General features: G+C 62.5%; 44 protein-coding genes and 1 tRNA gene (1 of these 45 running past the window's edge). 17 read left to right on the top strand and 28 right to left on the bottom strand.

All coding sequences use genetic code 11. The features are described 5' to 3' along the window. Positions 1 to 39 precede the first annotated feature (39 nt). The 3 genes from B3H64_RS09210 to B3H64_RS09200 are packed head-to-tail and all read right to left on the bottom strand — an operon-like array spanning position 40 to position 3345. Positions 40 to 408, bottom strand: a complete 369-nt coding sequence (locus B3H64_RS09210) for a helix-turn-helix domain-containing protein (RefSeq protein ID WP_050618827.1) — start codon at positions 406 to 408, stop codon at positions 40 to 42. Beyond that, the gene (locus tag B3H64_RS09205; protein ID WP_050618828.1) at positions 389 to 2008 is read right to left on the bottom strand and encodes a helix-turn-helix transcriptional regulator; all 1620 of its coding nucleotides are present in this window, start codon (positions 2006 to 2008) and stop codon (positions 389 to 391) included. Before B3H64_RS09205 ends, B3H64_RS09210 begins: the two co-directional genes overlap by 20 nt. Before the next feature lie 32 nt (positions 2009 to 2040). Next, a complete protein-coding gene (locus B3H64_RS09200; RefSeq protein WP_242853746.1) occupies positions 2041 to 3345 on the bottom strand; it encodes an extracellular solute-binding protein in 1305 nt (434 codons plus the stop codon). A gap of 296 nt (positions 3346 to 3641) precedes the next feature. Between B3H64_RS09200 and B3H64_RS09195 the strand changes: the two genes are divergently transcribed. After that, complete coding sequence (locus B3H64_RS09195; RefSeq protein WP_154666686.1) at positions 3642 to 3782, top strand: hypothetical protein; 141 nt, start codon at positions 3642 to 3644, stop codon at positions 3780 to 3782. Next, positions 3769 to 4125 (top strand): zinc-ribbon domain-containing protein, encoded by a 357-nt coding sequence (locus tag B3H64_RS09190; protein ID WP_050618830.1) that lies wholly within the window; start codon positions 3769 to 3771, stop codon positions 4123 to 4125. Before B3H64_RS09195 ends, B3H64_RS09190 begins: the two co-directional genes overlap by 14 nt. A gap of 625 nt (positions 4126 to 4750) precedes the next feature. On the opposite strand, the gene yaaA is transcribed toward B3H64_RS09190, so the two are convergent. The 5 genes from yaaA to B3H64_RS09165 all read right to left on the bottom strand — a co-directional run bounded on the left by yaaA (position 4751) and on the right by B3H64_RS09165 (position 9024). Then, complete coding sequence (gene yaaA, locus B3H64_RS09185; protein ID WP_094762488.1) at positions 4751 to 5608, bottom strand: peroxide stress protein YaaA; 858 nt, start codon at positions 5606 to 5608, stop codon at positions 4751 to 4753. Positions 5609 to 5677: 69 nt separating this feature from the next. Then, positions 5678 to 7411 (bottom strand): DNA/RNA helicase domain-containing protein, encoded by a 1734-nt coding sequence (locus B3H64_RS09180; protein ID WP_286734612.1) that lies wholly within the window; start codon positions 7409 to 7411, stop codon positions 5678 to 5680. A gap of 24 nt (positions 7412 to 7435) precedes the next feature. Next, on the bottom strand, positions 7436 to 8044 hold the full coding sequence (locus tag B3H64_RS09175) for an HNH endonuclease (protein ID WP_050618832.1): 609 nt from the start codon (positions 8042 to 8044) through the stop codon (positions 7436 to 7438). After that, positions 8041 to 8424, bottom strand: a complete 384-nt coding sequence (locus B3H64_RS09170) for a (deoxy)nucleoside triphosphate pyrophosphohydrolase (protein WP_238074103.1) — start codon at positions 8422 to 8424, stop codon at positions 8041 to 8043. Before B3H64_RS09170 ends, B3H64_RS09175 begins: the two co-directional genes overlap by 4 nt. Positions 8425 to 8933: 509 nt before the next feature. Next, positions 8934 to 9024 (bottom strand) — tRNA-Ser (locus B3H64_RS09165). 301 nt (positions 9025 to 9325) lie between these two features. On the opposite strand from B3H64_RS09165, the gene B3H64_RS09160 reads away from it, so the two are divergent. Both B3H64_RS09160 and B3H64_RS09155 read left to right on the top strand, forming a co-directional pair. Continuing rightward, the gene (locus B3H64_RS09160) at positions 9326 to 10009 is read left to right on the top strand and encodes a gamma-glutamyl-gamma-aminobutyrate hydrolase family protein (RefSeq protein WP_050618835.1); all 684 of its coding nucleotides are present in this window, start codon (positions 9326 to 9328) and stop codon (positions 10007 to 10009) included. A 56-nt stretch (positions 10010 to 10065) separates the two neighbouring features. Then, a complete protein-coding gene (locus B3H64_RS09155) occupies positions 10066 to 10641 on the top strand; it encodes a xanthine phosphoribosyltransferase (RefSeq protein ID WP_050618836.1) in 576 nt (191 codons plus the stop codon). Between the two features lie 48 nt (positions 10642 to 10689). Here the strand turns inward: B3H64_RS09155 and B3H64_RS09150 are convergent, their stop codons facing one another. From B3H64_RS09150 to B3H64_RS09135, 4 genes are all read right to left on the bottom strand, one after another. Further along, positions 10690 to 11058 carry a lipoprotein gene (locus B3H64_RS09150; RefSeq protein WP_050618837.1) on the bottom strand — a complete coding sequence of 123 codons (369 nt, stop codon included), beginning with the start codon at positions 11056 to 11058 and terminating at the stop codon, positions 10690 to 10692. Then, positions 11055 to 11276 (bottom strand): helix-turn-helix domain-containing protein, encoded by a 222-nt coding sequence (locus tag B3H64_RS09145; protein ID WP_050618838.1) that lies wholly within the window; start codon positions 11274 to 11276, stop codon positions 11055 to 11057. The genes B3H64_RS09150 and B3H64_RS09145 overlap by 4 nt, the downstream gene beginning before the upstream one ends. A 12-nt stretch (positions 11277 to 11288) precedes the next feature. After that, the gene (locus B3H64_RS09140) at positions 11289 to 11846 is read right to left on the bottom strand and encodes a DUF2975 domain-containing protein (RefSeq protein WP_050618839.1); all 558 of its coding nucleotides are present in this window, start codon (positions 11844 to 11846) and stop codon (positions 11289 to 11291) included. Between the two features lie 126 nt (positions 11847 to 11972). Continuing rightward, entirely contained in the window at positions 11973 to 12695 is a 723-nt protein-coding gene (locus B3H64_RS09135) for an NAD-dependent protein deacylase (RefSeq protein ID WP_050618840.1), read from the bottom strand. Positions 12696 to 13005: 310 nt separating this feature from the next. On the opposite strand from B3H64_RS09135, the gene B3H64_RS09130 reads away from it, so the two are divergent. Next, positions 13006 to 14784: a Na/Pi cotransporter family protein gene (locus B3H64_RS09130; RefSeq protein WP_050618841.1), complete on the top strand. Its 1779-nt coding sequence runs from the start codon at positions 13006 to 13008 to the stop codon at positions 14782 to 14784. Between the two features lie 53 nt (positions 14785 to 14837). Here the strand turns inward: B3H64_RS09130 and B3H64_RS09125 are convergent, their stop codons facing one another. Further along, entirely contained in the window at positions 14838 to 15617 is a 780-nt protein-coding gene (locus B3H64_RS09125; RefSeq protein WP_050618842.1) for a hypothetical protein, read from the bottom strand. 228 nt (positions 15618 to 15845) lie between these two features. Between B3H64_RS09125 and B3H64_RS09120 the strand changes: the two genes are divergently transcribed. The 3 genes from B3H64_RS09120 (at position 15846) to B3H64_RS09110 (ending at position 18175) form a co-directional block, all read left to right on the top strand. Then, the gene (locus B3H64_RS09120; RefSeq protein ID WP_050618843.1) at positions 15846 to 16259 is read left to right on the top strand and encodes a NusG domain II-containing protein; all 414 of its coding nucleotides are present in this window, start codon (positions 15846 to 15848) and stop codon (positions 16257 to 16259) included. An 11-nt stretch (positions 16260 to 16270) separates the two neighbouring features. Next, the gene (locus B3H64_RS09115) at positions 16271 to 16795 is read left to right on the top strand and encodes a Gx transporter family protein (RefSeq protein WP_050618844.1); all 525 of its coding nucleotides are present in this window, start codon (positions 16271 to 16273) and stop codon (positions 16793 to 16795) included. A gap of 90 nt (positions 16796 to 16885) precedes the next feature. Continuing rightward, on the top strand, positions 16886 to 18175 hold the full coding sequence (locus tag B3H64_RS09110; protein ID WP_242853747.1) for a polysaccharide deacetylase family protein: 1290 nt from the start codon (positions 16886 to 16888) through the stop codon (positions 18173 to 18175). 65 nt (positions 18176 to 18240) lie between these two features. Here the strand turns inward: B3H64_RS09110 and B3H64_RS09105 are convergent, their stop codons facing one another. Continuing rightward, positions 18241 to 19437, bottom strand: coding sequence for an acetate/propionate family kinase (locus B3H64_RS09105; protein ID WP_050618845.1), 1197 nt, complete (start codon positions 19435 to 19437; stop codon positions 18241 to 18243). 159 nt (positions 19438 to 19596) lie between these two features. On the opposite strand from B3H64_RS09105, the gene B3H64_RS09100 reads away from it, so the two are divergent. The 5 genes from B3H64_RS09100 (at position 19597) to B3H64_RS09080 (ending at position 26264) form a co-directional block, all read left to right on the top strand. Further along, positions 19597 to 20763: a tRNA(Met) cytidine acetate ligase gene (locus tag B3H64_RS09100; RefSeq protein ID WP_050618846.1), complete on the top strand. Its 1167-nt coding sequence runs from the start codon at positions 19597 to 19599 to the stop codon at positions 20761 to 20763. A gap of 232 nt (positions 20764 to 20995) precedes the next feature. Further along, positions 20996 to 22345 carry an NADP-specific glutamate dehydrogenase gene (gene gdhA / locus B3H64_RS09095; RefSeq protein ID WP_050618847.1) on the top strand — a complete coding sequence of 450 codons (1350 nt, stop codon included), beginning with the start codon at positions 20996 to 20998 and terminating at the stop codon, positions 22343 to 22345. Between the two features lie 388 nt (positions 22346 to 22733). Continuing rightward, positions 22734 to 24014 (top strand): cation:proton antiporter, encoded by a 1281-nt coding sequence (locus B3H64_RS09090; RefSeq protein ID WP_050618848.1) that lies wholly within the window; start codon positions 22734 to 22736, stop codon positions 24012 to 24014. A gap of 104 nt (positions 24015 to 24118) precedes the next feature. Continuing rightward, positions 24119 to 25744 (top strand): NAD(P)/FAD-dependent oxidoreductase, encoded by a 1626-nt coding sequence (locus B3H64_RS09085; protein WP_050618849.1) that lies wholly within the window; start codon positions 24119 to 24121, stop codon positions 25742 to 25744. Between the two features lie 64 nt (positions 25745 to 25808). Then, entirely contained in the window at positions 25809 to 26264 is a 456-nt protein-coding gene (locus tag B3H64_RS09080) for a helix-turn-helix domain-containing protein (RefSeq protein WP_238074118.1), read from the top strand. 58 nt (positions 26265 to 26322) lie between these two features. Here B3H64_RS09080 and trxA read toward each other — a convergent pair whose 3' ends face one another. The 5 genes from trxA to B3H64_RS09055 all read right to left on the bottom strand — a co-directional run bounded on the left by trxA (position 26323) and on the right by B3H64_RS09055 (position 28967). After that, on the bottom strand, positions 26323 to 26640 hold the full coding sequence (gene trxA, locus B3H64_RS09075) for a thioredoxin (protein ID WP_238074119.1): 318 nt from the start codon (positions 26638 to 26640) through the stop codon (positions 26323 to 26325). Positions 26641 to 26661: 21 nt separating this feature from the next. Beyond that, on the bottom strand, positions 26662 to 27531 hold the full coding sequence (locus B3H64_RS09070; RefSeq protein WP_286734592.1) for an NAD(P)/FAD-dependent oxidoreductase: 870 nt from the start codon (positions 27529 to 27531) through the stop codon (positions 26662 to 26664). After that, positions 27489 to 27827 (bottom strand): ArsR/SmtB family transcription factor, encoded by a 339-nt coding sequence (locus B3H64_RS09065; RefSeq protein ID WP_050618853.1) that lies wholly within the window; start codon positions 27825 to 27827, stop codon positions 27489 to 27491. Before B3H64_RS09065 ends, B3H64_RS09070 begins: the two co-directional genes overlap by 43 nt. A gap of 132 nt (positions 27828 to 27959) precedes the next feature. Next, a complete protein-coding gene (locus B3H64_RS09060) occupies positions 27960 to 28517 on the bottom strand; it encodes an HD domain-containing protein (RefSeq protein ID WP_278895112.1) in 558 nt (185 codons plus the stop codon). 33 nt (positions 28518 to 28550) lie between these two features. After that, complete coding sequence (locus tag B3H64_RS09055; RefSeq protein ID WP_286734587.1) at positions 28551 to 28967, bottom strand: YjdF family protein; 417 nt, start codon at positions 28965 to 28967, stop codon at positions 28551 to 28553. Between the two features lie 262 nt (positions 28968 to 29229). On the opposite strand from B3H64_RS09055, the gene B3H64_RS09050 reads away from it, so the two are divergent. From B3H64_RS09050 to B3H64_RS09035, 4 genes are all read left to right on the top strand, one after another. Continuing rightward, positions 29230 to 30174, top strand: coding sequence for a 2-hydroxyacid dehydrogenase (locus B3H64_RS09050; RefSeq protein WP_286734586.1), 945 nt, complete (start codon positions 29230 to 29232; stop codon positions 30172 to 30174). 100 nt (positions 30175 to 30274) lie between these two features. Next, positions 30275 to 31957, top strand: a complete 1683-nt coding sequence (locus B3H64_RS09045) for a glutamine--tRNA ligase/YqeY domain fusion protein (protein ID WP_286734583.1) — start codon at positions 30275 to 30277, stop codon at positions 31955 to 31957. 73 nt (positions 31958 to 32030) lie between these two features. Continuing rightward, complete coding sequence (locus tag B3H64_RS09040) at positions 32031 to 33062, top strand: threonine aldolase family protein (RefSeq protein ID WP_050618858.1); 1032 nt, start codon at positions 32031 to 32033, stop codon at positions 33060 to 33062. A 20-nt stretch (positions 33063 to 33082) separates the two neighbouring features. Beyond that, complete coding sequence (locus B3H64_RS09035) at positions 33083 to 33550, top strand: hypothetical protein (protein WP_050618859.1); 468 nt, start codon at positions 33083 to 33085, stop codon at positions 33548 to 33550. Positions 33551 to 33598: 48 nt separating this feature from the next. On the opposite strand, the gene B3H64_RS09030 is transcribed toward B3H64_RS09035, so the two are convergent. The 9 genes from B3H64_RS09030 to B3H64_RS08990 form a co-directional block, all read right to left on the bottom strand. Further along, a complete protein-coding gene (locus B3H64_RS09030) occupies positions 33599 to 34522 on the bottom strand; it encodes a magnesium transporter CorA family protein (RefSeq protein ID WP_238074124.1) in 924 nt (307 codons plus the stop codon). Between the two features lie 234 nt (positions 34523 to 34756). Continuing rightward, positions 34757 to 35893 carry a cell division protein FtsZ gene (gene ftsZ, locus B3H64_RS09025; protein WP_050618860.1) on the bottom strand — a complete coding sequence of 379 codons (1137 nt, stop codon included), beginning with the start codon at positions 35891 to 35893 and terminating at the stop codon, positions 34757 to 34759. 165 nt (positions 35894 to 36058) lie between these two features. After that, positions 36059 to 36832 (bottom strand): cell division protein FtsQ/DivIB, encoded by a 774-nt coding sequence (locus tag B3H64_RS09020; protein WP_094762489.1) that lies wholly within the window; start codon positions 36830 to 36832, stop codon positions 36059 to 36061. A 94-nt stretch (positions 36833 to 36926) separates the two neighbouring features. After that, positions 36927 to 38183, bottom strand: a complete 1257-nt coding sequence (murA, locus tag B3H64_RS09015; RefSeq protein ID WP_050618862.1) for a UDP-N-acetylglucosamine 1-carboxyvinyltransferase — start codon at positions 38181 to 38183, stop codon at positions 36927 to 36929. Between the two features lie 73 nt (positions 38184 to 38256). After that, on the bottom strand, positions 38257 to 39378 hold the full coding sequence (locus B3H64_RS09010; protein ID WP_286734578.1) for a UDP-N-acetylglucosamine--N-acetylmuramyl-(pentapeptide) pyrophosphoryl-undecaprenol N-acetylglucosamine transferase: 1122 nt from the start codon (positions 39376 to 39378) through the stop codon (positions 38257 to 38259). A 12-nt stretch (positions 39379 to 39390) separates the two neighbouring features. Then, on the bottom strand, positions 39391 to 40608 hold the full coding sequence (ftsW, locus tag B3H64_RS09005; RefSeq protein WP_195892343.1) for a putative lipid II flippase FtsW: 1218 nt from the start codon (positions 40606 to 40608) through the stop codon (positions 39391 to 39393). 38 nt (positions 40609 to 40646) lie between these two features. Further along, positions 40647 to 41642, bottom strand: coding sequence for a phospho-N-acetylmuramoyl-pentapeptide-transferase (mraY, locus tag B3H64_RS09000; protein ID WP_050618864.1), 996 nt, complete (start codon positions 41640 to 41642; stop codon positions 40647 to 40649). 90 nt (positions 41643 to 41732) lie between these two features. Next, positions 41733 to 43175, bottom strand: coding sequence for a UDP-N-acetylmuramoyl-L-alanyl-D-glutamate--2,6-diaminopimelate ligase (locus B3H64_RS08995; RefSeq protein WP_286734575.1), 1443 nt, complete (start codon positions 43173 to 43175; stop codon positions 41733 to 41735). A 24-nt stretch (positions 43176 to 43199) separates the two neighbouring features. Continuing rightward, a protein-coding gene (locus B3H64_RS08990; RefSeq protein ID WP_050618866.1) for a penicillin-binding transpeptidase domain-containing protein crosses the window boundary here: on the bottom strand, positions 43200 to 44282 show its 3' end. It continues 1380 nt past the right edge of the window; the window shows 1083 of its 2463 coding nt (coding positions 1381-2463); its start codon lies off the right edge, out of view — the gene reads right to left on this strand; its stop codon occupies positions 43200 to 43202.

The raw sequence follows: 44282 nt of genomic DNA, 5'->3' as shown, positions 1-44282 counted from the left end.
AATAACCGCCCCCGGGCTTTAAGCCCGGGGGCGGTTTTCTTATTCTTGGGATGGCGGCCGTTCCATGCTGCGGATAAAATCGGCCACTGCCCGCAACTCCGGCTCGCTCATGCGCTCTACCCGCTGGAGCACCTCGGCCTGAAGGCCGTGCACAGGCCGCCCCCCGCCCTCCTCCCCCTGGAGGACCCAGTCCGCCGGGTAGCCGTAGACACGCTCGATCAGCCGGGCCAGGGTCTCGGAAATGGCCGTTTTCCGTCCGCTGGTGAGCAGATAGACATAGTTTGCGCTGATACCAAGGCTCTGGGCAAACTCCACCTGCTTGACCCCGCTCTCCCGAATGATCTGCCGGATACGCCCGGCAAGGCCGGATTCCCTTCCCCCGTCTGGGTTATATTTTCCCCTGGACATAGGCGTCCTTCGCCTCCTCCATCATCTGGATATACACCATGAGTTCCTTGCGGCTGGTGACGTTCAGCTTCATATAAATGCGGCGGTTGTGGGTCTTGATGGTATTGATGGACAGGCACAGAATCTCCGCGATCTCCCGCGCCGTGTGGCCCCGCATGTACAGGTCAAAGACCGCCCGCTCCGCCGCGGAGAGCGTGTCGATGTTCTTCACGAACTCCTGGTACAGGGCGGACTGACCCGGCAGCGGGTCCGGCGCTTCATCCTGCGTGGAAAGGAATTCGATTAGGTCGTCAATCTCCGGGATATGGGTCTTGGCGCCCTGGCCGCCCGCTTTGATTTGCCGGAAGGCCGCCATCACCGGCCGGACATATCGGTGACTGATAAAGGCGGCCACCGCCATGCTGCACAGCAGCAGGATGCCCAATCCCACCATCAGGCTCCAATTCCGGCCCGCCAGCTTCTCCGCCAGAGCATGCTCCGGCATCAGCAGGGCCAGGACCCACTCCTCCCCCTCATAGGCCGAGTCCGAGGGGTAGAGCACGACCTCCCGGTGCAGCCCTACATAGGGTGCGGCGTCCGCCTGACGGTATGTGTTGACCGCATGGGAATCCGGCTGGACCTCCAGCGGCTCTTCCGTCATATCGGTGGGATAGACGGCATAGCTCCCGGCGAACAGAGCGCCCTCTGCCGCCAGCCGTCCCTGCTCCAACGGCGCCAGCATACAGAACAGATACTCATACTGGCTGTTGTCCGGCGCGTAGGACAGCTTGAAGAGCATTTGGCTCACCTCAAAGCCGCACACCCCCATCACCGTCCCGTCAGAGGCCCGCAGGGGCACGGACAGCAGCATGACCCGCTCGCCGCTGCCGGGCAGGGAGGTGCTGCGGCTCCAGTGGTACAGCCGTGAGATGGGCAAATCCCGGCATTCCTCCGCCCGCTCCATCGGCACGGTGTAGTACTCCCCATCCGATACGTCGAATTCCATCCTCCACTGGGGCAGCGTATAGAGCCCCCGCTCCCGGGCCACCGCCATGGGGCCCACCATGTAGCGCAGGTTGGCCGCCGTATTGCTGACGATATTGGGCTCCATATTTTTCAGGTAGAGGCCCGCCCGGGAGTGCTCCGCCCCCTCCAGCTCCGGATTTACAGTGGCGTCCAGGATCAAAAACACCCCGCTGCTGCGGGCCTTCTCCAGCGCCCCGGACAGCCGGGCGAGCTCCTCCCCCAGCAGCTCCTCCAGCAGCGCCGTGTCCTCCCCCAGCCCGGCGGGTACGGCTCCGCGCTCCGCCAGGTGCCACTCCAGGCTCTGGGAGAGCTCTCCGGCCAGGGTCACTCCCTGCACTGAGATGTCTCCAAAGCTCCGGTACACATTCTGCGCCCGGTAGGACAGCTCATTTTCCAGCAGCTCCCGGGTAGCCTGCATGCCGCTGTGGAAGGTCCCCGTCAGAAAGAGGATGAGCAGAAACCCCATCAGGATGGCGTTGAGAAAGAGCAGCAGCATACCGAACAGGCGCAGGCGCATGGAGAGGCCGTCCCGGCCCGCCCGCCGAACGGCATGGATATAGAGCTTTCCGGTTTCCAGCAGGCCGCGTCCGGCCATACCCATCCCCTCCCCTGCGCTTTCGTCCATGCCTACCGGCCGGTGAAGGCCTCAAACCGCCCCTGCACCGCCGCTTCATAGGCCGCATCTGGCTCCGTGGTCTCCAAAAGCGCGCAATATTCCTCCCTAGCCGCGCCCCCGGCAGTCAAAAAGTCCGCTTCATAGCTTCTGCGCAGGGCGTTGAAGGAGTCAAACACCGGCGGGATGTAGAATTCGTACTCGCTGTAGACCTGTACCGCCGTACGCAGCAGCTTCTGAATGTTGACGTTCTCATTGGTGGCGATTTCCTGGTCCATGCTGTTTTCAAAGGCGGCCTTCGTCACCGGGAGATAGCCCGTGGAGGCCACAAAGCGCATGTTCTGCTCCGGCTGGGTGAACCACTTGAGGAACAGCACCGCGGCCTGCTCCTTCTCCGGGGTGGACCGGGCCACCACCAGGCCATTGCCCCGCTGGATAGCGATTTTCTTCCCGCCTTCAAAGGTGGGGAAGGGCAGCACGGTGTACTCCACCTGCTCAGTGGTGTTGTCCGGGTAGGTGATCTGATCCCCATAAAAGAGGATGCCCGCGGTAGAACCGGTGGAGCAGACGATCTCCCCGGTTTTGGACAGATCGGAGGAGTAGCCGTCGTAGATGGCATAGCCTCCCCGGACCGCCGGCTCAAACACGGCCTGCCACACCCGCCGGTAGGCCGGGTGGTCCAGTGCCAGGCTCTCTCCCTCCAGAAGGGAGGCCCCCATCTGCTCCATGCCCACCTGAGCCAGGTTGAACAGGGAGTCCGCTGTATAAAAATGCTTGCCGTCCCCCGCCGTATCGGGGGTCAGCCCGTCGGTCCACTGGTAGTATTCCATGCTGGCCGCCGCAATACCCTCAAAGGTGGACAGACTGTCCAGCGTGACGCCGACGGCCTGGGAAAAGCGGTCGAACAGAGTCTGATTGACAAAGAGCACCTCGGTAGACTTGGCGAAGGGAAAGACATAGAGCCGCCCGTCGTCCAGCCGCCCCTCCTCCACGAAGCGGGGCAGATAGGCGTCCAGCTCCTCCTGGGTAAACGGTCCATCCAGCGGCGCCAGCAGCTCCTTTGCCCGCAGAATGGAGGCCGTGGCGGGGTAACAGGTGGTAATATCCGGCATCTCGGGCGCGCCGGGGTCCCCGGCGGCGATCATGGTCAGCTTCTCCTGGACGGAGGCCGAGCCGGAGATCGAGGTGACGCTGAGTATGACGCCGTTTTCCTTGCCCACCGTACCATTGAACTCGTCCACCAGGGCGTCCATGGTGGCCTGCATCTGTCCGCCGAAATTGTGCCACAGGGTCAGAGTCACAGGATGTTTGGGGTCCAATCCGGACGGCTCACTGCATCCGGATAATAGGGTAACCATGATCAAGGCGACGCAAAAAATCCCTCCAAAACGTTTCATACAACCGCTCCTTTTCCCTTCTTCCCCTGGTTTTGTAAAAATCACCCCAAAAATCACCCCTATTCGGGCTTGACCGTCACCCCAGGGATGATGACTCAGGTGAATGCGACCGATATACTGAACGCCAGAGGCGAGAGTTTTTGCTCTCCTCTTCTGGTTTTTATTTTACCTTTATGCTCTAGCCAAATCAATCTTAATTTGTGGAAGGAGAGGATCACATGGAGAGCAGGGAACAGCTTCTCCAGGAAATCACGCAGGAGATCAAAGGCATGGACCGGGAGTCCCTCCGGCATCTCAGCGCATTTCTTACCGGATTGGAGGCCGTCCGAAAGGAGGAGAGCGGCCATGACCAGGCCTGATTCCCCCGCCTTCCATGCTCCCCATCGGCTCCTGTGCCGCGGCAGAGGCTGGCAGGTGGTTTTCTCCTGCGGTCTCTGCGGCAAGGAGTACGCCGTCCTTGTTCCGCAGGCAGGCCAGCCGGAACAGGCCCTGGCGCTGGCCGCCGCTGAGGCAAAGCTCCACTTCAACTGGTGCCGGCACTGCGGCGTCTGGGTCTGCGACGAGCACTTTAACGAAAATCGCGGCCTGTGCACCCGGTGCGCGCCCCGCATCTGCGCCGCCTGCGGCGCTGGGGTCCCCGCCGGAGACCAATTTTGTACCGTCTGCGGCGCCGTCCAGTTTGAGCCCAGCCGCCGTCCCTGAACCATCGAAAGAAAAAGCTGGTCCTTTTCTCCTGTGTATGCGCCACCGCCTCGGCGACCGGAAAAGACACCGTGACCCTTTACATCCAAGGTGCGGTAAAGCTATACCCAGGACCAGCGTAAGGAACCACATAGGCTGGCTGTTCGGCGACGGCGGTATGGGCGTGGCCATCCTCATCTGGCTGGCGGGCACCGGCCTGGCCAATTCTTTGTGGACAGCTCCCTGGGCTATAGCGACGAGTGCTGCTTGGTCTGCTGTTCAGGCTCCTGCACGAGAGCCCTCTGGTGCCCTTCCTTCCAGAAGGGTCAGCAGGAAAACCCCAGCCCGCCTGCGCAGAGGCGGCCACGGCGGACAAGACCTTTTGTCCCTCCTGCGGCGCGCCGCTTCCAGAGCAGACGGCGGCGGCCTGGACAGCCTGCTGGACCAGATCAACCGCGGCTGAGGCCCAAACGACGGCAAACTCTACCTGAGCCTGTCCTACTGTGACGGCACCCTCACCATGGACCACACCACCGAGCTGCGGATCTCTCCGGGATTCTCGGCGGATAGCCGCCGGCTCCACACCCCGTTTCAAAAACAGGGCGGCTCCTCTCAGGGGCGTCCTGTTTTCGCTCTTTCTCTCCTACTATCCGGAGGATGGGGAGTCGATCCGATGTTCAACCCCAGGGAGCGCATCCTGCTGACCGCCCTGCGGCTGTTTGTCCAGGACGGCTACGAAGCCGTGTCTGGACGCAAACGGCTCCTTGCGCAGAAACACCAGCTCGTCCGGCGTCGAATGTTCGGCGTCGTAGGCATAGCCCAAGCCGTCAAAGTCCCTCACGTCTACCGCCTTTGTGACTTGGCGCTCGGTCAGCCAGCGCACCATCTGCCCCCGCGCCATTTTGCACAGGGTGCCCCTCTCGACGATCTTCCCCTTACTCCGCTCCCCAAACACGCAGGTGACCACCCGCACCGTCCGGGGCAGATAGGGCGTCACCGCCCTGCTGTACTCCCGGGAGGCCAGGTTCAGGATCAGGTCCGTCTCGGCCGCCAGCTCGTCGGCCAGCCTGCCGCCCCAGAAATCGTACAAGTCCCGGCTCCCGTCCACGGACAGCTTTGCCTGCATCTCCAGCCGATAGGGCACCACCCCGTCGAGGGGACGCAGCACCCCATAGAAGCCGGACAGGATACGCAAGTGCTCCTGCAGGAAGGCGTACTCCCCGCGCTCGAACACCCCTGGGGCCATATACCGGTATTGGATTCCTTCATAGGCCAAAACGGCCGGCGTCAGGCCGCGCTCCAGGTCCATTCCCCGCAGCCGTTCCGCGTTGAGCCGCGCCAGGGAATCGCTGCACCGCCAGAGGGCCTGCAGCTCCTCCGCCGTCAGCCGCTGCAGCGCCTGCTTCACCCGCTCCGCCTTGTCCCGGAATCGGGGCAGTCCAACAGCGGCCAGGCCGTCCGGGTCTGTCCGCATCTTCTTCGCCGGTGAGATGATCATCCGCATAGGCTTCTCCTCTGTCATGTTTCTCGGCGTCCGCTGCCGGGTCCGATTATACCTCAGCGGGCAGGCCGGTTAGCGGTTGTCATTGCTATCTGCCGACTGCATTGGGCGATAGAGGTTCCAGGCTTGACCATTCCAAATCATGTCTGGTCCCCAGCACAGGATCGGGAGATCCACCTCTAAGCCCTGACAACTGAACTCGGTCACCACGTGGCGAAAGCGACAGCAGGATTTTGGACTTTCAGGTGGATCATTATACCACGCAGCAATGTCCATGTTGCGCATGTTGGTGGCCTCATAGCTATTATCCACGCCATAGCGTCTCATCAGCGTGGACTCTGCTTTAGAAGAGACTAGCAGTCCATAGCGCTTCGATGATTGCCCCATATAGCGAGTCGTACAATACGCCTTTGCTGCATCTAAATCCTGCGTCACGAGCATCGTATAGCCCGCAGACTGCAAGGAGGTGGCAAGCGATTTTGCCTGGTCAATCTCACCTGAAATCAAATGGTTCATAAAGGTGCTGGCGTCTTGGGCCAAGTGGTTGCGTAAGGACACGTTGAGATCCAATTGGTTGCGCGCGTGAAGGCGACGCATCGTCCGCAGCGGTTCAAAGGAGGCGGTCAGTTTTGAAGGTGCAACAATTTCCCATGCTCGTTGTGCACGGGAAATGGCGCTCACCCACTGGTCTACGCCGGCGGATTCCCCCTTGTAGATTTCTTTCCCTTCCCCGATGAGCACAAGAAGGACACACCACGGGAGCCGTGTCTCTGCCAGTTGGAGCATTAATTCTGCCTCGGAGCATTGGCGACCAGGGTTCCGCTGGGCCATGCGCTCCTGCGTCCAAGCCCGCTGCCCCTCATCAAAGACAATGATGCTCTGGTGAAAATCCTTGGCCCGATAGCGGACAAATTCATCGATCTGTTTATGGAGGTCCTTGACAAATACATTGCTCCCCAAAGCAGCAGAGAGGACTTTCACCAAGGGGCCGTTGCCCGACAGATACACAGAGTGCACTTGCTCTGCTGCCTGGAGGGATTCATAAACATATTGTAAACCCAAGTAAGTTTTCCCTGCGCCAGGCACACCCGTGACAAAGGCGAGCATATACTTGCCCTTTTCTTGCGCATAGGTAGCAATACCGGTAAGGCACTGTAATGCTTGTGGAATGCCTGCACTGTCTGCGCTGCGGATATGCGGGAGTGCCTCCTTGCGCATAATCATCTGAGCGGCCTCCACGATGGTGGGAAGGGGCTCATAGCGGGAGGACATCCAGGCAGTCGCATCACAAGCGGTTGTGCCCGCTTGCAACGTGTCGAGCAGGGCTTCCTGCAGCCGATCCCCAGAGCTCACAAGGACAGAACCTCTTAACTCTATTGTATGGTTTATGCGGGTAACCACCAGTAAGGAAGTGACTTTGCGGTTTCTGGATTCAAAGTGATATTCCTGGATATCCCGGGCATAGGCAGCCGTCTGGTCCACATCGGCCCGGAGCACACGGTATTTCATTTTGAACTCCAAAATCACGACCTGTTCTTGGCTGAGGAGGATCACATCTGGGCGACGGCCCGCTTCATAAGGCAGCTCGTATTCGAAGATCAGGATGAGCTCTGGATGTTGCGCTTGAATGGCCGGTAGCGTATGTAGGAGCACATCATAGCAGTCTGCCCAGGCAGCAATCTGCTCTTCGTGGAGAGGGCGCCCCGACTCCCGAGCCTTCATTTGGGCCAGCCATTCTTCTTTTCTAACACTGAGGAAGGTGCCCAGTGAGGAGGCAAAGCTACAACGGGGATGGGCCAGCAGCATAAGAACAACCTCCCACAAACAGTTTTATCCAATCGCTGAGCGTAGCTTTTGAACGTCCTCAGGGTCATTGACAATGTGCATCTTTTTGTGACAGTTGGGGCAGAGCGCGGCTGTATTGTCAGTGGTATCTGCCCCGCCCTGAGAGAGCCACTCAATATGGTGGCTTTCCAGGTAAGGACGCCCCTTTTGATCCCAAAATGGTGCTGGCTGGCCACAGAGCTGACAGATCCCCTTGGCCCGACGCTTGGCATACTCTGCAACAAAGGGGTCCCGTACGTAGACAGAGGAAGTCACATCCCGTTGGGCAGCCTTCTGTTTTTCAGTGCCGTTTACGTGGCGAGCAAGGTGCAGCACTTCAAAGAGGTACACTTCGACTCCGTTGTGATCTGATTCGGCCAGAGTGCGATTTTGACTGGTCAACGTCTGATCTCCAGTCTTGCCCATTCCAGTATAGTGAAGGGTATCGCCATACCACTTATCGTCATAGAGAGACTTTGTATGGTCCGAGATGATAATGAGGGTATTGGTGCGCTTGGAGCGGTGCATACCACCCATATTACCGCACTGAAATGCGGTACAGATTTCTGGGTGAGTCACTGTGTCGCCCACTGCAAATGGCGGTCGGAAGCTCATCGCAATACCTCCAAAAGTTTTTGAGAGACCAGATAGTCGGCCGGAAGCTGGTCGTGGTCTAACAACTTCGAAAGTGGGACCCACTCCATCTGATCATGGACGGTCAACTGGATTTCCCCTTCATATTGGTTGATCCGATAGGCATGTAGGCGAATGGTTTTGGAGCTCATTTCAAAGGCGCTCTCCGCCATCTTCTCACCAATTTCCGCGTCAATGCAGAGTTCTTCCTTTAGCTCGCGGTGCAGACACTGTTCACCAGTCTCGCCGGGCTCTATTTTTCCACCGGGATATTCCCAACCGCCAGCCGCATTCTGACCCGGAGCACGGCGCATAAGCAAAACATGGTGGTCTTTCACAAGGATACCAGCAGTTACTTCCATGATAATCCCTTTCTATGGAAGGATAATATTGTATTTTTATTGTACCAGATTTGGGTGTGTTTTCAATGGCTATCCCAAATTCTGAATCGCCCCCATCGATGAGCACGGTACTATGTTATAGCTGAAAAGAGAACTGCAAAAGGACACTTCTTCTTTTCAGAGGAACTGTCCTTTTGAGGGCAGGTAAGCAGCCTACCTACGCGGTATTCATTTTTGTCGCTAATTTAACACCCTCTACGGTATAACGGTTTCGTGCCCGATTTTTTCGGGTTGGAAAAGGATAAAAAATCCACCTGATAAACCTCCAAATCCTTGAAATTATGGGGCTTTTCCGGTTTGTCGTTTTAATACCGTAAGGGCATACCTGCGCAAGCCTTCTGCTGCAAAGCGGAGAAGTATCAATGAAGCAGCTTTCAAACCGGCTGAGGCACAGCATCTTCTCAACAACGGCAGACATCTATCCGCTTAAAAAGGAAAGAGCCTGCAATGGTACTCCCATTGCAGGCTCTTGGCGGAGGAGGTGGGAGTCGAACCCACGCGCCGGGAACACCGACCTGCCGCTTTTCGAGAGCGGTCCCTTCACCACTTGGGTACTCCTCCAAGCTATCTTCAACACCTGCCCTCTAGATGAACAAAGTGTAGAAATGCTGTTGTAAAAAATACGGGCAAGCCAGAAAACCAGTAAAATCAAGGGTTTTCGGGCCCAAACGGTCTACAGTCCACTTTGATTTCCATCAGTCCCGTTATGACCACTTCGATGCCGCTCCCTCTTGAGCCGCCAGTTAAAATCGTCAGCTCATATAAAATACCGTATTTCTTTCCGTTTGTCAATGCCGTCCCTTGCAGTTCCATGGCTTTTCCGCTATAATACCGTTGATAATCAAATGAGGAGAGGCCGAACATGAAAGCTCCGCGCATCCTGCTCTCCGGCTCCGACGGCAGCCGTATCAACTATGAAAATGCCATCCGCCGCGCGGGCGGCATTCCCTGCTCCTTCTACTGTCCCCCAGTCAGCACCGACTACGACGGGCTCCTGCTCTGCGGTGGCGAGGACGTGGACCCGTCCTATTTTCATCAGGAAAATCGCGGCTCCCGCGACATGGACCTGCGCCGCGACCAGGCGGAGTTTCCCCTCGTAGCCGCCTGGCTGGCGGCAGAGAAACCCATTTTCGGCATCTGCCGCGGCCATCAGGTCCTCAACATCGCGCTGGGCGGAACGCTGGTCCAGGACATTGGCCCGGAGCCGGCTCTCTTTCACACCCACGACTCCCATTGCGCCGGAGACAAGGTCCACCCCGTCCGGGCTGCGGCGGGCTCTGTTTTGCATCGCTTCTACGGCCCCATCTTTCCCGTGAACAGCTCCCACCATCAGGTCGTGGACCGGCTGGGGACGGGCCTGCGGGCCACAGCCTGGTCGGAATCCGGCCTGGTGGAGGGCATGGAACATGACACGCTGCCCCTGCTCTGCGTCCAATTCCACCCCGAGCGCATGTCGTATGACCGGCGTCGCCCGGACACGGCGGACGGCTCTTTCCTGTTCGAGCACTTTATTCAGCAATGCCGCGGAGGCTGTACCGGGTGGTAAGCCCAGTACCGCCGGAAGCACCACGCGGAAATATAGAACGGAGGCACCTACCACATATGGATGAACTGAAAAAACGAATCCAAAAGGACGCCGCCATCGGTGAGGGCGACATCGTCCGGGTGGACATGTTTCTCAATCACTGCATGGACATGGAGCTGCTCCAGTCCGCCGGCAAGGCGCTGGCCAAGCGCTTTCAAGGCGAAAAGGTCACCAAGGTGCTGACAGTGGAGGCTTCCGGCATCGCTATGGCCTGCTTTACCGCGCTGACGCTCGGCGTCCCCGCCGTCTACGCCAAGAAGTTTCAGACCGGATACATCGACCCGGACGTCTACACCGCCGAGGTCCACTCCTTTTCTCTGGAAAAATCCTACACCATGCGGGTCTCCCGCCGGTATCTGAGCGAGGACGACCGGGTCCTGCTGATAGACGACATCCTCTCCAGCGGCCAGGCCATGCTGGGACTGCTGGAGATCGTCTCCAAAGCCGGGGCGGAACCCGCCGGTGTGGGTGTCGCCATCGAAAAGGCCACCCGGGACGGCGGACAGGTCCTGCGGCGCATGGGTCTGCGGGTGGAGGCCCTGGCTACCATCCAGCGCATTGAGGATGGCCACATCGTCCTGGCGGAGGATTGAACCGCATGGAACAAGCGAAGGGACCGGCACGCCCGGTCCCTTCGCTTGTTATGACGGGAGCTCCTCCAGCAGCAGGACGGGCCGACCGCCCCGCTCCGACAGGGTGACGGTATACCGGAGCTCGTGCTCAAAGGACAGGGAAAACGTCCCCTGAGCCAGCACGGCCCGCTCCCCCTCGTCCCAGACGCGCAGCGACACCACCCCGCCCTCGTCCGGGTCCATCCGGAAGCCCAGGGAGTCCCCCCGCCCGATGGGGGAGCCGTCCGCGTAGCAGCCGCCCCCGCTATACCCCGGCCCGGCCAGCTCCACCAGTCCCACCGATGCGGCGCTGTCGTTGACGAAAATCAGATTGTCGGCGTTCCGGGCACAGCCGGCCAGGAAAAACAGCAGCAGGGCGGGCAAAAGCAGCCGCTTCACGGCTTTTCCTCCTCTCCGGATACATATTCCAAAATGTCGCCGGGCTGGCAGTCCAGAGCCCGGCAGATGGCCTCCAGGGTGGTAAAGCGCACCGCCTTGGCATGATTGTTCTTCAGGATGGACAGGTTGGCCAGGGTGATGTCCACCCGCTGGGCCAGCTCGTTGAGGCTCATCTTCCGCCTGGCCATCATCACATCCAAATTGACCATGATCGGCATCGTTCCGCCCTCCTATATGGTCAGGTCATTTTCCGCCTTCAGCTCCGCCGCCTGGCGGAAAAGAGCGGACATGACCATGCACAGCAGTCCCGCCATCAGAAAGATGGGCACGAACAGCGCGTTGTATGTGAGCAGAGGCATCAGGCTGCGATAAAAACACAGGCCCCACACCGTCCGGCCCAGGGCGGCGGCCGAGATGAGGAAGCAGCATACCGCCGCCCGCCGCATATTGGCCGCATTTTCAAAGGTGAAAGTGTTCCCGGCCAGGATGGTGTCCAGCACCCGGCGGGCCTGCCACAGGATGACGGCGGTGCAGACGCCGCAGAAAAAAAGGAATCCGTATAGTACCCAGTCATAGATTCCGCACTCTGCCACAAGAAACAGAAAATCCGGATAGTAAGAGAGCCAGAAAGCTACGGGATGGCGCAACAAATCCATCAACACCCCCGGCTCACCTCGGGACACCACCAAAGTCGGCAATTGGAACAGTGCTAGGATGTTGCAGATAAACGTAATCGTGACTAGGACCTTTAATACGCTGGCCAGCTTTTGTACTCCGGTCTTTTCCATGGGAATCCCTCCCTTGTTCTGGGGTCAGCATAGCACACTCTATATTGAATGTCAATTATTTTTTATTGTTTTTCAATAAATGGCGGCCTACCGACAGCCCCGGCGCAGAACGCCGGGGCTGTTTCTTCAAATCTGGACGGCGCCCAGGATCTCCCCGATGGGGCCGGAGACCACCAGATCGGCCTGCCAGTCCATGGAGGTCGCCCCCTTGTTGATGAGGGTCAGCTTATTCCCCCGGTAATCGTTCACCAGCCCGGCGGCCGGATAGACCACCAGCGAGGTGCCGCCGATGATGAGCATGTCGGCTTTGCGGATGTAGTCCAGCGCCCTCCGCATCACCGTCCCGTCCAGCGCCTCCTCATAGAGCACCACATCGGGCTTGATGACCCCGCCGCAGGCACAGCGGGGCACCCCCTCCGCCTCAGCCACCGCCTCCACCGGATAGAACCGGCCGCACGCCTGGCAGTAATTCCGGTGGACGGAGCCGTGGAGCTCCAGCACCTCCCGGCTCCCGGCCATCTGGTGGAGACCGTCGATGTTCTGGGTGATGACCGCCCGGAGCTTGCCCGCCTGCTCCAGCTCGGCCAGCTTCCGATGGGCCATGTTGGGCTTGGCCCACAGGGCCAGCAGCTTTTTTCGGTAAAAATCAAAAAATTCTTCGGTGTGGGACGCATAAAAGCTGTGGCTCAGCATGGTCTCAGGCGGATACTGGAACTGCTGATGGTACAGCCCGTCCACGCTGCGGAAATCGGGGATGCCGCTTTCGGTGGATACGCCGGCCCCGCCGAAAAAGACGATGTTGTCGCTCGCGCTGATCCATTCCTGCAAGGTTTCCTGTTCCTTTGTCATGGGTCCTCCTCCTTCTCTGGTCTGGAGATTGACGGCTGATCTGCTGTTCTTTATTTTACCCTCTTTTTTCCAAAAACACAAGAGGGCATCCGGACCCCTTTGCCGCCCACGCTGATTATTTGACGGATTTCATGCAGAAACTTTTTGCCTTTTTGGCCGAAATGTAAAATTTACGTCAAGTGCTTTACATAGGATTTACGCGGCGAAAAAAGGCGTATATAATCTATACTGGTTTTATAGGGACCTAAAATTGAATCCTGCAAATTTCGGCCGCTCAACTTTGACAACTTGTCAGATTTGGAGGAAACTTGTGAACGCAACTGATGTGATCACCCTGATAGGTGCAATCGCGACCTTCCTGTTCGGCATGTCCACCATGACCGACGGTCTGGAGAAGCTCTCCAGCGGTCGGTTGGAGGGTATTCTGGAACGACTGACCAGCAACGTGTTCAAGGGAGTCCTGCTTGGCGCTCTGGTCACGGGTCTGATTCAGAGCTCCGCCGCCACCACCGTAATGTGCGTGGGCTTCGTCAATGCCGGCATCATGAAGCTGCCCCAGACTGTGGGAATTATCATGGGCGCCAACATCGGCACCACGGTCACCGCGCAGCTCCTCCGGCTGGGCGACATTTCGTCCGACAACGTCTTTTTGGCCCTGCTCAAGCCCTCGATCCTGGGCCCTCTGCTGGCAGCGGTGGGCATCGTGCTCTTCATGTTCCTCAAGGGGAGCAGCCGCAGGCAGATCGTGGGCCAGATCCTGCTGGGGCTGGGCCTTCTGTTCATCGGCATGAAGACCATGGAAAACGCCGTCTCCGGCCTCCAGGAGCTCCCCGCCTTCCGCGAGCTGTTCGTCGCCTTTTCCAATCCCCTGCTGGGTATTCTGGTAGGCGCCGCCGTCACCGCCCTGATCCAGAGCTCCTCCGCCTCCATGGGCATCCTGCAGGCGGTCAGCTCCACCGGCGTGGTTTCCTTCCATATTGCTATCCCCCTTATTATGGGCCAGAACATCGGCACCTGTATCACCGCCCTTCTCTCCGCCATCGGCGCCAGCAAAAATGCCAAGCGGACGGCCATGGTTCATCTCCTGTTCAATATCATCGGCACACTGTTCTTCCTCGTGGTGCTGTATGCAGGCAACGCCCTGTTCCACTTCCCCTTCTGGGGCGACGTCATGAACCGCGGCTCCATCGCCAACCTGCACCTGGGCTTCAACGTAGCCTGTACCCTTCTGCTGCTCCCCTTCAACCGGGTGTTGGTGAAGATCGTGGAGACGCTGGTCCCCGGCGATACCGGGACCATCGACATCAACCCCCTGGACGAGCGTTTCCTCTCCTCCCCCGCCGTGGCTCTGGAGCACGCTCGCGCCGCCGTCATCAATATGGGTACCATGGCCCGGGACAACTACCGTCTGGCCGTGGAGCTGCTCTCCGACTATGACGACAAAAAGCTGGAGCGGCTCCATGAGACCGAGTCCGCCATCGACAAGCTGGAGAACATGCTGGACAGCTATCTGGTCAAGCTCACCGACCGCGCCCTCACCCAGTCGGAGAGCAATCTGGTGTCCGAGCTGCTCCACACCCTCACCAACTTTGAGCGGATCGGCGATTACTCGGTCAATCTGTCCGAGTCGGCCACCGCCCTCCACAGCCGGGACATCGCCTTTTCCCCCGTGGCCAGCCGCGAGCTGCGGTACCTCACCGACGCCGTGGGCAAAGCCGTGGACACCACGCTGGCCTGCTACGCCGGCCGGGATCACGCCCTTTCCATGCAGGTGGAGCCGTTGGAAGAGGTGGTGGATCTGATGGAGGACACCTTGAAAAACCGGCACATTGAGCGGCTGAAATCCGGCGCCTGCACCATCGAGCTGGGCACGCAGTTTCTGGAGCTGCTCATCAATCTGGAGCGCATTTCTGACCACTGCTCCAATGTGGCCATGCTGATCCTCCGCTCCACCACCCCCGCCAAGGAAAACCTACCTGACAACCACACCTACCTCAAGTATCTCCACTCCGGCGCCTCAGCCGAGTTTGAAAAGCTCTTCGCCCAGTATCAGGAGCAGTATTACGCCCCCATTCGCAAGGAGGCGTGAAGACACACAAAAAAGCGGCGCCCGGCAGTAGCCGGGCGCCGCTTTTTTCCCAATCACATGAGCTTGACGGTGAAGTAGACTGCCAGTACGAAGATCCAAGCCACCAGTGCGAACATCAGGTAGTAGGCCGCCGCAGCGCCCAGGATCAAAGCCGCCGCCAGGGCCGCCGCCACCACGGCACAACTGACATAGAACAGGGCGTAATTGGCACCGTGGCCCAGGACCCGGATACGCTTTTCCCCGCGCTTGAGCATTCCCTCCGCCTGCTGGAGCCGCCGGGCCAGCAGCACCGCCGCCACCAGTATCACCGCCACCACGGCGAAATAGCCATAGACCACCACTGCGTGGCCGCCGCCCGCCTTGCGGAAGAGCCAAAGCCCGACCAGGCCCAGTGCCGATAAAACGGTGATGGCAAAAAATTCCCGCTGGTAGAGGTAATACACCAGCGCCAGCACCGCCACGGCCGGGACCAGGGTACACATGAGCTGGATGCCGGCCCCCTTGAATCGGAACGCCGCCAGGCATCCCAGAGCCAGAGCTCCGAAAACGCCGGTCAGCAGCCCGGGGATCAGGCCGCTCCGCTTCTTTTTCAACCCTGTATACAGCCAGACCGCGCAGACCACCGTCAGCACCGCCAGCGCTGCAATCATCACGGGCAGGGCCTTATGGATGTTGCTCATGAGCGTGATGCCGCTGACGTTATAATTGATATAATAGCGGTTAAGCAGCAGCAGCAGGAGTTCAACGACCACTGCCCCGCCAAACCAGATCAGGGTCCGGTTCAGGACGACATCCTCCTTCTGGTTCCGCGCCGCTTGCTTCTGTTTATCCATGGGTTCATCTCCTAGTCGCTTTCGTCCGGCGCATACCGCACCAGTCTAACAGGCAGTATTTTATCAGAATTTGCCCTGTTTTGCAACTAGAAAATACTTACCGCTCCCGGCGCCAGTTCCTTCCTGTCATCGGAGCTTTTCAAGCGCGCCGCTTCGTGATACAATAAAAAAGTCTATGATCCCGGCTTTACCGGGGTCAAATTGTGGATTTTGATGTGAGGCATACCGATGAAACACGCTGGAACTCCCCCCGCGGCTATCCGTGTCCGCCCCACCCCCTGGGACGGCCTTGTGGCGCTGGCCGTGGCGGCCTTCGCGCTTCTCCTGCTCTATCTTTTTCGTCCGGCCCCTGGAAACTTTTTGACCGCCACAGTCGTCTTAAATAACGAGGTCATCGCCCAATACCCCCTCTCTTCCCTGTCCGAACCCGTCACCCTGTACCTGGAGGAGCTGGACTATCCCCTCACGATTCAGGCGGAGCGGGGCCGCATCCGGATCTCAGAGAGCTCTTGCCCCGGCGAGGACTGCGTCCACACCGGCTGGGTGTCGGTTTCCGGCGGGCAGATCGTCTGCCTGCCCAACCGCCTCATCATCTCCGTCACCGGCTCGGAGGCCCCGGCCGTGGACGGCGTGACCGGTTAGGAGGGCCCGTGATGTATCCTGCTTCCGCCCTTTCCACGCGCCGCCTCACCCGCTGCGCGGTCCTGACCGCCCTGGCCCTGGCCCTGTCGGTAACCGAGGGGCTCTTCCCCCTCACCGTGCTGGTGCCCCTGCCCGGCCTGCGGCTGGGTCTGGCCAATCTGGTCACCATCTACGCCCTGTGCACCATGTCCGGCCGGGAGGCCCTGCTCATCTTGGTGGCCCGGTGCCTGCTGGGCGCGCTGGTGGGCGGTAATCTCTCCGCCCTGGCCTTCTCCCTGGGCGGCGGGCTGCTGGCCTTTGGGGTCATGTGGCTGCTGGTCCGCTGCCGCCGTCTGTCCCTCTTCGGCGTCTGCATTGCCGGCGCCGCCGCCCACAACACCGGCCAGGTCCTGGCCGCCATGGCCGTGCTGGCCTCTCCCGCCCTGCTGGTCTACCTGGCTCCCCTACTGCTGGCCTCCCTGGTCACCGGAGCCGTCACCGGCGCGGCCTCCATTCTGCTGGTCCGAAGGGTCCCGCCCCCCGACGGAAAACCTTAATCTTTTTGTCATTTCTTTGTGATGCATGTTACCGCCCGTTTCCTGTAAGATAACAGGGACAGAGATCGAACGCTAGGAGGAACCCCGCCCATGTGCATGAGAACAAACCTGAAACGACTGTTGGCCCTGACACTGACCCTGACGCTGTTCACACCGCTGGCCGCCTGCAAGAAAGCCCCGCCCGCCGGCAGCGGTACACCGGACACCCCGCCCGTCTCCGCAACCCCGGAGCCCACCGCCTCCGCCGAATCTTCCCCAACCCCCGCCGCGGACCCCTACGACGCCGTCAGGACCTACTGGTCTGAGGACCAGCTCACACAGTCCTGGGGCCCGGACCAGGTGGTGGAGCACCTGTTCTTCCACCCCATCATCGCCTATCCCCAGTACGCCTTCCATGAGAGCCCTCTGCCCGAATCCCAGCGCATCGGTCTGGACGACTGGATGGTGACGGTAGACGAGTACAACAAGATTTTGCAGAGCGTCTATGACAAGGGCTATATTCTGGTGGCCATGGAGGACGTCTGGAGCGAGGTCACCGACGAGAGCGGTACCCATATGGTCCGCAACACGCTCCGGCTCCCCGAGGGGAAAAAACCTCTGATCATCTCCTTTGACGACGTGAACTACTATGAGTATATGCTGGAGGGGGGCTTTACCTCCAAGCTGGTGGTGGGGGACGACGGCCAGATCTGGGCCGAGTGCACCGACCCCTACACCAAGGAGACCTTCCTCACTCAGGACCTGGACGCCACCACCATCCTGGACCAGTTTATCCTGGAGCACCCCGACTTCTCCCTCAACGGAGCCAAGGCCATCTTCTCTCTCACCGGCTACCAGGGCATCCTGGGCTATCGGACCCAGAACGACCGGGACATCAAGGCCGACGACCCGCGCCGGGCGGAGTTTGAGGCCTACCGCCAGAGTGAGATCGACGCGGTGATGCCGGTGATCCAGCGTCTGAAGGAGACCGGCTGGACCTTCGGCAGCCACACCTGGGGGCATATCAACCTGTCCGCCAAGTCCATGGAGGTGGTCAAGACCGACACCGAGCGCTGGGCCGAGGAGGTGGGCAGCCTGGTGGGCCCCACCAGCATCCTGTTCTATCCCCACGGGGCGCGGCCCGACGGGGACAACGACGTAACCCAGACCGGCCCCATGTTCCAGTACCTCCAGAGCATGGGCTTCCGGGTCTTCGCTTCGGTGGGTGTCGAGTCCTACTCCAAGATCAAGACGGACATCTCCGCCGTCATCTGCGACCGGCTTCACCCCGACGGCAAGACCCTACGCAGCGGCCGGGAGCGGGAGCGGTATCTCCAGTTCTACGACGCCAAGGACATCATCGACCTGGGTGTGCGCCCCGACCTGGGGGTCACCTGGTAAACCTGTGATGCGAAAAGGGCCCGCGCTCCATTGCGAGCGCGGGCCCTTCGTGGTTCCTGTGCAGTTTACTTGCCTACGATCTCGGCGGTATCCATGGCGATCATGAGCTCCTCGTCGGTGGGGATGAGCAGCACCTTCACCTTGGAGTCGGCGGCGGAGACCACCGCCTCGTGGCCGCGGGTGTTGTTGGCCTCGGCGTCCATCTTCACGCCCATGAACTCCAGGCCGGAGGCGATGGCCATCCGGGTGACGGCGTCGTTCTCGCCCACGCCGGCGGTGAACACGATGGCGTCCACCCCGCCCATGGCGGCGGCGTAAGCGCCCACCAGCTTCTTCACGCTGTACTGGAAGGAGTCCAGGGCGAGCTGGGCGCGGTCGTTGCCGGCCTTGGCGGCCTCCTCCAGGTCGCGGAAGTCGGAGGATACGCCGGAGATGCCCAGCACGCCGGACTTCTTGTTCAGCACGTTCAGCATCTCCTTGATGTCCATGCCGTACTTGTTCATCAGGTACTCCAGAATGCCGGCGTCCAGGTCGCCGGAGCGGGTGCCCATCGGCACGCCGGCCAGGGGGGTGAAGCCCATGGAGGTATCCACGCTCCTGCCGCCGTCGATGGCGCTGACGGAGGAGCCGTTGCCCAGGTGGCAGGTGATGATCTTCAGCTCCTCAATGGGCTTGCCCAGCAGGGCGGCGGCCCGGGCGGAGACATAGCGGTGCGAGGTGCCGTGGAAGCCGTAGCGGCGGACCTTGTCCTTCTCATAATACTCGTAGGGCAGGGCATAAATATAGCTCCTGGCGGGCATCGTCTGATGGAAGGCGGTGTCGAACACGGCCACCATGGGAGTGGAGGGCATAACGGCCTGGCAGGCCTTGATGCCGGTGATGTTGGCGGGATTGTGCAGGGGGGCCAGAGGGATGCACTCCTCCAGAGCGGCCATCACGTCGGCGTCGATCCGGGCGGAGGCGGCAAACTTCTCGCCGCCGTGGACCACCCGGTGGCCCACCGCGTCGATCTCGGACATACTCCGGATCACGCCGTGCTCGGCGGAGGTCAGGGCGTCCAGCACGGACTGGATGGCCTCGGCGTGGGTGGGCATGGCAATCTCAAACTCCAGCTTCAGGTCCTTGGCGGGGACCTTGTGGGTCAGGCGGCCGTCGATGCCGATGCGCTCACACAGGCCCTTGGCCAGCACCGTCCGGGTGTCGGTGTCCATGAGCTGGTACTTCAGAGAGGAACTGCCCGCATTGATGACGAGGACTTTCATGTTACTATCCGCTCCTTAATTTGTATAGTTTGGGCTTCGGCCCTTGCAGAATCGTTCCGGTTCCGCTAAAATTGCAAGTATATTCTAGACCATTCCGCTGGAAAGAACAACCCACTTTTTCGATGAAATTCAAAAAAATCTACACTTTTGGGGGCTGACATGAACATCTCCGGCATTATTGCTGAATACAATCCCTTCCATTCCGGCCATGCCCGGCAGATTGCTGAGACCCGCCGGCTGCTGGGTGAGGACGCCGCCGTGGTCTGCGCCATGAGCGGAAACTGGGTCCAGCGGGCCGACTGCGCCATCGCTGACAAGTGGACCCGGGCGGCCGTGGCCCTAAAGGGCGGCGCCGACCTGGTGCTGGAGCTGCCCACCCCCTGGGCGATCTCCTCCGCGGAGCGCTTCGCCCGGGGTGCGGTGGAGGTCCTCTCCGCCGCCGGAGTGGTGAGCCATCTCTCGTTCGGCAGCGAGTCCGGCTCGCTGGAGGAGCTTCGGGCCGCCGCCGTCTGTCTGGACTCCCAAGCCTACCCCTCCGCCCTGCGCCGCGCCCTCGACCAGGGGCTCCCCTTCCCCGCCGCCCGGCAGGAGGCCGTCCGCGCCCTCATCGGCCCGGCGGCCGACGTTCTCTCCGCCCCCAACAACAACCTGGCGGTGGAATACCTGCGGGCCCTGCCCGGCTCCATGGAGGCCGTCGCCATCCCCCGGACCGGGGCGGGCCACGATCAAGCTCCGGCGGCGGGCTTTGCCTCGGCAAGCTGGCTGCGGGGCCGGCTCCGCGCCGGGTACCCCGATGCCGCCGCCCCCTATCTCACCGGCCCCTGGACCTGGGAGACCGCCGACCTGGTCCGCTGTGAGCGGGCCATCCTGGCCCGACTCCGCTCCATGACTCTGGAACAGGCCGAGGCTCTGCCCGACAGCGGCGACGGCCTGGCCGCCCGGCTGCTGGCGGCCGGAAAGGCCGCCACCACCCTGGAGGAGGTCTACGCCCTGACCAAGACCCGCCGGTACACCCACGCCCGGGTCCGGCGGCTGGTGCTCTGGGCCTTTCTGGGCCTCACCGCCGCCGACCGCCCGGAGCATGTCCCCTATCTGCGGGTGCTGGGCTTCAACGACCGCGGCCGGGCGGTGCTGCGGGAGATGTGGAAACATGCCCGGCTGCCCATCCTCACCAAGCCCGCCCACGTCCGCACCCTCTCCCCCGCCGCCCGGCGGCTTTTCGAGCTGGAGGACCGCTGCACCGACCTCTACGGCCTGTGCCTGCCCACAGCGGCTCCCGGCGGCCGCGAGTGGACGACAAATCCCGCCATTTTGCCCGTCAAATGAACTATGCATCTTCCTTTGCTGCATCGGATGCGGCATTCTTCCGCCATATGAGAAAAATTCTGCAAGTTTCCATTTTTTTGTTGCATTTTTACCCAGATAGGCGTATAATACCCCCAACAATTTTCCGTGGGGGGCGGAATCGGCCGCACCCAGTGCAGCAGCGCACAGGATTTTATATTTTAAGGTGGGCGTGTCCACGGAAACGCGCCGCCAGGCAAAGGGGTTTGGCAAGATGACATTTACCAACAGCTATCTGCAGGAAGTGTACGCGGACGTAGTCCGCAAGGACCCGGATCAGAAAGAATTCCTCCAGGCCGTCCGGGAGGTGCTGGAGTCCCTCCAGCCTGTGGTGGAGCAGCGCCCCGAGCTGGTCAAGTCCGGCGTCATCCAGCGCATCGTGGAGCCGGAGCGCAGCCTGCTCTTCCGCATCTCGTGGGTGGACGACAAGGGCAACGTGCAGGTGAACCGTGGCTATCGCGTCCAGTTTTCCACGGCCATCGGCCCTTCCAAGGGCGGCCTGCGCTTCCATCCCAGCGTCAACCTGAGCGTCATCAAGTTCCTGGGCTTTGAGCAGATCTTCAAGAACAGCCTCACCGGCCTGCCCATGGGCGGCGGCAAGGGCGGCTCCGACTTCGACCCCAAGGGCAAGAGCAGCAACGAGGTCATGCGTTTCTGCCAGTCCTTCATGACCGAGCTCCAGCGCCACATCGGCCCCGACACCGACGTGCCTGCCGGCGACATCGGCGTGGGCGCCCGGGAGATCGGCTATCTGTTCGGCCAGTATAAGCGCATCCGCAACGAGTTCAACGGCGTCCTCACCGGCAAGGGCATCAGCTACGGCGGCTCCCTGGCCCGGACCGAGGCCACCGGCTACGGCCTGTGCTACTTCACCGAGGAGATGCTCAAGGCCAACGGAAAGTCCTTCCAGGGCCAGAGCGTGGTGATCTCCGGCTCCGGCAACGTGGCCATCTACGCCAACCAGAAGGCCACCCAGTTGGGCGCCAAGGTCATCGCCATGAGCGATTCCAACGGTTATATTGTGGACCAGAACGGCATCGACTATAAGGTCATGCAGGAGATCAAGGAGGTCAAGCGGGACCGTATCAAGACCTATCTGGACTATGTGCCCACCGCCCAGTACGTGGAGGGCTGCTCCGGCATCTGGAGCGTACCCTGTGACATCGCTCTGCCCTGCGCCACGCAGAACGAGCTGGACGGCGTAGCCGCCCAGCAGCTTGTGAAGAACGGCTGTTTTGCCGTGGCCGAGGGCGCCAATATGCCCTCCACCCCCGAGGCCATTGAGATCTTCCAGATCAACGACGTGCTGTTTGGGCCCGCCAAGGCGGCCAACGCCGGCGGCGTGGCCACCTCCGGTCTGGAGATGAGTCAGAATTCCATGCGTCTGTCCTGGTCCTTCGAGGAAGTGGACCAGAAGCTCCACGGCATTATGACTAACATCTACCACAACGCCGCCAAGGCCGCCGAGGAATACGGCATGCCCGGCAACCTGGTGGCCGGCGCCAATATCGCCGGCTTCATGAAGGTCGCCGACGCCATGATCTGGCAGGGTGTCAGCTACTAAACAGCCTGTCGGTGACCGGGGCCCCATCGCGGATGGGGCGGCGCGCAGCGCCGTCAAGCGTCCTGCACAGCAGGACCTTGGCGCAGGGCGAATTCATTTCGCCCGAGCAGGTCAGACCGGGTCCCCAAAGTGCCTATGCGCTTGGGGCCATGCCGACGCTATGATCTGGCAGGGCGTCAGCTACTAAACAGCCCGTCATGCCTGCTCCGTCCGGGTCGCAGCGGCCGGGAATTTCAACTGAATCTATATCTAATGGGTCTCCAGGCCGCTGCCGCGGCCTGGAGACCCATCTCGTTCTGCCGCCAAGGCAAAACTTTTCGGCGTTTTTGCCCTTGCATTCCATTCGGGAATGGTCTAGAATGAGTCCCTCAACAAAGGGGGTAATCGCATGGATTCCTATCTGTTCCTGGTCCAGCTTTCGGCCATCCTCCTGTGCACAAAGCTGCTGGGCATCCTCACCAAACGGGTGTCCCTACCGCAGGTGGTAGGCGCCCTGATCGCCGGTCTTCTCCTTGGCCCCGCCTGCTTTGGCCTCATTCCCGACACCGCCTTCCTCGACGAGGTGGCGGAGCTGGGCGTGATCACTCTGATGTTCACCGCCGGGATGGAAACCGACCTGGACGGCCTGAAGCGTGCTGGAAAAGCCGCCTTTATCATTGCCCTCATCGGCGTTCTCCTCCCCTTGGTGATGGGGTTTGCCGCGGCCGCACTCTTTAATCGCGGTGAGTTCCTTCAGAATCTGTTCATCGGCGTGGTCCTGACCGCTACCTCGGTCAGCATCACGGTCGAAACCCTGAAGGAACTGGGCAAGCTCTCCACCCGTTCGGGCAATGCCATCCTGGGCGCGGCCCTGATTGACGACGTGCTGGGCATCGTGGCCCTCACCATTGTCACCTCCCTGTCCGGCAAAGGGGGCGGCCTGGGCCTGGTGCTTCTGAAAATCGCGCTCTTTTTTGCCCTGAGCGTTCTGGTGGGCTTTGTGCTCCACCGTCTGATCAGTCTCTGGTTCTCCCGCTGGAACCGCGACAAACGCCGGTTCCTGATCGTGGCTTTTGCCTTGTGCCTCCTCTATGCCTATCTGTCCGAGGTCTATTTCGGCGTGGCCGATATCACCGGGGCCTACATTATGGGGATCATCTTTGCTAACACGCCCAGAGTCACCTATCTACAGGACCGCTTCGACACGCTGTCCTGTATGCTGCTCTCCCCTGTCTTCTTCGCCAGCATCGGCTTGAAGGTGGCGCTGCCCGAGATGAGCGCTTCCATCGTCCTCTTCGCCCTACTTCTGGTCCTGGTGGCCCTGGTGAGCAAGGTGGTGGGCTGCGGCCTGGGCGCCCGGCTGTGCGGATACTCCACCAAGGATTCCCTCCAGGTGGGCGTCGGCATGATTTCCCGGGGCGAGGTGGCTCTGATCGTGGCAAACAAAGGCATCTCCTCGGGACTGATGAAGGAGGACTTCTTCGGCCCGGTGGTACTGGTCGTCATCGCCACCACCGTCATCACGCCCATTCTTCTGAAGCTCGTCTACCGGGGCAGCAAAAACGACTACTCCGACCTGGAGGAGAGCGCGCTGCTCGACCGCTACGAGGACGCCTCGTCCTATGATAAGGCCTCGCAGATGCTGCTGGAGGACCACGTCAACCTGCTTCCTCCAAAGGAGAAAAAGTAATCCAAAGGCACGGGAGCCGCCGCAAGGCGGCTCCCACTCCTTTTTTATCCGGACGGACTGTTCCCCCGCCCATTTTTCTGGTATACTACCTCTCAGGTGATAACATGATACGAATCAGCAATCTTCCCCTCCCCGTGGACGGGGACCTGGAGCAGCTCCGACGCAAGGCTGCCCGGCTGCTGGGACTCCGCCCGGCTCTGGTCCGGGACCTGACCCTGACCCGCCAGTCCATCGACGCCCGGAAAAAAACCGACGTCCACTACGTCTGCACCGTGGAGCTGTCTGCCGACCACGAGGAGGACCTGGTGCGCCGTGCCAACCGCAAAAACATCGCCCTGTTTCAGCGGCAGCCCTATGTCTTTCCCGCCGCCGCCCGGACCTCCCCCCTGCCTCCAGTGGTGGTGGGCATGGGCCCGGCGGGCCTGTTCGCCGCCCTGTTCCTGGCCCGGGCGGGGCTGGCCCCCATCGTATTGGAGCGGGGCCGCCCGGTGGAACAGCGCGCCGCCGATGTAGCCGCCTTCTGGTCCTCCGGGGTGCTGGACCCGCTCTCCAACGTCCAATTCGGGGAGGGTGGCGCAGGCACCTTTTCCGACGGCAAGCTGACCACGGGCACCCACGACGGCCGCATCTCCGCCGTGCTGGAGGCCCTGGTGGAGCACGGCGCGCCGGAGGACATCCTCTGGTCCCACAAGCCCCACATCGGCACCGACGTGCTCCGCCAGGTGGTGAAGCGCATCCGGGCCGAGCTGCTGGCCCGGGGCTGCGACGTCCGGTTCGAGCACCGGCTCACCGGCCTGCGGCAAAAGGACGGCCGGCTGACCGGTCTCACCGTGGCCGCCCCCGGGGGGCCCTACGACCTGGAGGCCGACGCCCTGGTGCTGGCCCCCGGCCACTCCGCCCGGGACACCTTCCGGATGCTCTTCGAGGCCGGGGTCCCCATGGAGCAGAAGCCCTTTGCCATCGGCGTGCGCATCGAGCACCGGCAATCCGACGTCAGTCTGGCCCAGTTCGGCCCCGCCTGGGAAAAGCTGCCCCCGGCGGACTACAAGCTGGCCTGCCACCTGCCCAACGGCCGCTCGGCCTTCACCTTCTGCGTCTGCCCCGGCGGCGAGGTGGTGGCCGCCGCCTCCGAACCCGGACGGCTGGTGACCAACGGCATGAGCGGACGGGCCCGGGACGGGGAAAACAGCAACGGCGGGCTGCTGGTGGGGGTGGCCCCGGCCGACTTCGGCAGCCCCCATCCGCTGGCGGGCATGGAGTTTCAGGCAGTTTGGGAGGAACGGGCCTTCGCCCTGGGCGGCGGCGGGTTCTACGCCCCCGCCGCATGTGTGGGCTCATTCCTGGCAGGGACGGCTCCCACCCTCTCCCCTTCCGTTAATCCCACCTACCGCCCTGGGGTCGTCCCGGCGGACCTGTCCCGCTGCCTGCCCGGCTTCGTCACCGATACCCTCCGGGGTGCGCTCCCCCTGCTGGGGAAAAAGCTCCGGGGCTTCGACGCCCCCAGCGCCCTCCTCACCGGGGTGGAGACCCGCTCCTCCTCCCCGGTGCGCATCCTCCGGGGCGAGGACCTCCAATCCCCCCTCCGGGGCCTTTACCCCTGCGGCGAGGGCGGCGGCTGGGCCGGCGGCATCGTCAGCGCGGCCGTGGACGGCATCCGGGTGGCCGAACAGATCGCCGCCGGTTCACGCCTCCCCCCGGACCCATTGACAAGCCCGCCCCATTCGGGTTAAGATGAGGTCAGAATGGCCCAGGCCCGCGCCGCGCCTGGGCCGCTGCAGGCAGGAGGCAGACGCGATGCTGGACCTGAACCACATGGAGCAATACCGGGAAAACAACCGCCTGGAGGCCAAGCTGGCCACCGGCGGGCTGCCCCACAGCCTCTGGGAGACCTACTCCGCCTTTGCCAACAGTTACGGCGGGGTCATCCTGCTGGGCGTGGAGGAGCTGCCCGACCACTCTCTTCGGGTCCAGGGGCTGCTGGAGCCCCACGAGATGGCCGACGAGCTCTGGTCCATGCTCAGTGACCCCAAGGTGGTCAGCGCCAACATCCTCCGCCGTGACCAGGTCTGGGTGGCTGGCACCGACTACGGCTCGGTGGTGGTCGTGGAGGTCCCACCGGCAGAGCGGGACCAGCTTCCCGTCTATCTGGGCGGCGACCCCTTCACCGGCTCCTATCGCCGGGCCTGGGACGGCGACTACCACTGCACCCGGGCCGAGGTGGTGGCCATGCTGGGCGCCAAAGAGCACTGAAAGACGAACATCCGCCCGGAGCTGCCTACGCAGCTCCGGGCGGATGTTTTTGGGCTCTTTACAGGTTGGCGTCCAGCACCTGGGTGTAGGCCCCGGCGGGCATGACGCCTACCTTGCGGCCAATCTCCTTACCGTCCTTGAAAAAGACCACGGTGGGGATACTCATGACTCCATAGCGGGCGGCCAGACCCTGGTTCTGGTCCACATCCACCTTGGCCACCACGGCCTTGCCGTCGTACTTGCCGCCCAGGTCCTCGATGACGGGGGCCAGCATCTTGCAGGGGCCGCACCAGGTGGCCCAGAAGTCCACCATGGCCAGAGGGGCGGAGGTAATCTTGGCGTCGAATTCCGACTCGTTGAGATGTAAGACAGACATAATTTTTTCTCCTTTTCTTCGTTAATTGGAATTGGTTTTGTCGGTGTGAAGTGCGTCCACATATTCGGCGGCTTTTTGGCCGGCTATCAGCCCTTCCCCTGCCGCCTTGGACAGTTGAAGGGGTTCCCCCGTACAGTCGCCGCAGGCGAAAATGCCCGGCAAGCTGGTCCGCATATCCCGGTCCACCGCCACATAACCCCCCTCCAGGGTCAGGCCGGGCAGCAGATCGGTGGGCGCCACGGCGTGGCGCAGAAGGAACACCCCGTCGCAGGGGATCTCCCGTCCGTCGGCTTGCAGGGCGGCGACGGCGCTGCCGCCGGTGATCTCCATCCGGGCGGCCTTTACATAGGGGATGGCGGGGTCCAGCCCCGCCGGGGGCCGCGGGGATACGTAGGTCACACGACAACCCAGGCCGTGGAGGAAATTGGCCTCTTCCGGCGCGTCGGGGGCCAGGCCCACCACCGCCACCGGGCGGTTTCGGTAGAGCATTCCGTCGCAGGTGGCGCAGTAGCTCACCCCCCGTCCCAGAAATTCCGCCTCGCCGGGATATTTCCGGCCGCGGGAGACCCCGGTGGCTAGAATCACCGCCCGGGCCTCCTCCATGTCGCTGCCGATGCCGATATAGTTTGTGCCTTCCATCGGCATGATATTCAAGGCCCGTCCGGCCCGGAACACCGTCCCCATGGCCTCGGCGTGGCTGTGGTAGGCCTCCAGCAGCTCCGGGCCCGTCCGGCCCGGCATCCCCAGGTAGTTGTCCACCCACTCCGCCTTATACAGAGGGCTCTCCCGGTAATCATTGGTGACCACCAGCACGGATTTGTTCCGCGCCCTGGCGTTGACGGCGGCGCTCAGCCCTGCCGGGCCGCCTCCGATGACGGCAATGTCGTACAATTATAGTCCTCCCTTTCATCGCCGAACAGGGCCGCCACCAGGTTGGCAGCATCCGGGTCGGACACCTCGTAGTACATCTCGTTGCCCGACCGCTCGCACCGGACCACCCCCGCCGCCTTCAGGCGCATCAGATGCTGGGAAATGGTGGACTGGGACTGCCCCGTGCCCGCCTCCATGCAGCGGACGTTGTGGCATCCCCCCACCAGCAGGCCCCGAACGATCTGCAGCCGCAGAGGATGGGCCAGTGCCTTGAGCAGTTCGCTTTTCGCTTCGTACAATTCCCGGCTCTCTTCCATGCCCCACGCTCCCTTCCCTTGTTCTAATATTATTATATTCTAATATTCGGTTTTGTCAATACTCTTTGCAAAATTTTTTTGGACGCCGGGGTTCGCCGGAAAAGTCCCGGGACTTTTCCGGCGGGCTTCGGGCTACTTTCCCAGCTTTTCCAGCGTGTCCTGGCGCAGCGCGTCCCGCAGAGCCCGCAGCCAGGGAAATTCGGCGGCGTTTTCGGCGCCATAGTCCAGTTGAAGCTGGCGCTCCAGCGGCGTCCAGGTATCCAGGGGGGCCTCGTTGTGCTGGAGCACGGCCTCCAGCTTGTCCAGGGCCTTATAGACCCTGGATTCGGGAGTCTCGAACGCATCCATCTCGGCAAAGAGGGCGGTCAGCTCTCCCCGGAGCGGCTCCGGCAGCGGCGCGAGCATCCCGGCCACGGCCTCGGTCTCGGCCGCTTCGTCGGCGCTGGTCTTTTCAAAGGAGGGAATGTCCCCGGTGACTGCCTCTCCAAAGTCGTGGATAAGGCACATACGCAGCACCTTGTCCATATCCACCCCGGGCAGCTCGTCCCGCAGCAGCAGGGCCATCACCGCCAGCCGCCAGGTGTGGGCCGCCACCGTCTCGTGCCGCCCGGTGGAGGTCCAGGAGTGGCGGGTATTGCACTTGAGCCGTTCCAGTATGTGCAGAAAATCCAGAAATACACGCTGTGTCATGTTCACTGCTCCTTGTACGCACAGGGGCCGCGGTCAGCGGCCCCTGTGCTTCTGCTTTTTCTTCTCCTGGCGGAGCTGGAACTTCCGCTCCTCCTCCGCCTCGTCCCTGGCGTGCCGCGCCGCCTTTCGCTCCCGGCCGCCCTGCTCCCGCTGGATCCGGAGGGCCTGCTGGGCCTTGGTGCCCACGCCCCGGTTTTCCAGGGCGGAGGCCGCCGTCCGCTGCCGCCGTTTGGGGTTTCCCCCGTCGGTCCGCATCCGGGCCGCCACGGCTGGGCTGAACACCAGCCCCCGCCAGCAGGACAGCAGGAGCTCGTACATCTGGCCGTCGGTGGGCTCTCCGCCCAGAGTCAGCTTGCAGGCCGACAGCCGGCCGTTCTCCTCCCGCTCCAGAACGCAGACCCAGAAGGGGCCCTCAAAAAAGACGGTCACCCGCGCTTGCGCCTGTTCCATATGCAGTTGTCCTCCCATAACAGAAACTCACGGAGAACGGACGACCCTGGGAGGGAAGGTTACTGACGGCACGGCGGGCGGGACGGTCCCCCTGCGCCGCGGCCGGACTACCAACCGGCCTGTGTTTTGATCTCCGCCCCTTTATTCTACGGCGGGTTTCTTCCCCGGTCAAGGGATTTCGCATTGCTTTCCGGTCCGGCTTCTGTTATAGTAGTATTGTCCAAAATTGGTAGTACAAATTAGGAAGGGAGTGTACAATTTCATGAATACCAGGACAGTCGTGCTCAACGGAGCCAAGATGAACTATGACGGCAAGCTGGACTTTTCCATCCTCTCCGATGCGGTGACGGTCTACGACGACACGGCCCAGGACCAGGTGCTGGAGCGGGTGGCGGGCTGCGGCATCGTGGTGACCAAGGAGATGCCCGTGGGGGCGGAGCTCCTCGCCCGATTCCCCGACTCCGTCCATCTGCTGTGCGAGGCGGGCACCGGCTACAACAACATCGACCTGGCCGCCGCCCGGGCCAGGGGCATCACCGTGTGCAACATCCCGGCCTATTCCACCCAGCGGGTGGCCCACACCGCCGTCATGCTGCTGCTCAACCTGGCCTCGTCCATGCGCCGGCAGCTCGACATGCTCTCCAGGGGAGACCGGAGCAACTTCACCGGCCACCTCCAGTGCCCCCATGCAGAGGTCAACGGCAAGACCCTGGGCGTCATCGGCGCGGGCCACATCGGCAAGGAGGTCATCCGGGTGGCCCGGGCCCTGGACATGGAGGTCCTGGCCTACAGCCGCACCCCCAAGGACGACGGCGTGTGCTATGTGGGGCTGGACGAGCTGCTCTCCCGCAGCGACTTCGTCTCCCTCCACTGCCCCCTCAGCGACCAGACCCGCCACCTCATCAACGCCGATACCCTGGCCAAAATGAAGCCCACCGCCTGCCTCATCAACACCTCCCGGGGCGCTCTGGTGGATGAGCCCGCCCTCATCGCCGCCCTGCAAAACGGCGTCATCGCCGGAGCCGGCCTGGACGTGCAGGAGACCGAGCCTCCCGCCGCCGACAATCCCCTCTATGACATGGATAATGTCATCCTGACCCCCCACATGGGCTGGAAGGGTCTGGAGACCCGTCAGCGCCTGGTGGCTCTGCTGGCCGGGAACATCCGGAGCTATCTGGAGGGCCGGCCCATCCATGTGGTGAGCTGACGAGCGAAAAACCTCACTCTTTCGAAGAAAGCATTGCATTTTCCTATGGCAGAGGTTAAAATAGGAAGGCTATGAAGCAATTACGAAGGAGTGAAACGACATGCCAGAAGAACGGAACCCCACCATGACCCAGAACTTCATCCATGACTTCATCGACGAGGATATCGCCCAGGGTGGTCAGTTCCAAGGTATGACCGTCCACACCCGGTTTCCGCCCGAGCCCAACGGCTACCTCCACATCGGCCACGCCAAGGCCATTTTCGTGGATTTCGGCACCGCCGAGAAGTATCACGGACTGTGCAATCTCCGCATGGACGACACCAACCCCACCAAGGAGGACGTGGAATATGTGGAGGCCATCCAGGAGGACATCCACTGGCTGGGCTATGACTGGGGCGACCGGTTCTATTTTGCCTCCGATTACTTTGACCAGATGTATGCCTACGCCGTAGAACTCATCAAGAAGGGCCTGGCCTACGTCTGCGAGCTGACTCCCGAGGAGTTCAAGGCCCACCGGGGCGACGTGGGCACCCCCGCCACCTCCCCCTGGCGGAATCGGAGCGTGGAGGAGTCCCTAGACCTGTTCGCCCGGATGAAGGCCGGGGAGTTCCCCAACGGCAGGTACACCCTGCGGGCCAAGATCGACCTGGCCTCCGGCAACTTCAACATGCGGGACCCGGTCCTCTACCGCATCAACCACATGCACCACCACCGGCAGGGGAACAAGTGGTGCATCTACCCCATGTACGACTTCGCCCACCCCATTGAGGACGCCCTGGAGGGCATCACCCACTCCCTGTGCTCCCTGGAGTTCGAGGATCACCGGCCCCTCTACGACTGGGTTATCGCCAACTGCCCGGTGCCCTCCAAGCCCCGGCAGATCGAGTTTGCCCGGTTGGGCATCAACTACACCGTCATGTCCAAGCGCAAGCTGCGCCAGCTCGTGGAGGAGGACAAGGTCTCCGGCTGGGACGACCCCCGGATGCCCACCCTGTGCGGTCTGCGCCGCCGGGGCTATACCCCCCGGTCCATCCGGAACTTCTCCGAGCGCAACGGCGTGAGCAAGGCCGCCTCCACCGTGGAGTTCGCCTTTTTGGAGCACTGCCTGCGGGAGGATCTGAACGAGACCGCCCAGCGGGTGATGGCGGTGCTGCGGCCCATCCGGCTCACCGTCACCAACTACCCTGAGGGGCACAGCGAGACCTTCCAGGTGGAAAACAACCCCAGCCGCCCCGAGGACGGCACCCGGGCCGTCACCTTCTCCCGCCACCTGTATATCGAGGCGGAGGACTTTCTGGAGACCCCGGTACCCAAATATAAGCGTCTCTATCCCGGCGGCCCCGAGTGCCGCCTGAAGGGGGCCTATCTGGTCCATTGCACCGGCTGCGTCAAGGACGAGGCAGGCAACATCGTCGAGGTCCTGTGCGAGTACGACCCCGACAGCCGCGGCGGAGACCCCGCCGACGGCCGCAAGGTGAAGGGGGCCACCATCCACTGGGTGGACGCCGCCACCGCACTGGACGCCGAGGTGCGGCTTTACGACAACCTATTTTCCGACGCCGACCCCGACGGCGGGGACAAAAACTTCCTGGACTGCCTGAATCCCGGCTCTCTGGAGGTGCTCTCCGGCGCCAAGGTGGAGGCCGGCCTGAAAGACGCCGCCGCTCCCGCCTCCTTCCAGTTCCTGCGCCAGGGCTACTTCTGCGTGGACAACAAGGACTCCCGGCCCGGACACCTGGTCTTCAACCGCTCGGTCAGCCTAAAGGACTCTTTCAAATTCTGAGTACGACCGGCGGCGGGGCCATGGCTCCGCCGTCGGCCTTTCAGTTCAATCAACAGACAGAAGGGAATCGGATATGAAGTATCTCTTTCGCAACGACTACTCCTTCGGGGCGCATCCCAAGGTACTCACCGCCCTGGCAGAGACCAGCATGGAGGGCAACACGGGCTACGGAGAGGACGGCTACTGCAAGCGCTGCGCCGACCTGATCCGCGGCCTGTGCAACTGCCCCCAGGCCGACGTGCAATTCCTCATCGGAGGCACCCAGACCAACTTCACCGCCATCGCCGCCTTCCTGCGGCCCTGGGAGGGGGTCATCGCCGCCGACTCCTCCCACATCAACGGCCATGAGGTGGGCGCGGTGGAGGCCACCGGCCACAAGATCCTCCCCGTCCCCACCGGACCGGACGGCAAGATTACGCCGGAGCAGATCGCCCCTATCCTGGAGCGGCACAAGGACCCCCACCTGGTCAAGCCCCGGCTGGTGGAAATCGCCGACGCCACCGAGAGCGGCATGGTATACACCAAGGCGGAGCTCACCGCCCTGTCCCAATTCTGCCGGGAACACGACCTGCTTCTCTTCCTGGACGGCGCCCGGCTGGGCTCCGCCCTGGCCTCTCCGGCCAGCGACCTGACCCTGCCCGACCTGGCCGAGCTCACCGACGCCTTCTACATCGGCGGCACCAAGAACGGCGCTCTCATGGGCGAGGCGCTGGTTATCGCCAATCCCGCTCTCCAGCCCGACTTCTTCCGCATCAAAAAGCGGCTGGGCGCAGTGCTGGCCAAGGGCTGGCTGCTGGGTGTCCAGTTTGAGGCTCTGCTACAGGACGGCCTCTATTTCGAGATGGCCCGCCACGCCAACGCCATGGCCGCCCGGCTCCAGACCGGCCTGAAGGCCCTGGGCTGGACCTTGATGGTGGACTCCCCCACCAACCAGATCTTCCCCGTCATTCCTAACACGCGCAAATCCGCGCTGGACCAGCTCTGCGCCTATGAGGATTGGTGCCCCGGCCCCACGCCCGACACCACCGTCATCCGTTTCGTCACCTGCTTTGCCACCACGGCCGAGGACGTGGACGGCTTTCTGGCCGCGGCGGCCAAATTCTGAACAGACAGGGAGGACCCCATATGAACGCCCTCTGCCGCCTGAGAGAATCGCTCCCCGACATCGTCTACCGCATCGCGCAGATCCTGGAGATCATCGTCAGCATCATTGTCGCCCTGGCCATCATCCTGTCCTTCTACACCGTCCTTGTGGAGCTGGATCTGATGGTCAACGACCCCGCCGTGGGGCTCCACGACTTCCTGGGCACCGCCTTCAACGTGGTCATCGGCATCGAGTTTTTGAAAATGCTCTGCCGCCACAGCGTGGGCTCGGTGGTGGAGGTGCTCCTCTTCGCCCTGGCCCGCGGACTGGTGGTGGATCACGGCACGCCGGTGTCCAATCTCATCACCGTAGGCACCATCGCCCTATTGTTCGTGGTCCGCAAATTCCTTTTCATCCCTGGCCTGGACGACAAGCACCACCATGAACACCGCCATGGGCACCAGAACGGCTGTCCGACCCAGGAGCCCGCAGGCGCGGGCCGGCACTGAGCATATGGAAAACGGCGCACCGCTATGCGGTGCGCCGTCTGTTTTTCTTCAGAACAGGTCTTTGATCTTCAGCACGATGCCAACCACCACGATGGCCACGACCGCCACCACCAGCGGGAACCACCAGAACTGGTCCAAAGGCAGGTTGGCCACGTTCATGCCGTAGAAGCCGAAAATGATGTTGGGCAGAGTCAGCAGGATGGTCAGAGAGGTCAGCACTTTCATGATGACATTCAGATTGTTGGAGATCACCGAAGCAAATGCGTCCATCATGCCGGAGATGATGGAGGAGTAGATGTTGGCCATCTCGATGGCCTGCCGCACCTCGATCAGCACGTCCTCCAGCAGGTCGTGATCCTCCTCGTAGAGGGTGATGATGCGCCCCCGGAGGATCTTCTCCAGCGTGACCTCGTTGGCCTTCAGCGACGTATTGAAATAGACCAGGGATTTTTCCAGGTCCAGAAGCTGGATGAGCTCCTTGTTCCGCTGGGATTTATAGAGCTGCCGCTCCATGTAGTTATAGATCTTGTCAATCTGCTTCAGGTACTGAAGGAAGCGCTTGGCCACCCACAGCAGCAGATAGAGGATAAAGCTGGTTTTCTTCTGGGTCTCGGCGTTTTTCACCAGCCCGTCCTGAAAGTCCCGGATGATGGAGGACTCCTTCAGGCAGACCGTGATGATGCACTTCTCCGCCACGATGATGCCCAGGGGCAGAGTGGAATACACCACCGCCTCGCCCTGCTCCACGGAGGGCAGGTCGATAATGATGAGGGTCTGGCCGTCCTCGGTATCAATCCGGGAGGTCTCCTCCTCGTCCAGGGCGGCCCGGAGAAAGCCCGGGTCGATGCCCAGCAGGGCGGTCACGGTATTCATCTCGTCCTCGGTGGGGTAGGTCAGGTTCACCCAGCAGCCGTCCTCCACCTTGTCCAGCTTGGTCATTTTTCCGTCAATGGTCTTGTGGATGCTCAACAATGGTCATCACGCCTTTCCCGGCGCGTCACCGTGGCTGAATACACTCCACCCCTGTGAGACGCGCCGCTTCGTTATAGTATCTTCGACTTCCAGGGTCGCTACTCACGACAGGTCTCACTCCTTTTTCCGTTCAAATCGCCAGAAGCCATGTTTCATTATAAATCGCCCTTGTCCCATTTGCAAGCAAAAAAACACCTGCGGAATCCTTCCGCAGGTGTTTTTATAATCGTAGGTTCAGCGGTCCTTGTTGAAGATCTTGAAAATGTCCACGAAGGGGTCGTCCTCCTGGTCCGGCTCCTTGTCGGGCAGGGGCTCCAGGCTGGGACGCTTACCCGACGGCGCCGCAGCCGCACCGGCCGCCGCCGCCCGCTCCCCCGCCTTGGTAAAGGGGTTGGCGTTCATGCCGGCGCCCACGTTTTCTTCAAAGCCGGTGGCGATGACGGTCACGCGGATCTCGTCCTCCAGCTCGTCGTCGAAGGCGGCGCCGAAGATGATGAGCGCGTCGGGATGGGCGGCCTGCTGGACCAGGTTGGCCGCCGTCTCCACTTCCTCCAGACCGATATCCATGGAGCCGGTGACATTGACCAGCACGCCCTTGGCGCCATTGATGGAGGTCTCCAGCAGGGGGCTGGAGATGGCCATCTTGGCGGCCTCCTCGGCCTTGTTCTTGCCGGCGGCCCGGCCCACACCCATGTGGGCCATCCCCGCATTCTTCATGACGGCGGTGACGTCGGCAAAGTCCAGGTTGATGAAGCCGGTGTTCTTGATGAGGTCGGAGATGGACTGGACCGCCTGGCGCAGCACGTCGTCGGCGATCTCAAAGGCATTGGCAAAGGTGATCTTCTGGTCGGTGGCAAACTTCAGCCGCTCGTTGGGGATGATGACCAGGGAGTCCACCCGGGTGCGCAGGTCCTCGATGCCCCGCTCGGCCTGCTCCATACGGCGGCGGCCCTCGAAGTTGAAGGGCTTGGTCACCACGCCCACGGTGAGGATGCCCAGCTCCTTGGCGATGTCGGCCACGATGGGGGCCGCGCCGGTGCCGGTGCCGCCGCCCATACCGGCGGTGATGAAGACCATGTCGGTCTCCTCCAGCATCTTGGAGATCTGGTTGCGGCTCTCCTCGGCGGACTTGCGGCCCACCTCGGGGTCGCTGCCCGCGCCCTGGCCCTGGGTGAGCTTCTCACCGATCTGTATCTTGTAGGTCGCGGCGGAATTTTTCAGCGCCTGCTTGTCCGTATTCACGGCGATAAAGTCCACGCCCTTCATGCCGGAGCGCACCATGCGGTTGACTACATTGCTGCCGCCGCCGCCCACGCCGATCACCTTGATCGTAACGACGGTATCAGGCCCGGTGTCCAATCCAAAAGCCATGCCTGTTCCTCCTATGTAAATATGTCAAAAAACACGGTAAAATCGACTGATTGTGCCGGAAACACCGGCTCAAGCTCAATATCTTGTTATATTGTATCTCTCTTTTCGCCGCAGGTCAAGAGCTACCCGGATATTTCCAAAACTTTTGTGTGCCTTGGGCCTCAGCTATTCCGGGTCGAAGTACCACCTCTCTCCAATATCGCGGGTCAGGTCCAGGGTGCCCCGCTCGTTGTCCTGGATGCTCTCCATGGCCCGCTCCAGTCCCTCCAGCTTGGCTTCCACCTTCTCGTCTACCAGAGGCAGCTTGACGGTAATGCGCCCGTCGTAGAGGAAGGTGAGCCGGGCGGCGGCGGTCAGGTCGATGGCGCCCACCCGGCCCAGCATGGCCCGGTTCTCCATGGCGGTCAGAAGCCGGGTGAGGCTGGACAGCTTGGTCTGCTCCTCCTCCGCCACGGCCAGCTTGGTACCCGCCGTGGGCAGCAGGGCGGTGATGCCGGTGACCTTGGCCAGATCCGGCCGGACGGTGGGGGCGCTCACCTGCTCCAGCAGCTTGCCCCGGGCGTCGATGATCCACCAGCCCTCCCCGCCCTGGACCAGAGCGGCGGGAGCGCATTCGGTGACTGAGATGAGCAGGGTGTCCGGCAGGCTCGGGCGCAGGTTGACGTTGCTGACATAGGGGAGCTGGGTCAGGATACGTTTGACGATCTGGTTCCTGGGCAGCAGGAGGAGATTGTCCCCCTGCTGCACTCCGGTCACGTCGATGATCTCCTGGGCGGTATACTTGCTCTCCCCCGAAACTGCCACGTCGTTGACCCGGAAGAATACGATGCAGCCGGCCACGATGGCCGCCAGAATGAGCACCAGGGACAGGGCTTTATAGAGGAAGCCGAAGCGTCCCCTTCTCCGCCTTGTTCGCTTGCTGCTTCTCCTCGCCGCCATGACTGCCTCCGCATCGTCTCTTTGGTTTCTGCCTCAATATAGCATACAAAGGTGAGAAAATCGTTAAAAATTCCTTACAAAAGGTTCATACGGCTCAGGGAACCCGGACAATATCCGCTCCCAGGCCCCGGAGCGTATCCTCCAGGCCGTAGTAGCCCCGATCCATGTGGTGCAGGCCGGTGATCTCGCTGCGGCCCTCCGCCCCCAGGGCGGCCACCACCAGGGCGGCCCCACCCCGCAGGTCGGCGGCCTGGAGCGCAGCGCCATGGAGCCGCTCCACGCCGCACACCACCGCCACCTTGCCCTCCACCCGGATATCCGCCCCCATGCGGGAGAGCTCATCCACATGGCGGTAGCGGCTTTCAAACATGTTTTCCACAAAGACCGTGGTACCTGTTCCCCGGCACAGCGCCGCCATGACGGGCGGCTGGGCGTCGGTGGGAAAGCCGGGATAGGGGGCCGTCCGGATGGGCCGCACGCCCCGCAGGGGCGCCTCCCGGCAGATGTGGATGGAATCGCTGCCGCTGCGGATTCGGCACCCCGCCTCGGTGAGCACGGCGGTGACGGTGGAGAGCTGCCGGTAGTCGGTGCCCAGGAGCTCGGCCTCTCCCCCCGCGGCGGCCACGGCGGTCAGCAGCGTGGCGGCCACGATCCGGTCGGGCATGACCGTGTGCTCTCCGCCGTGGAGGGGCTTTTTCCCCCGCACGGTGATGACAGAGGTGCCCGCTCCCCGGACGTCCGCCCCCAGTGCCCGCAGGAAGGCCTGTAGATCCACGATCTCCGGCTCCCGGGCGGCGTTGCAGATGACGGTGACGCCCTCCGCCCCGCAGGCGCACAGCATGGCGTTCTCCGTGGCCCCTACGCTGGGGATGGAAAAGGTGATCTCGCAGCCCGCCAGGCCGCCGGCCGCGGAGCAGTGGAGCTCGCCCCCCTGCTCCCGCACCTGGGCCCCCAGGGACCGGATGGCCGCCAGATGGAGGTCGATGGGCCTGGGGCCCAGCTCACACCCGCCGGGGAAGGACATGATCGCCTCCCCCAGCCTGGCCAGGATGGCCCCCAGGAAGATGACGGACGAGCGCATCTCCCGCATCAGGGCGTCGGGCACGTCCCGGCCGGTGAGGGCGGAGGCGTCCACCGTCACCGTGTCTCCCGCCCGCTCCACCCGGCACCCCAGGTGCTCCAGGATGGCAATGGAGGCCCGCACGTCGGAGAGATCGGGGCAGTTATGTACCACGCTCTCTCCCGGGCATAGAATGGTCGCCGCCAGGATGGGCAACACGCTGTTTTTCGCTCCGTGGACCCGCGCGGTCCCCTGGAGCCGGTTTCCGCCTTCCACCAGATAAGCACTCATATGGACCGTCCTCCGCATTCATGGTTTCAGGCCATACTATGCGGAGGCTCCGGGATGTGACAGCCCCGGCGGGCTATTGGACGAGCCGGATCAGGGTCTGATAGATCTCCTCCGCCGCGTCGGTGACCGACAGTGCCGACAGGGCCCTGGACATGGCGGTGAGTCGGTCCCGGTCCTCCAGCAGCCCGGATGCCGCCCGGTAGAGGCTCCTGCCGTCGCACTCTGACTCCAGCAGCACCACCGCAGCCCCGTGGCGCTCCAGCACCCGGGCATTCTTCTCCTGGTGGTTATTGGTCACGTTGGGGGAGGGCACCAGGATGGCCGGCTTGGCGATGGTGGTCAGCTCCGAGATGGTGGAGGCCCCCGCCCGACAGATCACCAGGTCGGCGGCAGCCATCACCAGGGGCATGTCGTAGATATACTCCCGCACCTCCACCCCGGCGCGGCCGTCCAGCTCGATGCCCCGGCCCTTCAGCTCGCCGGTGAGCCAGGCGTAGTTCCGCCCCGCTCCGTGGATGTGGTGGAAGGGCCGGCCGTCGGCGCACTCGGCCTGGATGAAGTCGGCGGTATAGCGGTTCATCACCTCGGCCCCCAGGCTGCCCCAGTAGGACAGCAGCACCGGCCGCTCGTCGGTGATCCCCAGGGCCCGCCGGGCCTCCTTCCGGGTGTGGTCGAAAAAGTCCCGGCGCACCGGGGTGCCGGTGACCACCACCCGTTCCGGGTGGGGATAGTATCCGCGGGAGTCCTCAAAGCCCACCAGCACCCGGTCCACCACACGGGACAGCAGCTTGGTGGTCAGGCCGGGCACGGCGTTGGACTCGTGGACGGCGGTGGGGATGCCCCGCCGGGCCGCCTCCCGCACCACGGGGTAGGAGGCGTAGCCCCCGGTGCCCACCACCAGGTCGGGCTGGAAATCCCGGATGATCTCCGCCGCCTGACGCCGGGATCTGGGCATGGTCACCACCGTGATGAGGTTATGCTTGATGTCCTTCCAGCGGAAGGCCCGGTGGATGGTGTTGACATACACGGTCCGGAGCTGGTAGCCCTCCTTGGGCACCAGATCCCGCTCCATGCCGTTGTAGGCGCCGGCGAAGAGGATGTTGCAGCCGGGGTGATGGAGCTGAAACAGACGGGCCAGCGCGATGGCCGGATTGATGTGTCCGGCCGTGCCGCCGCAGGTAAAGAGAATGTTCAAGCCAGTGCCCTCCTATCCGGCCTTTGGGGCCGGAATCTGTCGTGATACGCTCAATATGACGCCCATTTCCAGTAGCTGGATCATCAGGGCCGTACCGCCGTAGCTGAAAAAGGGCATAGAGATACCGGTGACCGGGAACAGATTGGTCACCACGCCGATGTTCAAAAAGGTCTGCACCGCCACCTGGGTGGTGATCCCCACGATGAGCAGGGCGCCGAAGCGGTCCCGGGCGTGGATGGCCAGCCAGTAGCCCCGCAGGATCAGCAAGGCGAACAGGCACAGGATCAGCACCGCTCCCACGAAGCCCAGCTCCTCACAGGCGATGGAGAAGATAAAGTCGTTTTCCGGCTCGGGGATGTAGAGGAACTTCTGGCGGCTGTTGCCCAGCCCCAGCCCCAGCAGGCCGCCGGAGCCGATGGCGTACAGAGACTGGATGGTCTGGAAGCCCTTGCCCAGCGGGTCGCTCCAGGGGTCCTGCCAGATGTGGATGCGGGAGGCCATGTAGTCGGTGTTGAAGATGATGAAGGTCAGGGCGGCCACGGCAAAGCTGCCGCCGGCCACGAACCACCCCAGATGGATGCCGGCGGCAAAGAGGATGGACGCGCCGATGGCCAGAATCAGGATCATGCCCGACATGTGGGGCTGGAGGGCCAGCAGACCCAGGATGGCCAGCAGCACCCCCATATAGGGCGCCAGTTCCAGTAGGCCGATGCGGTCCATCAGGCGGAGAAAGCGGCCCTTGGGGGTATGGTGGTTGAATTTTCGCTTTTTTTCCGTGTTCCGCTTGGCCAGGCGCGCCGAAAAATAGAGGATGACGCCCAGCTTCGCCACCTCCGAGGGCTGGAACTGGGGCAGACCAGGCAGCTTGATCCAGCGGTTGGCACCGCCGGCGGTGACCCCGATGTGGGGCACCTTCACCAGAATCAGCAGCACGAAGGCGGCGGCCAGCACGAAGATGGACATCCATCGGAAATTCTGGTAGTTGAGCTTGGAGGTCAGGTACATGACGACCACCCCCGCCGCGGCAAAGATGGCCTGCCGCTTGACGTACCAGGTGGGGTCGTGGTGGGTCACCGCCTCGTTGTAATAGGCCGAGGCGTAGGAGGCGGAGAACACCATGATGAGGCCGATGCCGGTAAGCAGCAGCACCAGCATCAGGAAGGGCAGGTCCAAAGGCCCCCGGGCCAACTGCTCTTCCACCGTCAGGTCGCGCTTGGGTTTGGTCGCCATGGGGCCACCTGCCTTTCCTCAGCAGAGTCCAAAAGTGACTACAGGGATACGTAGCGGTCCATGACTCCCAGGAAGGCCAGGACGCAGAACACGAGGGAGACGGCGGCAAAGACCGCCACCACCTTTTTTTCGCTCCAGCCCCCCATCTCGAAGTGGTGGTGCAGGGGGGCCATGCGGAAGATACGCTTGCCGTGGGTGGCTTTGAAGTAGACCACCTGGATGATATCGGAGAGGGTCTCGGCAATATAGACGACGCCCACCAGGACGAGGATCAGCGGCATGTCAAAGGCAAAGGCCAGGCCGCACACCGCGCCCCCCAGGAACAGGGAGCCGGTGTCCCCCATAAACACCTTGGCGGGGTAATGGTTGTAGAGCAGGAAGGCCGCCAGACCGCCGAACAGCGCCCCGGCGAACACGCCGATGTCCTGGTACTGGCTGCCCCACCAGGCCGACACGGCGGCGAAGAAGGCGGCCACCGGCAGGGTGACGCTGGAGGACAGGCCGTCCACTCCGTCGGTGATGTTGACGGCGTTGACGGTGCCCACCATGACGAAGGCGGCAAAGACCATATAGACCACCCAGGGCAGCTCCACCACCAGGTTGACAAAGGGGAGGTACAGGTGGGGGGCCAGGTAGCCGTAGTGCCGCAGCAGCACCGTGAAGGCGATGGCGGCGGCGAGCTGGAGCAGGAACTTGGGCCCGGCGGTCAGGCCGGTGTTCTCCTTTTTCTTCACCTTCTCGTAGTCGTCCAGGTAGCCGATGACCCCGAACACCAGCGCGAAGCAGAAAACGAACAGAGCCCGGAAGTCCCCCCGGGCCATGTCGGTCCAGCCGATGAGCAGGAGGGTGCACAGGATGCCCAGGATGAACATGAGCCCGCCCATGGTAGGGGTGCCCTGCTTGGACATGTGCCAGGTGGGGCCGTCCTCCTTGATGGACTGGCCGGCCTTCATCCGGCGGAGTACAGGAATCAAAATCTTTCCGGCAATGGCCGATACCACGAAGGACACCAGCGCCGCGATCAATAGTCTCATTTTTTCAACCTCCCGGTAAAATTCCCAAACGGGGATTATACCACAAATCCCTCCATATCAAAAGCCCAACGTGTCATTTACCGGGACTTTTCACTTGGAAAAGTACGCCGCCACCTCTTCCCGCTCGTCCAGGTGCCGCTGTACCCCGTCGATCTCCTGATAGGTCTCGTGTCCCTTGCCCGCCAGCACCACCACGTCGCCGGGCCCGGCCTGGGCCAGGGCCAGGCGGATGGCCGCGCGGCGGTCGGGCTCCACCAGAGGCGGAGCCGCGGCCTCGCCCATGCCCGCCAGAACGTCGCGGAGGATGGCCTCCGGCTCCTCGGTGCGGGGGTTATCCGAGGTGACCACGCACAGATCGGCCAGGCTGCCCGCCACCGCCCCCATCAGGGGCCGCTTGGTCCGGTCCCGGTCGCCGCCGCAGCCGAACAGGCAGATGACCCGGTGGTCGGTCAGGTCCCGGACGGTGGTGAGAATGTTCTCCAGGGCGTCGGGGGTGTGGGCGTAGTCGATGATGACGGTGTAGGCCGCCGGGACGGGGACTACCTCAATGCGGCCCTTCACCCCCCGGGCCGTCCGCAGGGCGGCAATGACGTCGGGCAGCTCCGCCCCCAGGTTGAGGGCGCAGGCCACTACGCCCAGGGCGTTGTAGATGGTGAATCCGCCCGGAATGGGGAGAAACACCCGACCGATGGCCCCCTTGGCCACCGCCTCGAATTCCACATGGCTGGGGAACAGCCGGATGTTCTTGGCCACCAGGTCGGCCTCGTCCTTCCGCTCGGAGTAGGTAAACACCGGGCAGGGCGCGGTCCGGGCGTAATACCGCCCGGCCTCGTCGTCCAGGTTGAGAACGGCCAGGTCGGACTGCTCGAACAGCCGCCCCTTGGCCGCCCGGTAGGCCTCCATGGTCCCGTGAAAATCCAGGTGGTCCTGGGTCAGGTTGGTGAAGATCCCGGCGGCGAAGCGGATACCCCAGACCCGGTGAAGCACCAGGGCGTGGGAGGAGACCTCCATCACCACATGGGTACAGCCCGCGTCGGCCATCTGCCGCAGCAGCGCCTGGAGCTCGTAGGACTCGGGGGTGGTCCGGTGGGCGGGGAGGATTTCCTCTCCGATCATGTTCTGGTTGGTGCCGATGAGACCTACCTTGGCCTTCAGGGCCCCCTCCAGCGCCGCCTTCAGCAGATAGGTGGTGGTGGTCTTGCCGTTGGTGCCGGTCACCCCTACGCAGGTCATGGCCTCCGCCGGGCGGCCGAACCAGTTGGCCGACACGTCGGCCAGGGCGGCCCGGGTGTCCCCGGCCACCAGCCACGGGCCGTCGAAGTCGGGGGCACGCTGGCACAAAACGGCGGCAGCCCCCTTCTTCAGGGCCTCCCGGATGTAGCGGTGTCCGTCGGTCTTATAGCCGGACAGCGCCGCGAAAAGGGCTCCCGGCTTGAGGTCCCGGGTGTCATAGCTGATCCCGGTGATTTCCACGTCCCCGGCCGCCCGGCACTCTGTGAGCGCCACGCCGGACAGCAGCTCCTGCAGATTCAATCCGCTTTCACCTCCTGGGGAAAATCACCGTATACCGGTGTTGTTGGCATAGTCCTGGATATCGGTGTCGATGAACTGGACGTCCACCACGGTGCCCGGGTCCACCATGGCCCCCGCTGTGATGGACTGCCCCACCGCCACGGTGGAGGATGAGGAATAGCTGCCGCCGCTGCCCGAGGGCCGCAGGTACAGCCCCACCTTGGCAAAGGCGGTCTGGGCGCTCTCCAAAGTCTTGCCCGACACGTCGGGCACCGGTACTTGGTCGGTGGGCTTTTCCGCTCCCAGGTAGAGGACCACCTGGCTGCTGCCGGGGATGGAGGCCCCCTGGGCGGGGATCTGGTCGGTGACCACGCCGCCCTCGCCCACCGTCCGCCACTGAAGTCCCTTCTGCTTGAGCAGGTCCTGGGCGTCGTTGAGGGAGAGCTCGGTGACCTTGGGCACCACCACATCGGCCAGTTCATCGGCCTTGTACTGCTTCTCCACCCCCAGGTAATCCAGAATGTCGGCGATGAGCTCTCCGGCCATGGGGGCGGCCATGTTGCCGCCGCTGATGTAATAGCCCCCGGCGGTCAGGTTGGAGCCGGGAACGGCGGGCTTGGGGTGATCGTAGCCCAGCAGGACCACGATCTGCGGGTTCTCCGCCGGTGCCACCCCCAGAAAAGAGACGATCAGCCGGCCGGTGGTTTTACTCTGGTTGGTCTCGGAGGTGCCGGTCTTGCCGCCGATGCTGTAGCCCGCCTGATAGGCGTTCTTGCCGGTGCCTCCGTCCATGACCACGCTGCCCAGGATAGAGCGCACCTGGGCGGAGGTCGCCTCGCTGATGACCTGCCGCACCTGGGTGGGCTGGGCGGACTGAATTACGTTGCCGTCGGAGTCGGTGATGGACTGGACCACATAGGGCTGCATCAGGCGGCCGCCGTTGACAGCGGCGCAGGCGGCGGTGATCATCTGGATGGGGGTGATCTGGAACCGCTGGCCGAAGGAGGCGGTGGCCAGGGAGGCGATGCCCTGCTCGCTGACGAACTCCTCCTCGTCCCAGAACTGGCTCTGCCCCTCGCCCTGCAGGTCGATGCCGGTGCGCTCCATCAGGCCGTAGTTCTCCAGGTA

Origin of the sequence: Intestinimonas sp. UBA1698 (genome assembly GCF_002320075.1) — a bacterium.
In the GTDB taxonomy this organism is placed as follows: Bacteria; Bacillota; Clostridia; order Oscillospirales; family Oscillospiraceae; genus Intestinimonas; species Intestinimonas massiliensis.
This window is presented reverse-complemented; position numbering and strand designations above follow the sequence as displayed.

Coding starts and splice junctions, on each gene's coding strand:
- B3H64_RS09160 (WP_050618835.1), top strand. CDS start 9,326: ATGAAAGCTCCGCGCATCCTGCTCTCCGGCTCCGACGGCAGCCGTATC.
- B3H64_RS09060 (WP_278895112.1), bottom strand. CDS start 28,517: ATGACACAGCGTGTATTTCTGGATTTTCTGCACATACTGGAACGGCTC.
- B3H64_RS09105 (WP_050618845.1), bottom strand. CDS start 19,437: ATGAAAGTCCTCGTCATCAATGCGGGCAGTTCCTCTCTGAAGTACCAG.
- gdhA (WP_050618847.1), top strand. CDS start 20,996: ATGACATTTACCAACAGCTATCTGCAGGAAGTGTACGCGGACGTAGTC.
- B3H64_RS09125 (WP_050618842.1), bottom strand. CDS start 15,617: ATGGATAAACAGAAGCAAGCGGCGCGGAACCAGAAGGAGGATGTCGTC.
- ftsZ (WP_050618860.1), bottom strand. CDS start 35,893: ATGGCTTTTGGATTGGACACCGGGCCTGATACCGTCGTTACGATCAAG.
- B3H64_RS09180 (WP_286734612.1), bottom strand. CDS start 7,411: ATGCTGCTGGCCCATCCCCGTTGTAGCTTTGCCTCCTCACTGGGCACC.
- B3H64_RS09020 (WP_094762489.1), bottom strand. CDS start 36,832: ATGGCGGCGAGGAGAAGCAGCAAGCGAACAAGGCGGAGAAGGGGACGC.
- B3H64_RS09090 (WP_050618848.1), top strand. CDS start 22,734: ATGGATTCCTATCTGTTCCTGGTCCAGCTTTCGGCCATCCTCCTGTGC.
- B3H64_RS09065 (WP_050618853.1), bottom strand. CDS start 27,827: ATGGAAGAGAGCCGGGAATTGTACGAAGCGAAAAGCGAACTGCTCAAG.
- B3H64_RS09195 (WP_154666686.1), top strand. CDS start 3,642: ATGGAGAGCAGGGAACAGCTTCTCCAGGAAATCACGCAGGAGATCAAA.
- B3H64_RS09140 (WP_050618839.1), bottom strand. CDS start 11,846: ATGGAAAAGACCGGAGTACAAAAGCTGGCCAGCGTATTAAAGGTCCTA.
- B3H64_RS09175 (WP_050618832.1), bottom strand. CDS start 8,044: ATGAGCTTCCGACCGCCATTTGCAGTGGGCGACACAGTGACTCACCCA.
- B3H64_RS09145 (WP_050618838.1), bottom strand. CDS start 11,276: ATGCCGATCATGGTCAATTTGGATGTGATGATGGCCAGGCGGAAGATG.
- B3H64_RS09205 (WP_050618828.1), bottom strand. CDS start 2,008: ATGGCCGGACGCGGCCTGCTGGAAACCGGAAAGCTCTATATCCATGCC.
- B3H64_RS09050 (WP_286734586.1), top strand. CDS start 29,230: ATGAATACCAGGACAGTCGTGCTCAACGGAGCCAAGATGAACTATGAC.
- B3H64_RS09110 (WP_242853747.1), top strand. CDS start 16,886: ATGTGCATGAGAACAAACCTGAAACGACTGTTGGCCCTGACACTGACC.
- murA (WP_050618862.1), bottom strand. CDS start 38,183: ATGAGTGCTTATCTGGTGGAAGGCGGAAACCGGCTCCAGGGGACCGCG.
- mraY (WP_050618864.1), bottom strand. CDS start 41,642: ATGAGACTATTGATCGCGGCGCTGGTGTCCTTCGTGGTATCGGCCATT.
- B3H64_RS09055 (WP_286734587.1), bottom strand. CDS start 28,967: ATGGAACAGGCGCAAGCGCGGGTGACCGTCTTTTTTGAGGGCCCCTTC.
- B3H64_RS09170 (WP_238074103.1), bottom strand. CDS start 8,424: ATGGAAGTAACTGCTGGTATCCTTGTGAAAGACCACCATGTTTTGCTT.
- B3H64_RS09155 (WP_050618836.1), top strand. CDS start 10,066: ATGGATGAACTGAAAAAACGAATCCAAAAGGACGCCGCCATCGGTGAG.
- B3H64_RS09210 (WP_050618827.1), bottom strand. CDS start 408: ATGTCCAGGGGAAAATATAACCCAGACGGGGGAAGGGAATCCGGCCTT.
- B3H64_RS09120 (WP_050618843.1), top strand. CDS start 15,846: ATGAAACACGCTGGAACTCCCCCCGCGGCTATCCGTGTCCGCCCCACC.
- ftsW (WP_195892343.1), bottom strand. CDS start 40,608: ATGGCGACCAAACCCAAGCGCGACCTGACGGTGGAAGAGCAGTTGGCC.
- B3H64_RS09040 (WP_050618858.1), top strand. CDS start 32,031: ATGAAGTATCTCTTTCGCAACGACTACTCCTTCGGGGCGCATCCCAAG.
- B3H64_RS09135 (WP_050618840.1), bottom strand. CDS start 12,695: ATGACAAAGGAACAGGAAACCTTGCAGGAATGGATCAGCGCGAGCGAC.
- B3H64_RS09035 (WP_050618859.1), top strand. CDS start 33,083: ATGAACGCCCTCTGCCGCCTGAGAGAATCGCTCCCCGACATCGTCTAC.
- B3H64_RS09045 (WP_286734583.1), top strand. CDS start 30,275: ATGCCAGAAGAACGGAACCCCACCATGACCCAGAACTTCATCCATGAC.
- B3H64_RS09080 (WP_238074118.1), top strand. CDS start 25,809: ATGCTGGACCTGAACCACATGGAGCAATACCGGGAAAACAACCGCCTG.
- B3H64_RS09100 (WP_050618846.1), top strand. CDS start 19,597: ATGAACATCTCCGGCATTATTGCTGAATACAATCCCTTCCATTCCGGC.
- B3H64_RS09190 (WP_050618830.1), top strand. CDS start 3,769: ATGACCAGGCCTGATTCCCCCGCCTTCCATGCTCCCCATCGGCTCCTG.
- B3H64_RS09115 (WP_050618844.1), top strand. CDS start 16,271: ATGTATCCTGCTTCCGCCCTTTCCACGCGCCGCCTCACCCGCTGCGCG.
- B3H64_RS09085 (WP_050618849.1), top strand. CDS start 24,119: ATGATACGAATCAGCAATCTTCCCCTCCCCGTGGACGGGGACCTGGAG.
- yaaA (WP_094762488.1), bottom strand. CDS start 5,608: ATGCGGATGATCATCTCACCGGCGAAGAAGATGCGGACAGACCCGGAC.
- trxA (WP_238074119.1), bottom strand. CDS start 26,640: ATGTCTGTCTTACATCTCAACGAGTCGGAATTCGACGCCAAGATTACC.